The sequence below is a fragment of the Scytonema hankhaensis NUACC26 genome, from assembly GCF_045865695.1.
Classification (GTDB): Bacteria; Cyanobacteriota; Cyanobacteriia; order Cyanobacteriales; family Nostocaceae; genus Scytonema.
The window spans coordinates 1-57,671 of the sequence record NZ_BAACAP010000190.1; the positions used below are offsets into that span (position 1 = coordinate 1).

Annotated in this window: 50 protein-coding genes and 5 pseudogenes (1 of these 55 running past the window's edge); 34 read left to right on the top strand and 21 right to left on the bottom strand. The window is 42.7% G+C overall.

Translation table 11 applies throughout. The features are described 5' to 3' along the window. From ACKTT2_RS19575 to ACKTT2_RS19585, 3 genes are all read right to left on the bottom strand, one after another. Window positions 1–325, bottom strand: a 325-nt coding sequence (locus ACKTT2_RS19575) for a terpene synthase family protein (protein WP_407889959.1), incomplete at its 3' end; no start/stop codon positions are given. A gap of 22 nt (window positions 326–347) precedes the next feature. Beyond that, window positions 348–659, bottom strand: coding sequence for a hypothetical protein (locus ACKTT2_RS19580; protein ID WP_407889961.1), 312 nt, complete (start codon window positions 657–659; stop codon window positions 348–350). Between the two features lie 275 nt (window positions 660–934). Continuing rightward, the gene (locus ACKTT2_RS19585; RefSeq protein ID WP_407889963.1) at window positions 935–1,846 is read right to left on the bottom strand and encodes a terpene synthase family protein; all 912 of its coding nucleotides are present in this window, start codon (window positions 1,844–1,846) and stop codon (window positions 935–937) included. Between the two features lie 574 nt (window positions 1,847–2,420). Between ACKTT2_RS19585 and ACKTT2_RS19590 the strand changes: the two genes are divergently transcribed. The 7 genes and pseudogenes from ACKTT2_RS19590 to ACKTT2_RS19620 form a co-directional block, all read left to right on the top strand. After that, the gene (locus ACKTT2_RS19590) at window positions 2,421–4,601 is read left to right on the top strand and encodes a DNA phosphorothioation-associated putative methyltransferase (protein WP_407889965.1); all 2,181 of its coding nucleotides are present in this window, start codon (window positions 2,421–2,423) and stop codon (window positions 4,599–4,601) included. Window positions 4,602–5,050: 449 nt separating this feature from the next. Next, on the top strand, window positions 5,051–5,449 hold the full coding sequence (locus ACKTT2_RS19595) for a hypothetical protein (protein ID WP_407889967.1): 399 nt from the start codon (window positions 5,051–5,053) through the stop codon (window positions 5,447–5,449). 5 nt (window positions 5,450–5,454) lie between these two features. Then, window positions 5,455–5,820, top strand: a complete 366-nt coding sequence (locus ACKTT2_RS19600) for an aspartyl protease (RefSeq protein WP_407889969.1) — start codon at window positions 5,455–5,457, stop codon at window positions 5,818–5,820. Window positions 5,821–5,836: 16 nt separating this feature from the next. Then, window positions 5,837–6,019, top strand: a complete 183-nt coding sequence (locus ACKTT2_RS19605; RefSeq protein WP_407889971.1) for a hypothetical protein — start codon at window positions 5,837–5,839, stop codon at window positions 6,017–6,019. A 74-nt stretch (window positions 6,020–6,093) separates the two neighbouring features. Next, the gene (locus ACKTT2_RS19610; protein ID WP_407889973.1) at window positions 6,094–6,627 is read left to right on the top strand and encodes an effector-associated domain EAD1-containing protein; all 534 of its coding nucleotides are present in this window, start codon (window positions 6,094–6,096) and stop codon (window positions 6,625–6,627) included. A 315-nt stretch (window positions 6,628–6,942) separates the two neighbouring features. After that, the gene (locus ACKTT2_RS19615; RefSeq protein WP_407889975.1) at window positions 6,943–8,007 is read left to right on the top strand and encodes an alpha/beta hydrolase family protein; all 1,065 of its coding nucleotides are present in this window, start codon (window positions 6,943–6,945) and stop codon (window positions 8,005–8,007) included. A gap of 228 nt (window positions 8,008–8,235) precedes the next feature. Beyond that, window positions 8,236–8,517, top strand: a pseudogene (locus ACKTT2_RS19620) (Uma2 family endonuclease); the annotation flags it as partial. Between the two features lie 59 nt (window positions 8,518–8,576). Here the strand turns inward: ACKTT2_RS19620 and ACKTT2_RS19625 are convergent. Then, window positions 8,577–9,089: pseudogene (locus ACKTT2_RS19625) on the bottom strand (enoyl-CoA hydratase/isomerase family protein); the annotation flags it as partial. Between the two features lie 101 nt (window positions 9,090–9,190). Between ACKTT2_RS19625 and ACKTT2_RS19630 the strand changes: the two are divergent. Next, window positions 9,191–10,099 (top strand): LysR family transcriptional regulator, encoded by a 909-nt coding sequence (locus tag ACKTT2_RS19630; RefSeq protein WP_407889977.1) that lies wholly within the window; start codon window positions 9,191–9,193, stop codon window positions 10,097–10,099. A 105-nt stretch (window positions 10,100–10,204) separates the two neighbouring features. Here ACKTT2_RS19630 and ACKTT2_RS19635 read toward each other — a convergent pair whose 3' ends face one another. After that, window positions 10,205–11,404 (bottom strand): alpha/beta hydrolase fold domain-containing protein, encoded by a 1,200-nt coding sequence (locus ACKTT2_RS19635; RefSeq protein ID WP_407890055.1) that lies wholly within the window; start codon window positions 11,402–11,404, stop codon window positions 10,205–10,207. A 96-nt stretch (window positions 11,405–11,500) separates the two neighbouring features. Here ACKTT2_RS19635 and ACKTT2_RS19640 point away from each other — a divergent pair, with 96 nt between their 5' ends. The 6 genes from ACKTT2_RS19640 to ACKTT2_RS19665 all read left to right on the top strand — a co-directional run bounded on the left by ACKTT2_RS19640 (window position 11,501) and on the right by ACKTT2_RS19665 (window position 19,544). Further along, window positions 11,501–13,075, top strand: coding sequence for a protein kinase domain-containing protein (locus ACKTT2_RS19640; RefSeq protein WP_407889979.1), 1,575 nt, complete (start codon window positions 11,501–11,503; stop codon window positions 13,073–13,075). A gap of 43 nt (window positions 13,076–13,118) precedes the next feature. Next, complete coding sequence (locus ACKTT2_RS19645; protein WP_407889981.1) at window positions 13,119–13,241, top strand: hypothetical protein; 123 nt, start codon at window positions 13,119–13,121, stop codon at window positions 13,239–13,241. 89 nt (window positions 13,242–13,330) lie between these two features. Next, window positions 13,331–15,235, top strand: coding sequence for a protein kinase domain-containing protein (locus ACKTT2_RS19650; RefSeq protein ID WP_407889983.1), 1,905 nt, complete (start codon window positions 13,331–13,333; stop codon window positions 15,233–15,235). A gap of 76 nt (window positions 15,236–15,311) precedes the next feature. After that, the gene (locus ACKTT2_RS19655; RefSeq protein ID WP_407889985.1) at window positions 15,312–16,355 is read left to right on the top strand and encodes an aldo/keto reductase; all 1,044 of its coding nucleotides are present in this window, start codon (window positions 15,312–15,314) and stop codon (window positions 16,353–16,355) included. A 212-nt stretch (window positions 16,356–16,567) separates the two neighbouring features. Next, the gene (locus tag ACKTT2_RS19660; protein ID WP_407889987.1) at window positions 16,568–18,298 is read left to right on the top strand and encodes a serine/threonine protein kinase; all 1,731 of its coding nucleotides are present in this window, start codon (window positions 16,568–16,570) and stop codon (window positions 18,296–18,298) included. Between the two features lie 325 nt (window positions 18,299–18,623). Next, a complete protein-coding gene (locus tag ACKTT2_RS19665) occupies window positions 18,624–19,544 on the top strand; it encodes a DUF4351 domain-containing protein (RefSeq protein ID WP_407889989.1) in 921 nt (306 codons plus the stop codon). A 136-nt stretch (window positions 19,545–19,680) separates the two neighbouring features. Here ACKTT2_RS19665 and ACKTT2_RS19670 read toward each other — a convergent pair. The 3 genes and pseudogenes from ACKTT2_RS19670 to ACKTT2_RS19680 form a co-directional block, all read right to left on the bottom strand. After that, a pseudogene (locus tag ACKTT2_RS19670) lies at window positions 19,681–20,591 on the bottom strand (Rpn family recombination-promoting nuclease/putative transposase). Between the two features lie 48 nt (window positions 20,592–20,639). Continuing rightward, window positions 20,640–20,996: an OsmC family protein gene (locus ACKTT2_RS19675; RefSeq protein WP_407890057.1), complete on the bottom strand. Its 357-nt coding sequence runs from the start codon at window positions 20,994–20,996 to the stop codon at window positions 20,640–20,642. Next, the gene (locus ACKTT2_RS19680) at window positions 20,926–21,087 is read right to left on the bottom strand and encodes a hypothetical protein (RefSeq protein WP_407890063.1); all 162 of its coding nucleotides are present in this window, start codon (window positions 21,085–21,087) and stop codon (window positions 20,926–20,928) included. The genes ACKTT2_RS19675 and ACKTT2_RS19680 overlap by 71 nt, the downstream gene beginning before the upstream one ends. Before the next feature lie 687 nt (window positions 21,088–21,774). Here ACKTT2_RS19680 and ACKTT2_RS19685 point away from each other — a divergent pair. From ACKTT2_RS19685 to ACKTT2_RS19700, 4 genes are all read left to right on the top strand, one after another. Then, window positions 21,775–25,128 (top strand): ferritin-like domain-containing protein, encoded by a 3,354-nt coding sequence (locus ACKTT2_RS19685; protein WP_407889991.1) that lies wholly within the window; start codon window positions 21,775–21,777, stop codon window positions 25,126–25,128. Window positions 25,129–25,238: 110 nt separating this feature from the next. After that, window positions 25,239–26,897: an FAD-dependent monooxygenase gene (locus ACKTT2_RS19690; protein ID WP_407889993.1), complete on the top strand. Its 1,659-nt coding sequence runs from the start codon at window positions 25,239–25,241 to the stop codon at window positions 26,895–26,897. 2 nt (window positions 26,898–26,899) lie between these two features. Further along, window positions 26,900–27,577 (top strand): glutathione S-transferase family protein, encoded by a 678-nt coding sequence (locus ACKTT2_RS19695; RefSeq protein WP_407889995.1) that lies wholly within the window; start codon window positions 26,900–26,902, stop codon window positions 27,575–27,577. Between the two features lie 187 nt (window positions 27,578–27,764). Continuing rightward, window positions 27,765–29,015: a cytochrome P450 gene (locus ACKTT2_RS19700; protein WP_407889997.1), complete on the top strand. Its 1,251-nt coding sequence runs from the start codon at window positions 27,765–27,767 to the stop codon at window positions 29,013–29,015. A 242-nt stretch (window positions 29,016–29,257) separates the two neighbouring features. On the opposite strand, the gene ACKTT2_RS19705 is transcribed toward ACKTT2_RS19700, so the two are convergent. The 4 genes from ACKTT2_RS19705 to ACKTT2_RS19720 all read right to left on the bottom strand — a co-directional run bounded on the left by ACKTT2_RS19705 (window position 29,258) and on the right by ACKTT2_RS19720 (window position 30,736). Further along, on the bottom strand, window positions 29,258–29,680 hold the full coding sequence (locus ACKTT2_RS19705) for a pepsin/retropepsin-like aspartic protease family protein (protein WP_407889999.1): 423 nt from the start codon (window positions 29,678–29,680) through the stop codon (window positions 29,258–29,260). After that, entirely contained in the window at window positions 29,673–29,903 is a 231-nt protein-coding gene (locus ACKTT2_RS19710; protein ID WP_407890001.1) for a hypothetical protein, read from the bottom strand. Before ACKTT2_RS19710 ends, ACKTT2_RS19705 begins: the two co-directional genes overlap by 8 nt. 345 nt (window positions 29,904–30,248) lie before the next feature. After that, complete coding sequence (locus ACKTT2_RS19715; protein WP_407890003.1) at window positions 30,249–30,512, bottom strand: type II toxin-antitoxin system RelE family toxin; 264 nt, start codon at window positions 30,510–30,512, stop codon at window positions 30,249–30,251. Then, a complete protein-coding gene (locus tag ACKTT2_RS19720; protein WP_407890006.1) occupies window positions 30,509–30,736 on the bottom strand; it encodes a hypothetical protein in 228 nt (75 codons plus the stop codon). Before ACKTT2_RS19720 ends, ACKTT2_RS19715 begins: the two co-directional genes overlap by 4 nt. A gap of 205 nt (window positions 30,737–30,941) precedes the next feature. Between ACKTT2_RS19720 and ACKTT2_RS19725 the strand changes: the two genes are divergently transcribed. The 10 genes and pseudogenes from ACKTT2_RS19725 (at window position 30,942) to ACKTT2_RS19765 (ending at window position 40,043) form a co-directional block, all read left to right on the top strand. Continuing rightward, on the top strand, window positions 30,942–31,841 hold the full coding sequence (locus ACKTT2_RS19725) for an effector-associated domain EAD1-containing protein (RefSeq protein WP_407890008.1): 900 nt from the start codon (window positions 30,942–30,944) through the stop codon (window positions 31,839–31,841). Then, window positions 31,828–32,217, top strand: a pseudogene (locus tag ACKTT2_RS19730) (hypothetical protein); the annotation flags it as partial. The gene ACKTT2_RS19725 and the pseudogene ACKTT2_RS19730, both read left to right, overlap by 14 nt. A gap of 12 nt (window positions 32,218–32,229) precedes the next feature. Beyond that, a pseudogene (locus ACKTT2_RS19735) lies at window positions 32,230–32,535 on the top strand (AAA family ATPase); the annotation flags it as partial. A 54-nt stretch (window positions 32,536–32,589) separates the two neighbouring features. After that, window positions 32,590–32,721 (top strand): SUMF1/EgtB/PvdO family nonheme iron enzyme, encoded by a 132-nt coding sequence (locus ACKTT2_RS52345; RefSeq protein ID WP_500691389.1) that lies wholly within the window; start codon window positions 32,590–32,592, stop codon window positions 32,719–32,721. Between the two features lie 166 nt (window positions 32,722–32,887). Beyond that, a complete protein-coding gene (locus tag ACKTT2_RS19740; protein ID WP_407890010.1) occupies window positions 32,888–33,163 on the top strand; it encodes a hypothetical protein in 276 nt (91 codons plus the stop codon). 403 nt (window positions 33,164–33,566) lie between these two features. Then, a complete protein-coding gene (locus ACKTT2_RS19745; protein ID WP_407890012.1) occupies window positions 33,567–33,938 on the top strand; it encodes a VOC family protein in 372 nt (123 codons plus the stop codon). 207 nt (window positions 33,939–34,145) lie between these two features. Beyond that, window positions 34,146–35,540, top strand: coding sequence for a cytochrome P450 (locus ACKTT2_RS19750; protein WP_407890014.1), 1,395 nt, complete (start codon window positions 34,146–34,148; stop codon window positions 35,538–35,540). Between the two features lie 33 nt (window positions 35,541–35,573). Then, window positions 35,574–37,214, top strand: a complete 1,641-nt coding sequence (locus ACKTT2_RS19755; protein WP_407890016.1) for an MFS transporter — start codon at window positions 35,574–35,576, stop codon at window positions 37,212–37,214. Between the two features lie 555 nt (window positions 37,215–37,769). Then, window positions 37,770–39,017, top strand: a complete 1,248-nt coding sequence (locus ACKTT2_RS19760) for an MFS transporter (protein ID WP_407890018.1) — start codon at window positions 37,770–37,772, stop codon at window positions 39,015–39,017. A gap of 72 nt (window positions 39,018–39,089) precedes the next feature. Continuing rightward, on the top strand, window positions 39,090–40,043 hold the full coding sequence (locus ACKTT2_RS19765; RefSeq protein WP_407890020.1) for a c-type heme family protein: 954 nt from the start codon (window positions 39,090–39,092) through the stop codon (window positions 40,041–40,043). 103 nt (window positions 40,044–40,146) lie between these two features. On the opposite strand, the gene ACKTT2_RS19770 is transcribed toward ACKTT2_RS19765, so the two are convergent. Both ACKTT2_RS19770 and ACKTT2_RS19775 read right to left on the bottom strand, forming a co-directional pair. Further along, window positions 40,147–43,008 carry a CHAT domain-containing protein gene (locus ACKTT2_RS19770; RefSeq protein WP_407890022.1) on the bottom strand — a complete coding sequence of 954 codons (2,862 nt, stop codon included), beginning with the start codon at window positions 43,006–43,008 and terminating at the stop codon, window positions 40,147–40,149. Between the two features lie 69 nt (window positions 43,009–43,077). Continuing rightward, window positions 43,078–43,650 carry a hypothetical protein gene (locus ACKTT2_RS19775; protein ID WP_407890024.1) on the bottom strand — a complete coding sequence of 191 codons (573 nt, stop codon included), beginning with the start codon at window positions 43,648–43,650 and terminating at the stop codon, window positions 43,078–43,080. 504 nt (window positions 43,651–44,154) lie between these two features. Between ACKTT2_RS19775 and ACKTT2_RS19780 the strand changes: the two genes are divergently transcribed. Beyond that, a complete protein-coding gene (locus tag ACKTT2_RS19780; protein ID WP_407890026.1) occupies window positions 44,155–45,000 on the top strand; it encodes a hypothetical protein in 846 nt (281 codons plus the stop codon). A 95-nt stretch (window positions 45,001–45,095) separates the two neighbouring features. On the opposite strand, the gene ACKTT2_RS19785 is transcribed toward ACKTT2_RS19780, so the two are convergent. Both ACKTT2_RS19785 and ACKTT2_RS19790 read right to left on the bottom strand, forming a co-directional pair. Next, window positions 45,096–45,914, bottom strand: a complete 819-nt coding sequence (locus ACKTT2_RS19785) for a type 1 glutamine amidotransferase (RefSeq protein ID WP_407890059.1) — start codon at window positions 45,912–45,914, stop codon at window positions 45,096–45,098. Between the two features lie 53 nt (window positions 45,915–45,967). Next, window positions 45,968–47,305, bottom strand: coding sequence for a MurT ligase domain-containing protein (locus ACKTT2_RS19790; RefSeq protein ID WP_407890028.1), 1,338 nt, complete (start codon window positions 47,303–47,305; stop codon window positions 45,968–45,970). A 248-nt stretch (window positions 47,306–47,553) separates the two neighbouring features. Between ACKTT2_RS19790 and ACKTT2_RS19795 the strand changes: the two genes are divergently transcribed. From ACKTT2_RS19795 to ACKTT2_RS19810, 4 genes are all read left to right on the top strand, one after another. Continuing rightward, window positions 47,554–48,141, top strand: a complete 588-nt coding sequence (locus ACKTT2_RS19795) for a thylakoid membrane photosystem I accumulation factor (protein ID WP_407890030.1) — start codon at window positions 47,554–47,556, stop codon at window positions 48,139–48,141. A 161-nt stretch (window positions 48,142–48,302) separates the two neighbouring features. Continuing rightward, a complete protein-coding gene (locus ACKTT2_RS19800) occupies window positions 48,303–48,911 on the top strand; it encodes a hypothetical protein (RefSeq protein WP_407890032.1) in 609 nt (202 codons plus the stop codon). Window positions 48,912–49,041: 130 nt separating this feature from the next. Further along, window positions 49,042–49,233, top strand: coding sequence for a type II toxin-antitoxin system HicA family toxin (locus tag ACKTT2_RS19805; RefSeq protein WP_407890034.1), 192 nt, complete (start codon window positions 49,042–49,044; stop codon window positions 49,231–49,233). Then, on the top strand, window positions 49,233–49,454 hold the full coding sequence (locus tag ACKTT2_RS19810) for a type II toxin-antitoxin system HicB family antitoxin (RefSeq protein WP_407890036.1): 222 nt from the start codon (window positions 49,233–49,235) through the stop codon (window positions 49,452–49,454). The genes ACKTT2_RS19805 and ACKTT2_RS19810 overlap by 1 nt, the downstream gene beginning before the upstream one ends. A gap of 259 nt (window positions 49,455–49,713) precedes the next feature. Here the strand turns inward: ACKTT2_RS19810 and egtD are convergent, their stop codons facing one another. Both egtD and ACKTT2_RS19820 read right to left on the bottom strand, forming a co-directional pair. Then, entirely contained in the window at window positions 49,714–50,751 is a 1,038-nt protein-coding gene (gene egtD, locus ACKTT2_RS19815) for an L-histidine N(alpha)-methyltransferase (protein WP_407890038.1), read from the bottom strand. 185 nt (window positions 50,752–50,936) lie between these two features. Continuing rightward, window positions 50,937–52,496: an MFS transporter gene (locus ACKTT2_RS19820; protein WP_407890040.1), complete on the bottom strand. Its 1,560-nt coding sequence runs from the start codon at window positions 52,494–52,496 to the stop codon at window positions 50,937–50,939. Between ACKTT2_RS19820 and ACKTT2_RS19825 the strand changes: the two genes are divergently transcribed. Then, on the top strand, window positions 52,495–52,617 hold the full coding sequence (locus ACKTT2_RS19825) for a hypothetical protein (protein ID WP_407890043.1): 123 nt from the start codon (window positions 52,495–52,497) through the stop codon (window positions 52,615–52,617). The genes ACKTT2_RS19820 and ACKTT2_RS19825 overlap by 2 nt on opposite strands. A 344-nt stretch (window positions 52,618–52,961) precedes the next feature. Here the strand turns inward: ACKTT2_RS19825 and egtB are convergent, their stop codons facing one another. The 3 genes from egtB to ACKTT2_RS19840 all read right to left on the bottom strand — a co-directional run. Further along, window positions 52,962–54,374, bottom strand: a complete 1,413-nt coding sequence (gene egtB, locus ACKTT2_RS19830; protein ID WP_407890045.1) for an ergothioneine biosynthesis protein EgtB — start codon at window positions 54,372–54,374, stop codon at window positions 52,962–52,964. Beyond that, window positions 54,349–55,137: an ergothioneine biosynthesis protein EgtC gene (gene egtC, locus ACKTT2_RS19835; protein ID WP_407890047.1), complete on the bottom strand. Its 789-nt coding sequence runs from the start codon at window positions 55,135–55,137 to the stop codon at window positions 54,349–54,351. The genes egtB and egtC overlap by 26 nt, the downstream gene beginning before the upstream one ends. A gap of 415 nt (window positions 55,138–55,552) precedes the next feature. After that, a protein-coding gene (locus ACKTT2_RS19840; protein WP_407890049.1) for a glycoside hydrolase family 65 protein crosses the window boundary here: on the bottom strand, window positions 55,553–57,671 show its 3' portion. 146 nt of this gene lie beyond the right edge of the window; the window shows 2,119 of its 2,265 coding nt (coding positions 147–2,265); its start codon lies beyond the right edge, outside the window; the stop codon is at window positions 55,553–55,555.

The window sequence follows — 57,671 nt, forward strand, 5'->3', positions numbered from 1 at the left end:
TCTTGCGGGCACTGGTATCCAGGTCGAAATCGTCACACAAGATAGGGAGTTCAGTCGCAACGATAAGTTCAAACTGAAGGGCACGAGATGTCATCAGGTCGTTAACAATGGCGACGGCTTGACTCATATCGCAGTTAAGGAAATTCTGAACCGCCAGCACACCGTTATTAATCTCGCCCTCAAATTCGATTTCTTTCTGATAAGAGAAAATATCGTTCGTCAAACAGGCAAAGTCGGCGGCTGAATTATCAATTGCCTGCATAGTTCGGGTACGGAAGATCTCTGGTGGAATCTCGTCCCCTTGGGAAAGTCGAGACAGGCTCATGGTTAGATCGGAGCCAAAAGTCTTACGACCGAGCGTTGAAAACTTTTGCCCCTGCCATGTTGCGACTATAACCATACAATGCCGGGAAGTAGTCATCAGCATAGGTTCCCCAAACGAGCCAGCAGGCTGTGATATTCAACTCAGCACTAGACCCATATGGATGAATATAAGCACCGCATAACGCCACGTCAGCCACATCGAATTTGTGGTCATCCCAGATGTAAATACCGGGCATCCCTGGCAGTACATCCAGCATCCCCATTTTACGCGCCCATTCTTTAGAATGCCGCCGAGCCTCTTCTAGATGAGGGTTTAAACTCGTGGAGAAGGGCATATAAAACTGCGGCAAAGTTACTGGCCCTACAGGCTGATAGGGAACATGGGTAAAGCTTTTGAACCGTTTTAGTCCCAAACTATTGTACAAAGCTCCCAGACGAGCCGCCGATGTGCCCAGCCCAGTGGGACCGCCTAAAAACCAGCTGAGGGTCGAAGATTTGTCTGATGTCTGGTTCATGTAGCGGCTCGATCGCATATGCCACTCATGACCCCCCGACTGCCAGTCTTGAAGCCCTTTGGCATATAGGACTACTTTCAGACGCTCGTCGGGACTCAGACTATAACTATATTCCTCGAACAAGGAAGCTCTGTGAAAAAGGTGTTCTCGAACTGTTGCACCCGAGATGTTAGTAAGTCGTTAGTGAGATTAGCCGCCTCCTGAGTACTTACATTAAGGAATCGTTCTAAAACCAAGATACAGTTAGCATTTTCCCCTTCTTCTTCTACTTCTCTTTGGTAAGAGAAGATGTCATTTCGTAGATGCACCCCGTCAGAAAAGGTATCCTTGAGGACACGCATTGGTCGAGTGGGGGCGATCGCATCGGGAATTTCTGCCCCAACAGCGTGTTCCACTATGTTAGCTGACCAGGGCGCTCCTCCCACCTTACGGCGCATCTCAATGTACTCAATAGGGTTAGCAACTCGATTTTGGCTGATATTGGCGAGTTCCCAGAGAGATTCTTTAAGAAGATTGATAGTACTCTCAAAAAATCGGATTATCCAGCCTTGGGAGGCATTGGGGATGGTGCGATTCCAGAGGTCTACCAAACCGCGTTCTACGGCATTAGTGGGTTCTGGTCGCGTTTCTTGAGGCTGCACGGGCATAAACGCCGGTAGTCCATTGAGGTACTTCTTAGCCCCAGCCATATCTTGACTGCGCTTGTAAAGCTCAAGGAAGTGATCGTCAAAGAAAAATACCCAAACATACCAGTCAGTGACCAGATTAAGCATAAGTTCATCGGCATCTGGATGGGTATAGGAACACAATAGTGCATAGTCATGAGCATCAAACTTGCGCTCATCCCAAATCCCATAATCTTCCAATCCCTCTGCCCCGCCCAAAATCCCCATTTCATAAGCCCAAGCTTTAGAATGTACCCGTGCTGCTTCCAGGTTTGGGTTCAACCGTGCTGGCCAAGGTACATAAAAACTCGGCAACTCAAAAGGTTGCTTACTAGAAGTCATTGTCCATTTAAACCTATCAGTTTAAGCTCATTGTCTCGATCGAAGTCGTGTTAATTTGACATTTGCGCTCGCTCTTTGATACAATAAAATTATTTATTGTAATTAAAAAGTTCACAATTGACTCTTGCCAAAATATCGTGATATCGTTTAAGATGAGCAATTTTTTATTGTGCCTACTCAAATAAAGTCAGTGGCTGCAATAACTCGAACCCACTAGGAAAGTTTGTCATACATCTTCAGTCAAGTAATATCTTTACTTTGCCTCCAAAAATAGCAATCAACAGTTAGTAGGCTGGTCTCAGCTTTATCAATAAAATGCAATACGAGTTAAGACATTTAGTAGTTATTAAGTGGACAGTTAAGACATTTAGTAGTCATTAAGTGGACACTTAAGTGAATAATTAAAATATTTAAAAAATAATAAGTAGTATGGCAGTTTCCAACCCAGCATTAAGCGATCGCTATCTTTTCTGTTAAGAAATATTTCTAAGAGTTCAGAGTTGCGAACAACTTGCCATTACCATGAAAAAACACCACCAATTTTGCTAGTAGTAGTTCTCCACAGTTAAGCCCGATGGCTCTTGGTAAAGATAGCTCGAACAAATTTGAGGTAACTAGCTTAACTGAGAAATCTCAGGTTAAAGCCGAACAGGGAGTGGAGTCTCTACAAGCGATCGCATCCTGTTGTCAGCGAAGTCAAGTTGGTAAACTATTGCCAGAAGCGCTTTACGTCCACATCACAGCACTATCCGCCCTTAACCCCTTACTCCAGCAATATGAAAGCCGTGCCAGAAGTGTAGTTCCCCAAGCCCAGGAAGCAACACTTATAAAATTTAGCACTCGCAAACCCAAAATCTCTTACCTCTTCTATCCAGATTTTAACACAGACCCCCATCCAACCTTAAAAACAAGTATCCAAGTTGACACAGAAACTCTAGAAACCACTTATCGAGACTACAGTACCTCAGAAAATCCTCCCATACTCCACCGCAAAGAAACCTTTGTCACGCCAGACTATCCCCAATACCAACAGTTCGCCGAACTGACAAACGCTCAAGAAAAATTAGGTTTGCTAGACGACTCAAGAAACATCGGTACGCGAGAAGGATGGCAAAGACGCTTGCAAGCATTTGGGGTAGAAATTCAGGGACATCATCTCGTACAACACCAAACTCCCAACACAACACAGCCACAAGCAAAACCAGCCAGCGAACCATCAGCACCTCGGATAGATCGTCATAGAGCAGCAATTTACCGCAACGATTTGTCCCGTCCCGTGCGCCTAGCAATAGATGCTAACTTGTTTACATCAGAAACCACCTTTTTTGACTATGGTTGCGGACACGGCGGAGATGTCAAGCGAATTGCCCAAAAAGGTTATAACAGTATGGGCTGGGACCCATACTACTCACCAGACACTCCCCAAACTTCCGCTGATATCGTCAATCTTGGGTACGTAATCAATGTTATAGAAACCCCAAGCGAACGGCGAGAGGCGTTGGTGAAAGCCTGGGAACTCACCCGTAAAGTTCTGCTGGTCTCAGCGCAAGTTTTGATAGCAGACTCAACCAGGGGCGTTGTCGCCTATGAAGATGGAGTCATCACAACCCGCAATACCTTTCAGAAATACTACGAGCAAGAAGAACTCAAACGTTACATTGACCAAGTTCTTGGTGTTGATGCCATTCCCGTTGCTTTAGGCGTTTATTTTGTTTTCCGAGATGAAGCTCAAGCACAATTGTTTCGAGCTTCCCGCTACCGTTCTCGCGCCACAACCCCCAGAGTTTGTTCTCGCATTAAACGATTTGAAGATTATCAGGAACTGCTTGCACCCCTGATGGCTTTTTTTACTGAACGGGGTCGCTTTCCCAGTAAAGGCGAACTACCACAAGAAGAAGACATCAATTCAGAATTTGGTACCTTGCGACGTGCTTTTCAAGTCATTTTGCAAGCAACTAACCTGGAAGAATGGGAAGAAATTTCTGAGAAACGCCGTCAAGACTTGATGGTTTACTTAGCATTGAGCCAGTTTAGCCACCGCCCAAAATTGAGAGATTTAGCCCCCGAAGTTCAAGAAGATATTAAAGGTTTATTTGGTAATTACAAGCAAGCTTGTGTCAATGCAGACATCATGCTTCTCAGCGTAGGTAATCTAGAAATCGTTCGGGAAACTTGTCAGAATAGCCTCGTAGGAAAAAAACTACCCAATTCTTTATGGGTTCATATCTCAGCCCTACAATCACTCGATTCGCTGTTGCGCCTTTATGAAGGTTGTGCGAGTCGCACTATTGGGCGTTTGGAAGAAGCAAATGTTATTAAATTTCATACCAAAAGTGCAAAGATTTCTTATCTTTATTATCCCAACTTTGACTCAGATCCGCATCCGTTACTCAAGACTTGTATGACTATTAACTTACAAGACTTGCACGTCAGCTATCGAGATTACGATACAGATGATAATCCCCCCATGCTTCATTACAAAGAAGCATTGGTGACATCTGACTATCCGCTTTACGAGAAATTTGCCAAACTGACTCGTCAAGAAGAAGACTGGGGACTATTGGATGATTGGCGCAGTATCAGTCATTATTCTGGATGGCTGAAATGTTTGGCAGACCACTGTGCGACTCTCAACGGATATCAATTGCACTGGCGCAAAGATGCCGATCCTTATAAACTCAAGGTGTTGCGTTCAGCCGTTCGCAATCGTCAGGAGAAAAGGCGGAATCAGGGGGTAGTGACCAGTGACCAGTAACCAGTGACCAGCGAGCGATCGGGATACAATTCCGCTCGCTTAAGCGTAAAAATACGAAAATACGTAGGTTGGGTTGAGGAACGAAACCCAACATTTACAGGCATTTGTTGAGTTTCTCAACGGTAAACCCAATCCACAAAAATTCTTATCCGAATAGTATTAGACCGGGGTGTTGTTAATGCGATACAGCTGTCTTCCGTTAAGCTTCCCTTATTATCGCTCCAAATTGAGTGATGACAATTTCTCTATCCCATATCCTCAGCAACTTCACTTTGAGTCTTGCCTACAGAGTCCCTGACTTCAGAAAACGTCAAATATAATATTGCAAGATTTGCCTGCATCTCACTTTCAGCCTGTTGCTGAGGCGTCGTTTTTTTTATTATATAATGAAATTTCTTGCTATGCTCACTTACAATTCGTCTACTCGCCTTCTGTAAAGCAACAGCACTATGAGCAACACTTACCCCGAACGGCAATTCACTGAAGATAAAAATACTGTTTCTTCTGAGAATTCCCACTCCACAATTAATGGCGCTGATTCCCATGACTCAATGAAGTCTCGTTTGCAGAATCAAAACACTTGTCCTTGGGTAGGCATTCGACAGTATACAAACCAATTATCGCCAAAGAAAGCCAACCTAGGATATGTTGCACGCGCACGTGTAATTTATGATAATCACAAAAGTGAATTAAGCAACTATTATCCTGGCTGGTATGTAGCGATTGAACCTGACAGTGGTGATTTTTTTCTTGATGCTAATAAAGAAGTTGCCCAGAATCAGGCTCGTACCAAACATCCATCTAGGTTAATTTGTACTTTTCAGTTAAATATAGTGGGAGATTATTAAAACAGTTGATTGAAGGAAAATTTAGCAGAAAGGGCGAGCTGTTCTTTGAAATAGACTTTGTAGCAGCAGACGGATTAATTATTACTGTTGATGCTCTACTCGATACAGGTTTTACTGACTGGTTAGCAATTAATACCCAAGATGCTGTTTCTTTAGGCTGGCAACTAGTTGATAGCCAGGAAACACGACTGACTGCTCAAGGAGAAGCGCAATTCAACATTTATGCTGGAACTGTTAGTTTAGATGGACAAGAATTTAATATTCCTGTTATCGGGGGAGAAGAAATAGCAGAAGTCTTGTTAGGTTTACCCTGGTTATTTACGCGAAGGCTAGTCGTTGATATTCCAAACAATCTGTTGACATTAGGGTAAACCCAGTTGGGAGAGAATGTATCTCCCTATACGGAGTGCATTGAGCGTTCGCGAAGCGCAAGCCGTACTCGGCTTATCGTCATTTATCGCAGAGTTACCACCAAAATTCGGGCAACTCACCAACTTGCAATCGCTTCACCTCAGATATAATCAACTGAGAGCGCTACCACCAGAATTCGGGCAACTCACCAACTTGTAATCGCTAGACCTCAGTGATAATCAACTGAGAGCGCTGCCACCAGAATTCGGACAAATAGTTATCCACTCAACGAATTGTATGAGTTTCTAGCCGATGCTGCTTACCAGATTCAATGTAGGAAAAGTCGTCAAATGGTAGATGTCCGTCGATTAATCGAAGATATCAACTTACAACTATCAGGAGAAGAAAGCAACCGCGATCGCAAATCCATCACACCACTACAACGAGAACTAGAGCAAAGCAAAGAAAATTTGACGCATCAAAACACACAACTATCAACAACGCATTTTGACAGAGAAAATAACTGTGGTGAAAAAAGAGCGATCGCCCTTGGCGCAAGCCGTACCCGGCTTATCGCTCCTCATCAACGCAAAAAATTACATTCTGCTCTCATCAATGCTTTTCCAGAACCGTCATCTCTCGAACAATTATTATATTACGATCTCGATAAAAAACTAAACGAAATTACTCAAGAGAGTAATCTCAATACAATTATCTTTAAATTAATCCAAACAGCCGAATCTCAGGGATGGCTTTTAGAACTAGTTCGGGTTGCATACCAATCAAATCCTGAAAACCCAGGTTTAAAACTAAACTTGGACAAGTAGTTGAGTTCAAAGCTGCCGGTATTTGCCTAGACTATCAACCTTATTCCTGTATTGGGAAAGAAGTGCAGGTCTTATATGCTTCTGATAATCCTCAATTGGCAATGGTGAAGGGAAGCAAAAGCCCCATAAATGAGGTTAATCAACATATTGGATGGGGTCTATTTATGACACTTGCTGAAATAATAAAGTTAATAATGGAGCGCCGTGGACGGTTGAGTTCAAATCGGCGTACTTGTGTATGTTAAGTTTTGACTTGACACGAACCATGATGGCATAGTATCTCTGATGCCTTTCGCGCTTGTAGGAGTGATTCAAGTGAGTTTATACAAAATCCTGTCAGTCGCAACTCTTGGCACAGCCCTAATAGGTTTAAGTATGGGGAAAGCTGCTGCTGTGACTTTCAGTAATGATTTATTGTTTCAAAATGTTGCCAGTTATACAACAACCATAGCAGATAATAACGATTTAGCAGATATCTACTACCCCAATCCATCAAATTTAAAAACTAGCAATTATTCGTTTCCTGTAGTACTTCTATTGCAAGGTTCAAACATTGATAAATCATTTTACTCTAATTACGCTAGTTTAGTAGCCCGCTACGGATTTGTGGTAGTTGTACCTAATCACATAAGAATTCTGCCACAGGGTAATGTTGAAGGATTTTTACCCGAACCCTGTCAAATCAACGCTGTTTTATCACAAATGCAGGCAGAAAACGCAAATCCTGAAACTCCTGTGAGTGGTGTTGTTAATACACTTGAATTAGGATTGCTCGGTCACTCCGCCGGAGGCTATGCTGGATTAGCAGGAATCGCAAACGCTTGCCTTCCCTTTTTTTGTGAATCCGATTACAGCCGACCGCAAGAACTGAAAGCCGGAGCGTTTTTCGGTTCTTTTCTACGAAATTTATCAACTCAAGAGTTTGTTCCTATCAATAATTCAAGAATTCCCGTTGCCTTATTACATGGGACGCTTGATAGCATAAATACTATCGATAATGCAAAGTTAACTTACGAACAAATTCAAGAACCGCCCAAATTATTTGTCACTATTGATGGTGCCAACCACTATGGGATTACAAATATCAATGACCCTTCAAGGTCTGGGTTTGAGAAAAACGTCCCAACCATAGCTCAAGATGTAGCGATTGAAACTATTGCTCGTTGGAGTGGATTATTTTTACGTGCTAGCATTCTCGGTGACAAAGATGCTTTGAATTATGTCTATTTTACAGGTGATATTCAAGATGAAAATGTCACTGTTACCAAACAATTAAAGTCTGTCTCTGAAGCACCTTTAACATTAGGATTAATGGCAATAAGTACCTGGTCAGTCTTATTACGGTGGAAAAGATGGTTACAATCGTGGCACGATCGCTAGTAATTATATTTCCATCCCTAATCTTAATACTAGCAAAAGGTAATTTCTGAATCGCGGACTTTGCCTCAAGTTTGATTTACCAGCAGAAGTTGTAAAGTAATGAGTGGAGCAAAGCACATAAAGCGAATCCTGACAATTCAGAGTTAAAAGCTATTACTGAAGAATTATTGCCTAACCATACTCGTTTTGAGAGATGGTAAAGTCGAATATATGTGGAGGTAGTTACTTATGTCCCAAGCTCAAGCACAAACAGAAGCAAAATTATATACTTTTGATGAGTTTATCGAATGGTATCCAGAAAACTCAGAAGTTCGGTACGAATTACATGATGGAGTCATTATAGAAATGCCTAAGCCTAGAGGGAAGCATTCAAATTTAACTGGTTCTCTCGCTGGAAGGTTGATAACAACAATTGATAAGATGGGTAAAACTGACATTTGGACAATCCCCAGAGAATCGATTGTCAAACCGTACCGTGACAAATCTGGGTACGAACCGGACATCATTGTGGCGGTTAGCATCTCTTGAGTCAACAGGAAATAACGTCCGCGAGATGGTCCTAGCACCAAAGGCCACAGAATATGCACTCCATCGCCCGGTACAATACCTGCATTCAGGTGGGGCATATCCTGGAATACTGCATTCTCAGAAGCCAGAACGATGTCAGTCGTGAGGATATATTCGGTGTGCAGCAAGGCAGAACCGTTAACGGCACTGATGACAGGCACTTCAATATCCAGCAGGTTTTGCAGAACCTTTTTGCCTTCCCAATACGTCTTGTCCCATTCATGGGGATTGGTGACATCACCCAAACTTTGGAAGTCAATTTGTGCCATCCAGGAGTCGCCCGTGCCTGTCAAAATCACCACCCGATTATCGCGATCGCGGCTAATATCATAGAAGGCATCAGGAAATTCCCGGTGGGTTTTACCTGTGAACACCAAGGGTCCTCCATCAGTGTGCATCCGTACTTCCAAAATCCCGTTTTCGTCTCGGTAGAAGTGCAAGTTTTCATACCGATTGAAGTAAGCGGGTTGTTCGATTGTAGATTGCATAGTTTTACCTCCCGTTTGCGTTTGCATTCAATTAAGCTTCTAAAAACTATGGTGATTTATCTCTAACGCTTTGAGAAGATGGTAAAAAGGAATATAATTTATTCCAAACAAGAATCAATCGGCTCGTGATGGATCGAATTGACTGTATCAAGAGTTTTGTGCGTGTGGTTGAGACAGGAAGTTTTTCGGCAGTCGCACGAGAACTGGATACCACACAGCCCACAGTTAGCAAGCAAATTGCTGCTCTAGAGGAGTACTTGGGTGTACAACTGATAATGCGATCGACTAGAAGCTTGAACTTAACAGATGAAGGGACTCGCTTTTACGAACACTGCCAACAGGTGTTGGCAGCGATGACAGAAGCAGAAGCCAGCGTTGGATCGCGACAAACGCCATCAGGGTTGCTGCGCGTTAGTTGTCCGGTTGCATTCGGACAGTTTCAAATTGTGCCTCGCCTCAAACTGTTTCTCGATCGGTATCCAGATATCAAAATCAATTTAACCATGTCTGACCACTTCAGCGACTTAGTTGAAGAGGGCGTAGATTTAGCCATCCGCATTGGCGATTTACAAGACAATTCGCTGATTGCTCGTCGTATTGGTGTAACGAGACGAATTACAGTTGGTGCGTTGTCTTATTTCCAGCAAGCGCGAGAACCTGAAATACCGGAGGATCTAACCCACCATAACTGCATAGTTTACACGCGACTTTCCACTGTAAATGAGTGGCACTTTCAAGGATCGCACGGAGACATAAAAGTGACTGTAAGCGGGAATTTCCAGGCGAATAACTCAACCGCTGTGCGTGAAGCAGTTTTGTCGGGCTTGGGCATTGCAGTGTCACCAATATGGTTATTTGGAGATATCTTGCATCAAGGAACGCTCAAAGTTGTGCTGAAGGACTATCAACCCACTCCTTTACCGATTTATGCCGTTTTCAGAAGAGGACGGTTTCGACCTGCCAAGGTGTGCTGTTTCATTGATTTCTTAGCGGATAAGTTTAGGAGCGATCCCTGGCTATCAGATTGTGAACATTAAGTAACTGGACTAAAATAAATACACTCATATTTAAGTCATAAACAAGAATTACAGTAAAGCATAAAACTTTTAGAAGAAGAAATACCAATTGCTGGGCTGTAATTATTACCGATACAATGCCCACGCCAAAAATCTCTCAGTATAGTACAGTGCTAATTGATTGCTCACTCCATTGAAAACAGCATCAAAAGCGTGTTCTGCCCAGGGAATTTCTAAGTACACAGTTGTGGTATTGGACTTCAGCAAGCGTTGATACATCCGGCGTCCAAATTTTGACTGCACTATACGATCGCGAGCACCATAAACTAAAAGTGTTGGCGGTAATGGGCGTGTCACGTAATGAGATGGTGACGCTATCTCGTACTTTTGCGGAATTTCCTGGGGCGTACCGCCTAAAAATGCTTCCAAAACCCGACGAATATTAATAGGATCGGGTGAAGGTGGATCGTTGTACCCTTCAGTGAGATTCACTGGCCCATAATAGTTAATAACAGCGCGAAGTGGCAGTGCATCAGGTTGATAAGCAGCAAGCATTGCCAAGTGTGCGCCGGATGAACGTCCCAACAACACCATCTTTTCTACATCAGCTTCATACTCTACCGCATGGATACGGATAAAATCCAAGGCTGCACGTACATCTTCGAGTTGGGCGGGAAAGCGGTGTTGGGGTGCGTGACGGTAATTAATAGCAAATACCGTATATCCACGCAACGCCATGTATTGATTAAATTCAAAATTTACACTAGGATTACCCCTTTGCCATGCACCACCATAGATAACAACAAGTGCTGGATATTTCCCCACTTTTAAAGGTTGGTAAACTTCCATACTGAGAGGGACTCCATTGGGATTGGCAAAGCGGATACCTGTTTGATGACGAGTGCGATTGCGATGAATCCCAACAAAGGAGTCTGTCAAACTAAACGGGTGCGATCGCATTTCGGTCCGAATCTCCACAGGAATCTTGTCCAAATAATTGACACCCAAACCCAAAACCATTGCATCAGACATTTTCATTTGAGTTTGTGGTATTGCTGCTAACTCCAATCCACAAATCAGCAATCCCAGGAAACTCGCAAGACAAGCCAAGTACTTAAGGCGAGGTCGGTAAATCCACAACCAAGATAGCAAAAAAGCGATCGCATTGAATCCCAACAACCAAGGACAGACTTCAGGTGCACCCACAGCCAAAGTCAGTAAAAACATAGTTGGTGCGGGAAGAACAATCCAAGCACTTAAGAAAAGACCGATACCACTTAAAAGCAGTACCAGTGTCAATAAAAATACTTTCCAAATTCCAGTCATTCCAGTTCCATTGGTAGCAACATCAAAAACCGAGTAAAATATCAAACAATATATCTTACCCACTGGTTACTGGTCACTGTTCACTGGTCACTGTATATGTTGCTTAACAATCGCTACCGAGTTCTTCGCACATTGGGGAGTGGAGGATTTGGAGAAACCTTCTTAGCAGAAGATACCCAAATGCCCTCACAGCGACGCTGTGTTATCAAACAATTGAAACCCATTCAGGACAATCCTCAAGTCTACGAACTCGTACAGCAGCGATTTCAACGGGAAGCAGCAATTCTCGAAGACCTTGGAGAGGGTAGCAGCCAAATTCCCCGCCTCTACGCTTACTTCTCGGATAATGGTCAATTCTACTTAGTTCAAGAGTATATTGAAGGACAAACACTCACAGCCAAGGTACAACAACAGGGCGTACTCAGTGAAAGTTCGGTGAAAGAAATTTTAACCAGTATTTTACCAGTTTTAGAATTTGTTCACAGTAAAGGTATTGTTCATCGCGACATCAAACCAGAAAATATTCTGATTCGTCATCGGGATAATCAACCAGTTTTAATTGATTTTGGTGCAGTCAAAGAAACTGTAGGAACCGTCATGACACCTTCAGGCAATACCACCAAATCAATTGTAATTGGTACGCCGGGATATATGCCCAGCGAGCAATCCGTTGGTCGTCCCATGTTTGCTAGCGATCTCTATAGCTTAGGTTTGACGGCAATTTACTTACTCACAGGCAAGTCTCCTCAAGAGTTAGGCACAGACCCCGCCACAGGTGCTGTATTATGGAGGCAATATGCTTTGAGTGTCACGCCAAGTTTTGCAGCCGTTCTGGAAAAGGCAATTCAATTTAGCGCACGCGATCGCTTTACCAGTGCTAGAGAAATGCTACAAGCTTTGCAAACCGGAACAGTCCCAGTTGCGCCCACAGTTCCAGGAGTTGCACCCACCGTTCCCTACATTCACCCACAAGTTTCCACCACACCACCTAACCCTACATCTCAACATACTGTTTCTATAAGTCCAGTCCAATCCTCACAACCTTCCTCTCAAAGGAGCAACTCATCTAGTTGGTTCGATGGCAGTTTTCTTGGTACTTTATTCGCTACTATTTGCGTGACTGTTGCCATTGGAACTGGTGTTTTTGCAATCTTTCATTCGCGACAATCTCAGCCACAGGTACAACAACCATCAACAGAGCAAACTCAATCGCCCCTTCAACCCTCAGCAGAACCTTCTGGGGAACCTCAAGACTCTGTACCGCCACAACAAATACAGGTTCCCCTCGACACAACTCCATCTCCTGAAGTTTCCGAACCCTCATCGCCTTCTGTGGATAAACCATCACCGGAACAGGCAATTCAAAATTATTTCTCAACAATTAATCGGGGAGATTATCAAACGGGATGGAATCTCCTGTCCCCTACTTACCAAAACAATAAACGGCTTCACCCAAATGGCTATCTTTCCTACATTGACTGGTGGGGAGGACAAGTTCAAAGTGTCGAACTCGAACAAGTCAGTTTAGAAGAAGCAGGTACGGAAACAGCTACAGTTAATGCTCGATTAAGATATTTTATGAAAACGGGAAGATCTGTTTCTAGTTCCGTGCGTTTTTTCCTGTTGTGGGATGCTCAAAACGGTAAATGGGTCATTGTCGATACGAGATAAAATTTTTTGCCTAGTTTAACAGTTTACAACAATTTTCAAATTAATGAACTACACCGAGTGGGGCGGGCGTCCTCGCCCGCTTTCTTGTTTAGTACGGGCGGGGACGCCCGTACCACAACAGCAGAGTCTTTATCACAACAGCAGAGTCTTTACCACAACAGCATAGTCTGGTTGTAGACCTTAAAAACTGCTATGAGCTATCTTGGCAGCTTGCGTTATCCTAGTCTAAGTTGGGTGAGGGCTTTAATCTCAATTATGACAACAAAGCTGCTGAACAATCGGTATCAAGTTATCCAAGTGTTGGGATCTGGTGGATTTGGTGACACCTTTTTGGCGGAGGATATCCATATGCCTTCTCGCCGTCGCTGTGTTATTAAGCAACTCAAACCAGTGACTAAAGACCCAAAAACTTACCAAATGATTCAACAGCGGTTTGAACGAGAAGCAGCGACTTTGGAATTTTTGGGTGAAGGAAGCGAGCAAATTCCCAACCTTTACGCTTATTTTTCAGAACAAGGGCAATTTTACTTAGTTCAGGAGTGGATTCAGGGTCAAACTTTGACGGATGTGCTTAACGCTAGGGGGAAGTTGAGTGAAGGAGAAGTGAGAGCAATTTTGTTGAGTCTTCTCTCTGTGTTAGATTACGTCCACAGTAAAGGGATTATCCACCGAGATATTAAACCAGAAAATATTATTCTTCGCTCTTTCAACAGCAAACCAGTACTTATTGATTTTGGTGCTGTTAAAGAAACAATACGTTCGGTTGCTACCACTTCTGGACACTTAACGCAATCGATTATCATTGGCACACCAGGGTATATGTCGAGCGAGCAAGCTATCGGACGCCCTGTTTATGCAACGGATATATATAGTTTGGGCGTTACGGCGGTGTATTTACTTACGGGTAAACGTCCTTACGAATTGGAAACTCATCCTCAAACAGGTGACATTCTTTGGCGTCAACACGCTCCTGGGGTGTCTCCAAGTCTGGCGGAAATTATCGATCGCGCTATCAAACAAAATGCAGGCGCTCGCTACACAACGGCGAGTAAAATGTTACAAGCCCTACAATCCGTCACTGCTCCTCCAACCATTATCCCACAAACAGCGACGGGACAAGTCACAATCCCCCTTTCTGCTGGTGCCACGGCTTCTTCCCAGAATACCCTACTCCATCCAGACCGTACCAAAAATCCAACAATTTCTACTTCTCATTGGCAAAAACCAGCTTGGATTGCAGGAGGTGTGGTTGTCGGGATGATAGGAGCCATTGCGATCGCGAGCATGAGCCGTCAGCCAGAACCGGAAGTTTCTGTTGCGACATCATCCGTCACCAAACAAGCCCCGGAAGCAAACATTACAACCCCAAGCCCTTCACCAACAGTGACTCAGCCAATTGAATCCAAGCGAAATATGCCCAGGGTTGTTGTCCCACCTCCAGTACCAGTTGCACCCGATCCAGTCGTTAGTAATCCACCCGAACAGCCAGTAGAAACTTCTACACCTTCTCAATCCACAGAAAATTCAACACCTCAAGAACAAGAAGAAGCATCCACATCCCAACCAGCCTCAGACCAACCTCCACAAACAGAAGAATCTCAAGCACCTGTTGCAACCGCACCGCAACAAGAAGAGCGACAGGAACCTCCTGCATCCGAGGAAGCCTCCAATGCTAAACCACCAAAAGAAGAAAAAGAAGGAGAACACGAGGAAAAAGCGGAAAAGCAAAAAGTTGCGACTACCAATACGGGAGGTGGTAATGTCCCTGCATTCCCCGTAGGTACGCCAGAAGATACCGTGCGCTCGACTTTAGGTAGACCTAGTAAACGTTCTAGGGGTTTGTGGAATACTCGTGCTTATATTTACACCTTAGAACCAAACCGCATTGACCTCGGTTACTTATTTGACCGTAGAACGGGAGTTTTGCGTCAAACAGAGGTAGCTTTTGCTCAATCTGTTGAACCGGAGGTCATGAAAAATACATTACAAGGAATGTTAGGAGGTAGTGCTTCTGGTGATATTAAGCAAGGGTTACAAAAAGTTTACGACCGTCAAAGCAATCGATATTCTTTTAATCTTGGTGGCTTAAGAGGAACGATCGAACGCAATAATGAAGACCAAATTTACATTGGTATTTGGGATACAGACTTGCGTAAGTAATCAGTGACCAGTGACCAGTGACCAGTGACCAGTGACCAGTGACCAGTGACCAGTGGCTTTATGCTAGGAGGGTTTTATGGTAAACAGTAAGACGACTAGGCGCAATTTTCTAAAAACTAGCGTGGCTGTTGCTGGTGGAATTGTGGGGACTTCAGCTTGTCAGCAACTTACTAGTTCCACAGTTGAACCATCGGAAAATTCTAGTTCTACAGCAGACCTGAACTCGCAAGGTGTATCTACCTCAGTATCTAATGCGCCTTTGGAAAAAATGCCGCAAAGAGTTTTGGGTCGCACGGGTGTGACAGTTCCTATCCTTGGTTTGGGAGGATCGGCGTCTCCTCTGTCTCGTCCTCAAGATGAGGAAGAAGCTAACTCCTTAGCAATTATTGAACGAGCGTATGAACTGGGGATTCGTTACTTTGATACGGCTTCTAACTACGGACCGAGTGAAGAACGTTTGGGTAAAGTATTACCACCTCATCGCAAGGAAATATTTTTGGCAAGTAAAAGCAATGCGAGAGATAGAGATAGGGCTTGGCGAGAATTGGAGCAATCTCTCAGACGTTTAAAAACAGATTATCTTGATTTATGGCAGTTTCATTCTGTTTCCTTTGACTGGAATTTGGATGCTATTTTCAATTCCAAACATGGTGCAATTAGGGTTGCACGGGAAGCAAAAGAACAAAAAATAGTGCGTTTTGTTGGTATTACGGGACATAATAACCCGAAAATTATAGCCCAAGCACTTCGCCGCTATCCATTTGATACTGCTCTTATCCCTGTTAACGCTGCTGACAAACATACTCCTAGCCCTTTTATTACAGGCGTGTTACCAGTGGCTCAAAAAAATAACACTGGTATAATTGCAATGAAAGTTCCTGCTTACGGTCGTCTCTTTAAACCTGGGATTTTGAACGGTATGCATCAAGCGATGGGATATGCTCTGTCTCAACCAGGAGTTCACTGTTGTATTATTGCGGCTGAGGATGTAAAGTTACTAGAGGAAAATGTGAGGGTAGCTAGGGCTTTTCAGCCACTTTCAAAGCAGGAATTGCAGGCGCTCGAACAACGGACTGCTTCTGTTTGGCAGGATAGCAGTTTTTTCCGAGAATGGGCTTGACAGTGACCAGTAACCAGTAACCACCTGACCAGTGACCACCTGACCAGTGACCACCTGACCAGTGACCAGCGATCGATAAATAGGACGCAACGAGTTTCTTTGCGTCTTTGCACGAGACCTTGCAACTTTAATTCAGTATATCTGTCATTAGTATAAGTAACTCCTAGTCGCTACCATAAAGTACTGGTACGCTTACCCATTCATTGTTTGTCATGAGCCTGTGCATAAACCCCACTTGTCCCCAACCGAACCATCCAGATAATGATGAAAACCGCTTTTGTCAAAGTTGTGGTTCCCTCATGGAATTGCAGGGACGCTATCGGGTGATGCGGCTTTTAAGCGATAAAACGGGTTTTGGTAAAATTTATGAGGCTTATGAACGAGACACTCCAAAAATTCTGAAGGTTCTTAAAGAGGAATTATCAGGGGACGCCAAAGCTGTGGAACTTTTCCAGCAAGAGGTGGCTGTATTGGGACAATTGGAACATTCTGGCATTCCTAATGAAGATAGCTACTTTCAGTATCAAACCAGAGACGGTTTGAATTTACACTGTATTGTTATGGAAAAGATTGAGGGTCCTAACTTAGAACAGTGGCTGAGACAACAGCAAAATAGACCCATCTCTCAAGACCAAGCTATAGCTTGGTTGAAACAATTAGCGGAAATTTTGGGGCTTGTGCATGGAAAGCAGTATCTGCACCGAGATATTAAGCCATCTAATATTATGATTCGACCGGATGGGCAGTTGGTACTCATCGACTTTGGCACTGCTAGGGAGGTGACGAGAACTTACTTAGCAAAACTACATGGTAGTGCGGGTGGTGTCACAGCAATTATGTCCTCTGGTTATAGCCCTCCAGAACAATTGAATGGATTAGCTGTACCTCAATCAGATTTTTTTGCTTTAGGACGCACTTTTGTATTTTTGCTCACAGGACAAAACTCCATAACATTGTACGACGCTCATGATAATGTATTGCACTGGCGCGATCGCACTGAAGGCATTTCACCACTCCTGTTAAACTGTATTGATTGGTTAATGGCAAGAGAAGTTAGTCAACGTCCCGCCAATACCCAAGAAATATTAAAACGCCTAGCTGCGATCGAACAGCAGTTGGGTGGAAGCGCTGTAGCTACCATCAATGTTGTGGGAAGTTTAGATACACAACGGTTGTCACCACCAGATACGACAACATTACCGCCACAACCCAAATGTATACCACCACAAAAGCCATCCGAAAAAGTGCCATTACTTTCTCTGTTTGCAGCCCTGCTCGTGGTCTTGGGCTTTCTTGGCATAGTTGCATTAGCAACACGGTTTCCACAATTTGCTTCCATTCCCAATTACGGACAAGCACCAGAAAGAAAAGGAAAAGTTGACTACTTTCCCTATGAAGAAGGTAGAGATAGCCAAGGTAGGATTGCTGAATTTAACGTAGCTGTTCTTTCAGTAGAATATAAATGGCTTTTAGGTAGTGATTTCCAAGTCAAATACAATGACCAAATCATTAATCTAGACGCTTTAAAGTCTAATTTAGAGCAAGAAGGTATACAGAGGATTATGGAAAGTCCTACAGAGATTATTTCTGTAGGTACAGCTTCTTGTGAAGGTGTTGTAGCAGTTGAAGAACGTAGAGCACTTGAGCGTTCAAAGCAGATACAACTTTTAGCTAAAAAAATATTTAGTAATACGAATAGCGTCAAAGGTTACCGCTTACTTAATTTAGGGCAATTTCGTCGAAATGACTGTCAGGCGAGTCAAGATTTAACCGCTTATCAAAGAAGCATTATTATCATTGGAGTGAGGAAACAATCAGAGGGCGTTCTTTTAGATGAAGCCCTTAGAGATAGGTTAGAGAAAAAACCATTTGCTGACTTCAAATTAGAGGATTATTCTCTAGGTTCTCTAGAGAATTTCAAAACAATTCCTAGCAATTTATAATCTAGGTAGAAAATATTGAAGCGACTGGAAGTCGCGACTACACAAACAAAGTCCGCCTACGCGGACTAACATGAAAATCAATACCGATCGGGTTTTGCTTAAACCATGAAATTATGTAGCTTGGGTTGAGGAACGAAACTCAATATTTACAAGTATTTGTTGGGTTTCATTATCGTTTAACCCCTACTACAAAAATTCTCAGCCCTTACAGTATTGACATGAAAATAGGATTTCAAATAAGTAATCTTAGGGCAGACAAGAGGATTTAGATAAAATCTGATACAATAACCGCTTAACAAATCCCAAAATCCATGCTTCAAATTCAATGACCCGCTTTATACACGACAAGTTTGCCAAAGATTACCTCGAAGAATTACTCAAAAACTATGGAGAGGTCAAAACTTCAGAAAAAGTTTCAGGAGAGATCAAAGAAATCGATGTTTTATTCATTCCCGCTCAACCCCAGAGTTCCGATGTACAAACATTAGGTTTGCTAGGCAGATTTGCCGAATTTCCGATGATATTAGAACCATTCCGCAATGCAGCTACGGAAGATGAAATCTGCGACTGCTTGCTAAAATTATTGGAAGTCAGAGCGGATATGCGTCGAGAAGCGAAAGCCCAGAAAACTAAACTTCCAAAACAGAAAATCCCCAAACTGTGGATTCTCACTCCCACAGCATCTACCAATAGATTATCGAGTTTTAACATTAACCAAAGATCGGGATGGTTACCAGGAATTTACTTTTTGGGAGGTGCGTTGAGAGCAGCAATTGTTGTCATACATCAGCTACCACCAACACCAGAGACGTTATGGTTGAGACTGTTGGGTAGGGGAAGAGTGCAACAGCAAGCAATTCTTGAACTCCTTGGGTTACCTGAGAATCATCCCTATCAGAAAGCAACGCTAGAATTAGTGTACAACCTGCAAGAAAATTTGAGAATCAATCAAGATATAGATAAAGACGACCGGGAGTTAATTATGCGATTGGAGCCACTTTATCAGCGTAATAGAGAACAAGCCAAAGAAGAGGGACGACTTGAAGGGCGACAAGAGGGACGGCTCGAAGGAGAGCAACGTCTGGTTATCTGTCAGCTAAATCGCCTCTTTGGTGAAATCGATGCATCATTGACTCAACAAATTAGAGAATTATCCACCGAACAACTTGAAGCATTGGGAGAAGTTTTATTAGACTTTTCTGAAGTAGCTGATTTACAAGCTTGGTTAAATCAAACTGAAGCATAAAAAACCTCAGATACCCGACTTCTTCAAGAAGTCGGGCATCTTTTTGTTCAATTAACTACCGCAGTACTAGCTTTTGCGCCTCTTGCTGCATTCCAGTTTTCATCCAACTCGTGACAATTTCCATAACTTTATTCTCTTAACTGCGAGTTTGCTCCAACCAATTCACCAAATCTGATATTTCAACAAAATCTAGTAGAGCTTCGCTCAAAGCTTCGGTTTGATCCAACGGTAATTCACGCACGCGCTGCTCTAAGGACGGCTCAATTGTTCCTAACCGACCATTTAACTGTCGAAGAACTAGCTTTTGCGCCTCTTGCTGCATTCCAGTTTTCATCCAACTCGTGACAATTTCCATAACTTGTTCCTCCTGCCTTAGACCCATACTATCAAGCTCACGCTGAAAAACCTGCTCTTCTGAAGCATTCAACTCTAAGTAAGTATCCACAAACCCAGAAATTAACTTTGTTCGAGCCGGATCGAGCCGTAAAGTTGCTAGTAATCGCAAACACTCTGCTTTCACTCTCGCCCTATCTTCTGGCGCAATTCGCATTTTTGCCCTTCGGGTTCGCCAGTTCCCTACGGCGGGAAACCCGCCTACAGGACTGGACTCACCATCAAAGCTGCTGCTACCGGATTTTTTTGTTGTAAGAAATCTCGCCAATTAAGCTGATTCAGTTGGATTACCGTAAAGTTAAACTCCAGTACCTTTAAATTTGGGAATTATACTTGATACTGTTTCCGTTCCTGCCGTTTTGGTTCATCAAAAGAAAATACAACAACTGGATAAATAGGAAGCAAGTATTCTTGATGTAGCTTAGCAAAATAGAAAAACATTCGCGGCGCAAAATCAGATTCGGTGTAAGACTGATTTTCTACATGAATAATGAAACAAGTCTCCTGTCCTCGAAACTTTACTAGTGCAAGCAAATCAATAATTTTTCGTTCTCCAGTTATGAGGTCAGTAAAGTACTCTTGTGGTAAAAAGGTAATGGGTATACGCTCAAGATAATTCGCGACTTCTGGTAGAAATAGCTCTATGAACTCCACGAAAAACGTGGACAGAAGTGTTTTGAAAAGTTGGTCGTATTGATAGAATTAGCAATAAAGCACATTTTGTGAGCTTCTTCGTGCAAACGGGTTGCCTTTTCGATATCTGCACTGAAGCGCGATCGCTACACGAGGTTTGAGCATAACTTCAGTAAATCGCCCGCTTCCGTTATTTGTCTTTTCCATCACACCAACTGGATTATCAATGTAATCCGTCACAACAATTTTTGCACTAGCACACAGATGAAGATACCAGAGCATATGACAAGCAGAAATTGATGCCAACAGCAGTTCATCTGGATTATACCGTGTTGGGTCACCACGAAAAGAGGGGTCAGACGAGCAATAAATAATAGGTTTGTCTTGACGAACGAATCTCGTGGTTGCGGCTGTATGCTCGGTAATTTGCTGTTCCTTCCCCAAGATTACCAGTCCAAGCGATCGCAACAGAGGCTTCAAAAAAAACGATCGAACTGGTCAGGTGATTACTGGTCACTGGTCACTGGTCACTGGTCAGGTGATTACTCACTGCCAAAACAGTCATAAAAAGTCAGAAAAAGTATGAAATAGTCTTAAGATGCTTGCAGAGGCTACAACATTTACGGAACATGGGAAATAACTGTTGATGACAAGTATGGAGACACAAAGGTCACCTATTGACTGTAAGCAGACAGTAAATAATATCTTATCTAGCAGAAGGAAATATTAATTTATGTTAATCAGTCAACACCACCTATTTTTCAAATCTAATTTTAAAATGACTAAAACGATTAAAAACAAAATTTCTATAAAGAATACAACAAATAGTAACAATCTTGATGATTATATTAGTAATTTGCCAAAATTTATCAAAATTCAAAATCTTTTAAATTTCCAGATCTCTCGGGATTGGTAAGACAAGTAATGACTATGATTTACGCAACTTCAACGCTATTTTGGGAGTTTCACACGTTGTCGATCCCCCCAACCCCCCTAAAAAAGGGGGGCTATGCGTAAGTCCTTAAAAAGGGGGGCTATGCGTAAGTCCTTAAAAAGGGGGGCTATGCGTAAGTCCTTAAAAAGGGGGGCTATGCGTAAGTCCTTAAAAAGGGGGGCTATGCATAAGTCCTAATTACCTCAAATTTTGTTCTTCCTCCCCCTATTCCCCACTCCCTACTCCCTACTCCCTACTTCCTATTTTATTATGAGCATCTTAGACTTTCCACGCCTGCACTTTCAAGGTTTTGCCCGCACTCACGCCCCCACGGGACATAAAAACGGTTTGGTAGATCTGAGTAACAACACAGTTTATATGAAGGGCGAACGTTTCGACCACAGCCGTCCTTTATCTGAATACCACGAATACCTCCAAAACTTGGAACCTCGGTTTAATGCTGAAGGACAATGGGATGAAAACGGTGCTTTCAGTATGGCAAGAGGTTGGGATTTTGGAGGAAACGGTCACTTTGCGATCGAAGCAAAAATTGTCAGTACCCAACGCGAACCAGGAAAAGTTGACCAACAAGACCCCGTAGTCGGACGCAACATTGATATGTGGGGTCATTTCAATGATTACCTAGCTACAACTTTTAATCGCGCTCGTATCTTTGATTGCGATCCCGCTTCTAATTGGACAACCACAATCATGGTCGGTCAACTAACTTTTGGAAGACAGGGTGTATCTCATGAAGTCCCATATATGCTCTCAGCTCCTGTTGAAGGGATGCAACCAGCTCGTTGGCAAAATTTTAACTACATCCGAGAATTGCCAGAACATGCCCTCAATAGTGAGTTTAAACGTGCAGAAGTTTATCAATTTGTCATACCTAAAGACGCTAAAGATTTGCTCTGGGGTGAAGAGACAGCACTTTCACCGACAGTTTCCTTACTACGTTGTGCAATGGATCGGGAAGATGTGTTGGGAGTGGTTGTACAGTTCAGTATCAGCAATATGTCTGCTCCATTACAACCCGACTCACCAGTCTTTTGGCATTTACATGGAACCATCGGGTTGTGGTGTGAAGGCGAACTGACGACTTACCCACACGGTCGATTGTTAACTCCCCGTCATATCTTCCAAAATCCCGAAGACAGAACACTGTCTAACCTGACAGTTGACATAACTCCTCAAGGTGCTTGCTTGAATATGGTAACAGCAGTTCCTTGCAACGGACGTGCAACTCAAGCAGGACCGGGACCTACTCATGCGATCGCCTCCAAGCTTGACCTGGGCGAATTGGAACTGCGTACAGCTAAAAGTCAGCGATTGGTAGCGCGAATTCCCAAGGAAGAATACCAACAACAAGCACATCAACTTACAAGTGGAATTGTAGACGTACCTTTGGCAGAACCCTTTGAGCATCTGTGTCAGGAGATCGAACAGCAGGGTTTGTGCATTGTTGGAACTCATCCTAACGGTGAGCGACAGATTTTAGTTCGGGAAGAGGAAATTAACATCCAAGTTAATGATGCTTGCTTATTTTTAGAATTTCCAGATGAAAAACGGGGTGAGGATTACGCCGTAGAATTAGAGGTAAGGTCTTTTGTTCGGGGTCGTCCCGCACCTGTTGAAACGATCTACTTACGCCAATTCTATAATCCAAAAGGTTTCCCTCAGTTACGTTATGACTTCGATCGCAATCCAGAGAATGCCAACAAAATTTTCCACTTTCCCCACAGTATAGATATAGTACATTTCAAACCGGGTCAGCAAGATGAAATCAGTGATTTTACGGCTTCAACTGTAATTGCAACCGATCCCCAAGGACGCGGTTGGGTAACTGTGCGTGGAGTGCGATCGGGAACTGCACGAGTCCTGCTATCAACGCAGGCTGACGAAATACTGGGAGATCCTTCTCATCCCGACGGAGCGATCGCAAGCTATGATAATGAAGATAAACTTGGCTTCTGGTCGGGGGCTGGTTCCTTTGCGCTGCGAGTTCTCCCTAACAATTGGCATTTAGAAGATATTCCAGATGAGTCAGTAAACTTTAACTTGATTTACGAGCATATCCTCGCTTTCTACGAACTTTCCTTTTCCTTTATGAAAGCCGAGGTCTTCAGTTTAGCGGACAAATGCAAGGTAGAAACTTATGCTCGCCTAATGTGGCAGATGTGCGACCCTTGCAACAAAAACAAAACCTACTATATGCCACCCACAAGAGATATGTCCCAACCTCATGCAATGCTTTTGCGTAAATATTTGCAAAACCAACAGCGAGTGGGCTACGTTCCCGAAACTCAACCAACACCAAAGAGTACTCAGCGCACCATTCAAACTCGTGATGAACTAGTAACCGCTTTGCGACATGCTGCTGAACTTGAAGCCGCAGTTATGTTGCAGTATGTTTACGCTGCATACTCCATTCCCAACTATATCACTGGTGAAGAGTACGTGCGTCGGGGTTTGTGGACTCCCGAACAACTGCGTCTCGCTTGCGGTGACGGTCAAGAAGGACACAACTATGGAATGCGGGGCGTACTGTTGGATATCTCTCGCGAAGAGATGGTTCATTTCTTGATGGTCAATAATATCTTAATGGCGATCGGCGAACCTTTCTACCCAGCTATACCCAATTGGCATGAAGCGAATCGACGCTTCCCTATAGAAGTCGATTTTGCTCTTGAACCCTTTGGTCAATCTAGCTTGCAGCGATTCTTACAATTTGAATTGCCCGACTTTTTGGTGGAAGATTTAGCGCATGAAACCGAACCCAACGATCCAAGCGTTGATAAACTCTATGGTTATGGTTCCTTAAGCGAACTGTACCGCCAAATTCGCTTTGCAATTGAAAATATTCCAGATTTAATTGTTGTTAAAAAAGGTTGCGTGGGTGGCGAACACCACTTATTCTTACGAAAAGATACCAATAAATCTCACCCCGATTATCAGTTTCATGTAGATGATGTCAACAGCGCTCTCTTTGCCATTGACTTAATTGTCGAACAAGGAGAGGGTTGTGAGGCAGATTCGCCTAAGTTTGAAGAATCTCATTATCAAAAATTCCGGCGCGTTGCAGATGCACTGGCTCGCGAACAAACCATTGATGCTACGACTGGGCATAAATTACCTTGGAATCCAGCATATCCCGCTTTGCGTAACCCCACGCTCCATCACAAAGATTACAACTCTACTGTTGTGACTGTTCCCCAAACGAGGGCTGTCATGCAGATTTTTAACGAGTCTTACTATTTAATGATGCAACTAATGGTGCAGCACTTCGGGTTAATGCCTCATGGTAGTATGCGGCGATCGAAACTCATGAATGCAGCGATTGATGTGATGACGGGTATGATGCGTCCTTTGGGTGAATTGCTGATGACTATGCCTTCTGGTAAACGCGGGAAAACAGCCGGTCCTTCTTTTGAGATTGCTAACCCACCTACATATATTCCTACACCTGAAATTGCGTATCAAGCGATCGCAAGTCGATTTGAACGGCTGAGTCATGAGGCTAGAGAATGCGAGGTCATCCCTAGCATGGTTTACGAAATGTTTGATTTCTACGCCGGATATTTTGAGGATTTTGCTAAGAATCCTCAGCATATGTTTGGTTAGTAGATTTCTTGGATAAATATTTTTTGTCTCACGCAAAGCCGCAAAGGCGCAAAGGAAAAGTACGCAAAAATTGACTTTTGCAAGAACTTTAATAAACTTGAGAAAAAGTTATGAATAATCATGTTAAATCAGAGGCAAACACATCACCGGTCACTGGTCACTGGTCACTGGTCACTGATAAACTGGTCACTGATGTTCTGATTGTTGGCGGTGGACCGGTTGGTTTATCAACAGCACTTGAATTGCGTTATCAAGGTATTAATTGTATTTTGATAGAGCAATCGGATGGAGTAGTGATTGACCCTAAGGTCAGCACGGTTGGACCTCGCTCGATGGAACTTTACCGCCGTTGGGGTATCTCTAAGCAAATACGCGATGCTGGATGGCCTGTTGACCATACTTTGGATGTTGCTTGGGTAACGGCAGTAGGAGGTTATGAAATATACCGAGTTCATTTTCCATCATATGCCGAAAGAACCTTACCCGAATATACGCCAGAACCAGAGCAAGTTTGTCCTCAAAATTTGGTTGCACCCGTTTTAATGGATGCATTGGGACAATATCCATCAGGAGTCATTAAGCTTCTTTGTCGTTTGGATAGCTTTGAACAAACGGAGGAAGAAGTGGTTGCTCATGTAACAAATGTAGACTCGGGAAACACGGAAACTATCCACGCCAAGTATATGGTGGCTTGCGATGGTGCTCGCAGTACAGTCCGTAAAGCTTGCAACGTTGAAGCTCCATCATTCCATTCCACTCAACTGTTTCAAAGCGTTGTGTTTAATGCACCAAAGTTAGGAGAGCAGTTGGGTTCGAGCAATGCTATGGTTTTCTTCCTAGTTAACCCTACCTTACAAGAGCCACTCCGGTCTGTGGATGGACGGGGATCGTACCGTCTCATTCTGAAACCAAAAGAAGATGGTCAGTTGCGCGATCCAGAAGAAGCCGTTCGAGAAGCGATCGCAATAGATACCCCTATTGAAATCGTTTCCAATCTGAAATGGTATCTTACCCATCGCGTTGCAGACCAATTCCGTCAAGGGCGAGTGTTCTTTGCAGGCGATTCTGCTCATACGCTCTCGCCTTCCGGTGGTTTTGGGATGAATACAGGGATCTGCGATGCACTCGACCTAGGTTGGAAACTAGCGGCTACACTCAAAGGCTGGGGCGGAGAAAAGTTGCTCGATACTTATGAAATGGAAAGGCGTCCCATCGCAGTCAGAAACTTAGAAGAAGCTAATGCCAACCTCCAACGCGGACAAAAACGTACCGTTCCTCCAGGAATTATGAGCGATTCTCCCGAAGGCGAAGCAATGCGTCGTTCTATGGCTGAGGGTTTAGAGCGTAGTGGCGTTAAGCGCGAGTTCGACGCACCAGGAGTTCATTTTGGATTCCGTTACGAGTCGGCGATCGTGATTCCTGATGGTACGCCTCCCAACAGCGATCCTTTCCAATGGACTCAAAGTAGTTATCCCGGAGCGCGAGCACCTCATGCATGGTTAGAACCTAACAAATCTATATTGGATCTTTTTGGTCAAGGGTACGTGCTGCTATGCTTTCAAGGACAACAAGGAACTGACACTTTTGCCAAAGCTTGCTACGAAAGACGAGTTCCACTGACAATCAGCTTTATCGAAAAACCAGAGATTGCCCAACTTTACGAAAAAGCTTATGTCCTCGTGCGCCCAGACGGACACGTTGCTTGGCGAGGCGATACTTTACCTAGTGACCCAGGGACTCTTATCGATCGCGTCCGAGGCTGTTTTTGATTATGAAACTTTATTACGCTCCAGCCTCATCCTATTCCCAGCGAGTCCTGATTGCTCTTTATGAAAAAGATGTAGCTTTTACACCTATAGAAGTTAATCTTTTTGATAAAGAAGAGCGATCGCGCTATACAAAAATTAACCCTTTTGCCAAAATTCCCACACTAGAAACCTCATCCGGTCAAATACTATTTGAGGCTTGCATAATTATCGAGTATCTCGACCAATACTTTCAGAATAGACCCCATCTCATCCCACAAGATCCAAAGCTAGCTTTAGAAGTCCGAATGCTCGAACGAATCATTGACACTTACATCAACCGAGGACGCGAAGCGTTATTTTCCGACTCTCAGCGTCTGGTAGAAGAACAAGGGAGTAGTGAGGTAAAGAAAGCACATCGGTTATTAGAGACAGCGTGTTTGCAACTCGAACAACGATTATCAGATAGAACTTGGCTAGGCGGAGAAGAATTTTCCCTTGCAGACTGTGCTGCTGCACCCACCCTAAGTTACCTACGTATGGTTTACAGCTACAAGCATTTCCCTAAATTAACAGATTATGTGCGACGTTTAGAATCCAGACCATCTGTAGCAAAAGTTCAAAACTCTGGACGCGAGCAAATGATACAAATGCTGTCAGCGTTAAAAAACCCACTTGAATTAGTGCCATTGGATAATGGCTAATGGCTAATGGCTAATTGTATTAGGGACTTCCAAATAAAAAAATTTACTAAAATTTCTTGTGGTGCGGGCTTCTAGCCCGCCACTGACACAGGACGGGCGAGGACGCCCATCCCACAAGATAGATAATTTATTTCTTGGAAATCCCTTAACCACTAACAACTAACCACCAACAACTAACGGAGAAAAAATGACTGTTTCTACAATTGAAAGACTCAACCCATTTATACCAGAAGTCATCGCCGATCCTTACGCAGTCTATCGTCGATATAGAGAAGAAGACCCCGTACATTGGGGAATTTCAGCAAATCCCCAATTACCTGGTGCTTGGTATATCTTCCGTTACGACCATGTCATGCAAGTGATGGAAGACCGAAGATTTGGTCGCGAAACTTTGAACGAACGTGAGGATGTTGAAACCACACCAGTACCAACAGCATATAATGCATTCTTATCTCTGGTTAGTAACTGGATAGTTTTTCGAGAACCACCCAATCATACACGACTAAAATCTCTGGCTAGCAAGGCATTCACCCCAAAAATTGTCGAAAATATTCGTCCTGCTATTTACCAAATTGCAGATAATTTGTTGGATAAAGTTCAAAATCGTGGAGAATTGGACTTGGTTGAGGATTTTGCTTTCCCTCTGCCAACAAAGGTTGTTGCTATCATGCTAGGTGCTGACCCAGAAGATTTGCCTCTGTTTCGTCAATGGGCGTTAGCTATGCAGCATGCGAGTGCTTCCCGTTTGAAACCACCACCAGAAGTTTACGAAAAGGCAAACCAGGGTGCTCAGTCATTTATCGACTATTTTACTCCTCTGATTAAAGAGCGACGCGCTAATCCACGGGAAGACTTAATCTCAGCTTTAGTTAAGGCTGCTGACGAGGGCGACAAATTGAGCGATTTTGAAATTGTCGCTACTTGTACTCACTTGTTGACGGCGGGACACGAAACTACAATCAATCTGATTGCTAAGGGAACTTTGGCATTACTCCGCCATCCAGAAGCACTCAAGAAGTTACGTTCTCACCCCGAATTTATTCCTGCTGCAGTGGAAGAGTTCGTCCGCTACGACACGCCAATCCAAATGGTGACACGGTGGGCTTATGCAGATGTAGAGGTTGGTGATAAGTTAATTCGGCGCGGGGACAGCATAGGTCTCATGCTTGGCTCAGCGAACCGAGACCCCGCCCAATTCAAAAATCCCGATGTCTTGGATATACAACGTCAAGACAACAAACACAGTGCCTATGGTGGTGGTATCCATTATTGCCTCGGTTCGTCTCTAGCCCGTGCTGAGGGTCAGATTGCTATAAACGTGTTGCTAAACCGTTTACCCGAACTTCGTTTGCTAGATGAGAAAATTGACTGGGCTAACAACATCGTGTTTCACGGTCCCAATCATCTACGAGTTGGTTTTAATAAACCTGTAGTTTAGGGAGTAGAGAGTAGTGAATTCCCGGCTTCTTCTTAAGCAAGTCGGGAATTTTGTAGAAGGTAAGGGACTTCCAAATAAAAAATAATCAACTTTCTCTTGTGGAACGGGCGAGGACGCCCGTTCTTTGTTAGTGACGGGCTAAAAGTTCCGCAGTCGCACGCCACTTGCTTCAACTCTTGGAACCCGATAGCGTCAGGTTTTGGAGCGATAAGCTGAGTACAGCTTGTGCTTCGCAGCGCACTCTAGTTTGTTTGCTTTAAGCTGATTTCAAAAGACAACTCAGAGGTGTAGAAGCAGACATTAAACTCTGCAAAGAAGTTGACATGACCAAGCAATAAGGGAACATTGTTGGACTGACTCCAAGCGAATACTAAAGGAACTGGTGGGAACTCACCTAGTGTTGCTATCAAAATTAACCCTCGTGCTGGAAATTGTCCCAAACTTCCTCCCAATTGCAATAGTGTTGTTTGCTCTGACCAAACTGCTCCTAACTGCTCTCCGATATCATACGGCAAAACATTGACATCAGCCCCTGTATCAAGCAAAGCAGTCACTTCTAAGAAGCGATGGCCACGAGCCCACACTAAGTCCAAAAATGGTACATAGAGAGTCAAACCTAAATTATTTTTCTTTTGAGTGTAGGCAAATCTCTGTCTTTTAGACATTTTTACTATGCTTGTATTCTTCTAGCATTTTATTCATCTTATGAGCCGCTTCATAACAATCATAAGGCGAATCTATAGAGTCATTTACATGAGCTTGAAACTTATACAAAGAGCTTTCAGTTTCTTCTTCTCTAGAAAGTTCCAGTATCAAAAATTGCATGACTTTTAACTTATCAGCACGAGATAGTTTTTGCAGATTTGGTAGCAGTTCGTTAACAGGCATAAATACAATTATATGTGACGCTAAATTGATAGTATCATGAAGTAAAAACCTAGTACATAAAGGCAGAAGTACAAAGGTAGAGGGCTGAAGGCGTAAAAGCTTGTATTGTATGCTTTTTGTCTGTTGGTAATAGTTGCCTTATTTACAGATGATTTAAGTACGGTTGGGTTGAGGAACGAAACCCAACATTTCATCGAATTATTGGGTATTATCTGACGGGTTCCCAGCCTCTAGGCTGGGAACCCATTCCCCGGAGGCTCCGCCTCCAGTAGACTGATTTTGACTGTAGATAACGCCGGGATAAATTCAATTTGTCGATCGTATAGGACAGGCGATCGCTATTTGTCAACTATCATTTTTATATACCTTGCTACGATGCCCTACTCTAATCACAGTGACTAATAAAAAATTATCTTCTATTTCATAAATAACTCGGTAATCTCCTACTCGAATTCGATATGAATTCTCATCTTGTAATTTTTTTACACCGTTTGGACGAGGTTCTATTGCTAAATCTAAAATTTTTGAATCGATTCTTTCCTTAATATCTATTGGTAATTTATTAAGTTGTTTAATTGCACTTTTAGAAAATTTGATTTGATAACTCACGCAATTTCTCTCTTATATCCATCCATATATTCATCCCAAGACACTGTACCGTTAATACGTATATCTTCCCTAGCTTCTTGAATAGCTTTTAAATCCTCTTCATCCTCTTCATCATCAATTTTTTTCAATAAAGCATAAATTTCATCTATGGTACTATCATATGCTTGATTTAATAGTACATTGATAGCTTTAATTAATTCTTCTCTCTCTTGTTCAGTTTTCATGATTAACCTCTTTGTATCTAGTGAAGAAAGTCCCTATCTTTAGGGGAACAGGGTGGGAAGTATCGAACACCACCCTGACTATAAATCTTGAAGAAAAAGCTCCGATATAGTTTTTAGGTAGTCAACTAAGATTGTAGCATCCATAAAGCGTCGCTTTGGTTATTGCTGATTTACAAGCATTATAGTTTAATAATATTGGTTATCAATGTTTAATGGGGTTGCACAAAATCTGATTGGTCAAGGTATTCCGGCTGTGGTGGCAATGCAGTATCTTGTTGGTGTGGATGCTGCAAGTGCTTTTGCAGAAGATTTTTACCTCTCGCTAGGACAAAAAGAGTCATTAGCGATCGCATTAGGTAACGGACAAACTGCTATGGGGATTGAAGGAGATCAATGGTATCGTCCCGTGCTCTATTTGCGTTGGGAGGATAATGATGGAGGACAGTTATTTAAGGATTCTCCTCTTCCATCTGATAGTACAATTCAGCGATCGCCTACACCTCCAGTGATATCACCTAAAAATCAACGAGCGCAGACTATGACTTTGACGTTAGATAATGAGCAACGAAAAAAACTGAGAGATGCTTTAATGAGTGCGTTTTTAAATAAAGCTGAATTAAAGAGGATGCTAGATGATAATTTAGGAATTCCTTTAAATACTATTGCAGATAGTGGAAATTATACAGATATTGTATATAATCTTTTAAAATGGGCTAATAGTCAGGGGTGGTTGCAAGACCTTGTACAGGCTGCATATACTACTAATTCAGGTAATCTAGAATTGAAAGAATTTATCAAAGAAATCAATTACCAGATACCTAATGAAAACAAAGACCCTTTAGGACAGCAGCTCGATATACTTCAAGGTCGATTAAGTGTTTTGTCTTCCCATCAATCTTGGAGTCGAGTGCAAGCAATTAAACTTAAAGAATTGAACAAACGGTTGGAAATTCGAGAAAGTGACTTTGAAGCAGTATCTAACCAGTTGAATTACACTGAAAACGCCCAAACTCGCAATAACTTACAACGACAACTTGAAGCGATCGAGCAGGATATGAAAAAAGTCGAAGAACAGATTAACGAATTAGAACATGATAGAAAGTAGAGTTTTGCAAATCAAAAAGAAGGTTCTTCAAGAACGCTTATACGCTTTGGAGAAGGAATATACGGCGCTGAATCAGCAATTAAACCATGAGGGAAATGCAGCAACTCTAGAAAAATTGAAGCGACAAATTCTGGAAAAAGAGAAAGAGATGCAAGAGGTTGAAGATGAGCTTAATAGCCTTATAAAACCAGAATCTACTCTAGATTCTCTGCTTCAAATTCTTCAAGCTTATCAAAATTCAGATATCATCGCTATTAAAAGAGCGTATCAAGTTTGCTGTCCTCAGGGTTTTCTGCAACAGAGTGATACTGTAGAAGACATTTTAGCAACTTTACAGGATCTCCCTAGTAATCATCAAAAATTTACTCCTCTTGATTTTTTTGTAGCGCAAAGACGAGGTGAAACATACCAAGCCCGTCCTGAAGAAATAGAGTTAGTTAACGCAGCTTTATATTTACGGCGACCTTTATTAGTGACTGGTAAGCCAGGAACAGGTAAAACTTCTCTAGCTTACGCTGTTGCTTATGAATTGAATTTGGGAGAAGTATTACACTGGTCAATTACAACTCGCACTACACTCAAGGATGGGCTTGATCGCTACGATGCGATTGGGCGGTTGCAGGATGCAAAAGGTGCAAGTGAGGATAATTTGAAAGAAATTGGGAACTATATTGACTTAGGACCGTTAGGAACGTACCAATGGAGAAGCATGGGTAAAGCGAGAGATAATGATAATCAAAAAAGATGACTGCACGGTGGTTCGTGGCTCAACAGCCCTGCTTTCTGTCGTTCCGCGTGTCGCAGCTACGGCGACCCGGTCAACGTCAACAACTATATCGGTTTTCGGTTGGTGTGCGTTGTGTTGTCGAGAACTCAGTAATCCTTAACACTTGAGCGCTTTTGCCCTTGACTCCTCTTTTCTTGGCACTTGGCGATCGCAACGGAGTGGACTGATATTAATTTTTTTCAAAAACCCAACTACACGAATATAGTATCTCATGTAAATTCCACTTTGTAAATTTTGCCTAAACTTTTCTCACATCCATATGGAAGAACTACCTATTATTCAAAAAACCTACGATTTGATTAAATGGTACGTGCCGATTCTGAATCGTTTACCCAAAACTCATAAATTTATCCTAGGGGATAGCGCCAATCGGCTCGAAAACTTCACTCGTGTCGAAACATTTGGCAACAATGCGGCGAACGATAACAACGATGTGAATTGGGTTAAGGTGACCGTAAAGCCCCTTAGCCGAGAGGTATTTTCGTATCAGCCACAGATTGTTCCCAACAATCGAGTAGCGCTTCCGTCTCCTTAAGGGATCTCGTTGGAATATATACAAAGTAAGACACAAAGCAACTTTTTTTAACAAAAAGTTGCTTTGTGAAGTGCAATTTGCCCAGTTGCACTAGACCAAATTAAATACACTCGCACTCGGCTGGGCATTGGGCATTGGGCAAAGCAAAAATATTATTGAAATTAATTGTGTCCAACTACTTAGAGTCATAAAAAGACAGAAAAGGTCAGAAAAAGTCTGCACTGAACGTACAGAGCTACTTGATTTCCGAAAAAACCTCAACCTTTGATGGTAACTAGATATAGCTAACATTCACTAAAGATGTTACATTCCTACCATCGGTTACTGGTCACTGGTCACTGGTCACTGGTCACTGGTCACTGGTCACTGGTTAAAGCAGTCTATTTAATGAGGTAAAAATAACGTGAGTCTTATACAAGGTTTAACAAAAGTAATTCTTTACGTACAAGATATAAATACACAAATACAGTTTTACCGCGACCTATTAGGGCTTGAGGTAAAGTCTTTTAAGAGTATAGATGGTCGTAGCGATAAACAGTGGGCAGAGTTTGCAACTGGTGAATGCACTTTGGTTCTCCACGGTAACATGGATGTAGACTTTGGGAAGGATAGACCTAAACTTGCATTTCACGTTGATGATTTTGAAACAGCTTACAATACTTTAATAGAGCGTGGTGTTAAACTCGGTCCTGTTCGTTCTCCTTCACCTGGCTTAAAAGTGGCTGAAGGTTTAGACCCAGAAAACAACCCATTTACAATTGATTGTCAACAATAAGTCAGTCGTCTCAACTAAAGCTAACTTGTTAGGAGCGTTATTTGTCATTGGTCATTTGTCCTTTGTAAGGGTTTGAGTGTGTTACACACCTTTACATAGTTCGAGTTGTTATCACCTATCTACTTAGTCAACTCGATAATGAAGTTTTAAGTACGAACTCTCCTCATCTCTTCATCTTTGATTCTTTATCATTTCAGAGGAAAAGTCATGTTAACCTCAGAACCAACCAAATCGAACAATTCAACTTCTAAGCTACCAGATGTCTTCTCGTTACCGGGTCCTAAAGGAAAGTTTTTACTAGGAAATCTGATGGAATTTGAACAAAGCCCCCTTGGATTTCTGACCCAATGCGCTCAACAATATGGTGGAATTGTCCCTTTTCATTTGGGATCGAGTCCATCTATTTTGATAACTGAGCCTGAGTATATCGAGCAAGTCTTTAAAAATCGGGAGTTGTTTGGTACGCCAAAAATATTGAAAGTCCTTTTTCGCACTTTGTTAGGTCAAGGGCTTTTGACGAGTGATGGAGATACTTGGTTTCGTCAGCGCCGTTTATCTCAACCTGTCTTCCACCAAAAACGGATTGCTGGTTATGGTGAGGTGATGGTTGCATATACAGAAAAAATGCTTGCTTCCTGGCAAAACGGAGAAACAAAGGATATTCAAGCTGAGATGATGCATCTCACTTTTAACATTGTGATGAAAACTCTTTTTAGTCGCGATGCAACTGACAAAGAGGCTCAGGATGTAGCTTTAGCAATGGGTTTGGCGGCTCCTTGGTTTGTGGAAAATCGTAAATCTCCGTTCCCTGCTTTGTCTAAGAGACTTCCAACTCCGTCTAATCGTCGTTACCAATCTGCTGTCCGCCAATTGGATAAGTATATTTATAGGATTATTGAAGAACGACGCTCGAGTGGAGAAGATCCTGGGGATTTGCTGTCACTAATGATGCAAGCACGGGATGAGGACGATGGCTCTCAAATGAGCGATAAGCAATTGCGCGATGCGATCGCAACTCTTATTTTCGCCGGACATGAAACCACTGCAAATAGTTTGGCTTGGACGTGGATGCTTTTAGCTCAGTATCCTGAAGTGCAAACCAAGTTACAACAAGAACTTCAAACAGTATTGGGCGATCGCACTCCGACTGTTGCAGATCTTGCTGCTTTGCAATACACCACGATGATTGTCAAAGAATCCATGCGGCTCTATCCAGTGGTATGGAATAGAGTGAGTGAAGCAAGTCAAGATTGCGAACTTGGCGGTTACAAAGTTCCTGTAGGTTGTACGGTAATTATTAGCCAATGGGTTATGCATCGTAGCGAGCGATACTTTGAGAATCCTGAAGTCTTTTATCCAGAGCGTTGGGCTAACGACTTAGAAAAAGAACTTCCCAAAGGTGTATATGCACCCTTTGGAGGTGGTCCGCGTACCTGCATTGGTAAAAGCTTTGCATCAATGGAAGCCGTTTTATTATTAGCAACTATTGCCCAAAAATTTGAACTCAATCTTATTCCCAATCAGTCAATTATTCCCGAACCAACTATGACTTTACAACCTAAAAACGGTATTAAAGTTGTAATTAATCAACGGGTCAAGTAAATGGTTTAAATTAAATCTTAAAGGAAAAATAAAATGGCTCCCTCTACTATGCAAGCTAAACCAACGAGTCCCGGAAATCTATCCCAAGATAAAAATTTTTACATCATTAATGCTTTAACACTCATAGCAATTTTAGGGGGGACAGTTTTTAACCCTGCTTTACCAACTATCTCGCAAGTTTTTAACGTTTCCAGCGAACAAGTCGCACTAGTCGCAACACTCTTTCAGTTACCTGGTGCTATTGTGACTCCCATATTCGGAATTTTAGCTGACACTTTTGGGAGAAAGCAAATCCTAGTTCCTTCACTGCTGCTGTTTGCTCTAGGGGGAGTGTTAAGTGGCTTTGCTCAAACCTTCCGAAGTCTTTTAGAGTGGAGAGTTGTACAAGGTATTGGAACTGCAAGCCTAGAATCATTGCAGCTAACTCTCATTGGTGACCTTTACAGGGGAAGACAACTCGGTGCTGTCATGGCATTTAATGCTGGCTTGATTGGTATGAGTTCAGCACTCTTTCCTCTCATCGGCGGGTTATTAACTGGATTCAGTTGGCGCTTCCCGTTTATGATATCCTTGATTGCTGTTCCGGTTGCACTGTTAGTTGTATTTACCCTCAAGCTACCAAAGCACCACACTAACCCTCAAAACTTTCAGCTAAAACCGTATCTGCAAAGTACTTGGAGTAGCATTAACAACCGTCAGGTTATAGGGTTGATGTTTGCGGTAATGATTCAATTCATGCTGCAAGTTGGAACCTGTTTAGTTTACATTCCAATTCTAGCTGGAGATTTGGGTGCATCTGCTGCTTTTAATGGTTTTCTACTCGCTAGCATATCAATATCTGTTGCGATCGTCGCTTCTCAATTAGGACGAATTACACAGAAATTTTCTGAAATCAAACTCATCAAATTTTCTTTCATTTTAGCTGCTCTGGCATTTATCATTACCCCTGCGATTCATAATGTTTGGCTACTTTTTATCCCTATCCTATTAATTGGTGCATCTCAAGGTTTGGCATTTCCATCCACCCAAGCACTGCTAGCGGGACTCGCCGCACAAGAATCTCGCGCTGGCTTTATGTCAGTCAATTCAACAGTTCAATCGTGGGGACAAACACTCGGTCCATTCTTAGGAAGTATCATTGATATGATCTGGGGAACCCGAATTGTTTTCGTAGGTAGTGCCATTATTTCCATCCTCTCATTGGTCATTTTCAATGCTCTACTAGCAACTAAAAAACCCAGCCCCAGCCCCTCTCCAGATAGCCCTACAGTTGCTCTCAGCTTTATTAATGCAGAACAAGTCAATCTTAGTGAAAGCTTTGTTGAAGTTCCTACAATTGCCGAAAAACCCGTTGCTAGATTGTTTCACGTTCAGAGTGACAAAGTTATTGAGTTACCAGATAACTTCTCTCTCATTCGGATAGGAAAACCTAACAAACGTAGTTTTCCTGATATTGATTTGTCCACATTACCCAATTCTGATATCGTTTCTCGAATTCATGCTGAAATTAAGTTTGAGGGAGGAGAGTACTATATTCAGGATATGGGTAGTTCTAATGGAACTTACATTAACAAATATCCTCTATTACCAGGAATTTGGTATAAGTTAAAGCCCGGTTTGACTTTCAGCATCGGTAGACGAGATGCAGTTTCTTTCAAATTTCAAATTGCCTAAAGGGATTTAGAGGATGTTTGAAAAGTGGTTTGCTGTCATTTTCATCACATTACCCCCCTTAGTCCCCCCGATGTATTGGGGGGAAATAAGAGAAATTTAGTTCCCTCTTGTATTGGGGGGAAATAAGAGAAATTTAGTTCCCTCGATGTATTGGGGGGAAATAAGAGAAATTTAGTTCCCTCGATGTATTGGGGGGGAAATAAGAGAAATTTAGTTCCCTCCCCAATACATCGGGAAGGGTTAGGGGGGGTAAGAAATATTTAATACATCAATCATGACTTTTAAAACATCCTCTAATGAACTCAGACTAACAATGAATAATTAGCATTCCTTGCACTGTGTAGATTCCTGCTAGATTCCCGACTTCTTGAAGAAGTCGGGAATCTTTTTGGTATAGGAGTCATAAAAAGACAGAAAAGGTCAGAAATAGTCTGCACTCAAGCTACAGAGCTATTTTTTTCCGAAACCCCCTCAGTTCTGCATGGTAGTTAAATACAGATGACATTCACTTAAAAGCATCAACAAATAACTACCAACCACTAACAACTAACCATTATGAAACTTCAAAAAGATAAATCAAATCTTACATACAAAGATAACAATCTCTACATCATTATCAGCGTGACACTGATATCTGTTATGGGTGTTATGGCTATTAACCCAGCGCTACCAGCTATTGGAAAAGCTTTTCAGGTTCCAGATGAACAAATTGGATTGGTGATGGCAAGCTTTTTGATACCAATTGCAATTGGAACTCCAATCTTTGGGGTTTTGGCTGATCGTGTTGGTAGAAAGAAAATTCTTATTCCTTCTTTACTTCTGTTTGCTCTAGGTGGAATTTTAAGTGCTTTTGCACGGGATTTTCGTAGCTTATTAGAGTGGAGATTTTTGCAAGGTGTTGGCGCTGCTAGTTTAGAGTCTTTGTCTCTGACTGTAATTGCTGATGTTTACTCTGGGAGGATGTTGACTGCAGCTATGGCATTTAACGCCAGTATGATTGGTCTTAGTGCAACAGTTTATCCTCTCATTGGCGGTGGATTAGCACAACTCAGTTGGAAATACCCATTTCTACTTTCACTTCTTGCTCTTCCAATTGCATTATTAGTGTTTGCAAGTTTAAAACTACCAAAAACTCAAAGTCAAAGGTCTGTTGAAGATAAAGATTTCAAGCTTGCAACCTACTTGAGAAGTACTTGGAAAAGCATTAACAATCGTTCCGTACTAGCATTGTTATTTGCTGTATTGTCTTTATTCATCTTGGAATTTGGTTCTTGTTTTATCTGTATTCCACTTCTAGCAGCAAATACTCTTGGTGCTTCTGGTGTAATTATCGGTACGCTTCTAGCTAGTATGGAAATAACTCTTGCTTTGTTTGCTTCTCAATTAGGATGGTTTGCTCAAAAGTTCTCTGAAATCACACTGATCAAAATTTCTTTCATCGTTTGTGCTGTATCACTATTGATTGCACCTTTAATGACTAATGTGTGGCTGCTTTTTATCCCTGTTCTCATATTTGGTGCAGGTCTTGGTATTGCACTACCATCTATCCAAACAGTATTTGCACGTCTTGCGCCAGAGGATAATCGTGCTGGATTTATGGCAATGAATGTAACTCTCCAATCTTTAGGAAGGGCGCTTGGTCCTGCTTTAGTAGGGATTGGCTTTGGATTTGTAGGAATTCAAGGAGCTTTATATGCTAGCGCAATCTTTGCTCTTGTCACATTTATAGTACTCAATTGTTTCCTTGTAAAAACAACACAAAAACCTCAGTTGCTCGGCAACGGCGAGCATTATATAGCGTAATTAATTGTGTATGGTGGGCAATGCTCACCATACTTGTATTCCCAAGCCCCAATCCCCAATCCCCAATCCCCTATGTATCTCTTAAGAAAAAGTTTATTAGTTTTTAACAATTTAAATTTAGCTAAGAAACTAACTGTACTCCTGTTACTTATATTTATTGAAGGCATTGCCCTAAGCGGAATAGCTTTAGCTAGTGTTCTAAATTATAAAACTCAAGATGAAATTAGCTCAAGTGCATGGTTGTTGCTTCAAACTATAAATTCTGTCCGTTCTTACACGACTACTGAAATCATTCCTCAATTACAATCTCGTTTAGATAATAATGAGTTTATACAGCAGGCTATTCCAGCTTATTCTTCACGAAAAGTTTTAGAAGATTTACAAAATAAAAATGATAAATTTCAAGACTTCCTTTATAAGGAAGCAATGCTGAATCCTACAAATATCCGAGATAAAGCAGATACTTTTGAAGCAACAATTGTTAAAGAATTTCAAAAAAATAAAAATTTGAAAAATTTATCAGGATTTCGCTCTCTTTTGGGAAAAAACTTTTTTTACATTGCTCTCCCTATATCTATAACTGAATCTAGTTGCTTGCAATGTCACAGTACACCTGATGCCGCTCCTAAAACTATGATTGATATGTATGGCGATCGCAATGGATTTGGCTGGAAATTAAATATGGTTAATGGTGCTCAAATTGTTTCTATTCCAGCCAATGAAGTTTTGCAAAAAGCTCGGCAATCTCTAGTTTTAGTTATGGGTGTTGTCACTCTCATTTTTGCCAGTGCCATATATACAGCTAACTTTTGGCTCAAACGTTACGTTGTCAAACCTATTAAACAAGTTGTCCGGGTAACAGAAGCAGTCAGTACAGGCGATCTAAATGCAGAGTTTGAGAAAGTATCAAATGATGAAATAGGTAGCTTGGTAGAAGCTTTTACACGTATGAAGCTGAGTTTGGTTATGGCAATTAGAAGGTACGAACGTTACCGAATGGTAAATCGAGAACCTCGCGATAAGTAGAAACCCTACCTACAATTATTTTTCTTTTCGCAGAGTGACAAAAAAGTGCTGACCGCTCTTGTTTCTTTAGCTTCTAGCTTGCATCGCATCTGCCCAACACCAGCTACTGGGCATCACCGATGAGGACAAAAGAAGACCAGAAGAAAGGATGACTATTAATCTGGCTTAGCTTAGCTTGCCGCAATGCTTCACCCTTGCTCATCCCCTGTTTCAGGTTCTGGTAAAACTGTACCATAATTTCCTGAGTCGTTTTATCCTCAATGCTCCAAAGATTGGCAATGACGGCTTTAGCCCCTGCACGCTCAAATAAGTAAGCAAGCCCGGTAATTGGTTCTGCACCGTCACCAATCAATAGTTTCCCTTTGGAATCAGTATTTAGAGCAGTTTGGCAGGCACTGAGGGCGATCGAATCAGTGTTGCTCAATCCCAGCAGGGCTGCATCAGCAATGTTGAGTTTTTTGTCAGCAAACAGGAGGATATTCTCTTCCAACCCTAATTTAGGGCAGCCCCCTCGCTGGAAACAGCCATGTGTTGCTAGGTGCAGCAGAGGAAAGCGAGGAGCCTGAGTTTTGAATGTGGCGAGTGTAGCTTTGTTGCCAATTATAGCTTCACTTCCCGGCATAATTTGAGTAATGCTCTTAACCTCAATTTCAGATCCTGGCAGTACCAGTGGATCTTTAGGAATCGGGTTGCCAAGAGCTAGAACCTTCTTGGCAGATGTTAGGTTTTTTGTCCGAGTTGCTTGGAGAGAATGGGTAGAGAGGCGAGTGAGATAGCTAACGGGGTATTCCTGAATCAGGTATTTGTCGGTTTTGCTGTTGTAGAGGGCTTCAAAGGGGATGTAGCGGAAAGTTCCAGTGGCGATGATGCTAAGTTGTTTGGGGTTGGTTGCCTGAATTTCACCTTCAACTGGACGAATCAGCAGATCGTAGAGCTTTTCCAAGTTGTCAAGGTATTTATCATTAAAGCGATTGGTTAGTTGAGCATGGGTTTGGGTGAGTAAGTTATCAAGTTCGGCGGGATTAACAGGTACAAGCTTTACTGTCAGCTTGTCTTTGGTCAAAATAAAGAGAGCGATTGTATTTGGGACATTTTTAATGTTGGTCAGTAGGACAGGATGAATGACTGTTGTACCTGCTGGGATACTAGCTCTGAGTTGAGCAATGTCAGTGGGAGTAGTTTCAAACAGTTCTGCCACTTCCGGAAAGCGGCGAGAGATGGCTTCTGCTTGCTGGTTAACTTTGGCTTCTCGCTCCCGCATTTGTTGAGAGAGTGTATCAGAAAATTTCTCCTGTAAGCGCTGACGCAGAAATTGCAGTTGCTGATAAAGCTGGTTCCACTCATCAATAGCTCGTTGAGCATCGGGGTTAGCGACTTTGGCATTAAGCAGGCGGGCATAATCAATCAAGTCAGCAGTTGTAGCGAGGTTAGCCCATTCATAGGCTGAATCTGCTTTATTTTGCCTAATGAGGAGATCCACGAGGGAGATGGAAGTTCCGAGTTTTTGCTGCAAAAATTCTGAGCGATCGTTTTTGGCTACTCCTTTACGAATTTCCAGAGTTATCCTGACAGCTTGTTCGTAATTTGTAGCTGCTTTAGTCAATTGCCCAATCTTGCTGTAAATTGAACCGATATTACTTAGAATTGTAGCTTCGTCGGCTCGCTTGCCCATCGCTCGTGTAATGAGTAAGGCTTGGTTGAAAATCTCTAAAGCTTTCTGGGACTGCCCAATTTCGCTGTAGACCGCACCGATATTACTCAGAGTAACAGCTTCCCCAGCACTGTCCCCCACCGCTCGTCTAATGGGCAAGGCTTGGTTGTGAAACTCTAAAGCTTTTTGGGGCTGCCCAATGTTACTGTAGACCAGACCGATATTACTTAAAGTTGTAGCTTCAACATCACGGTCGCTCACTGCTCGTGTAATGAGCAAGGCTTGGTTGTAAAACTCCAATGCTTTTTGGGGCTGCCCAATGTCCTTGTAGACCCCACCGATATTATTCAGAAATCCAGCTTCAAAGGCGCGGTAGCCCGCAGATTGTATAAACGGCAGGGCTTGGTTGTAAAACTCCAATGCTTTTTGGGGCTGCCCAATGTCCTTGTAGACCCCACCGATATTATTTAGAGTAGTTGCTTCCCCAGCACGGTTGCCCACTGCTCGAAATATAGACAGGGCTTGGTTGTAAAACTCCAATGCTTTTTGCGACTGCTCAATGTCCTTGTAGACCCCACCGATAGCAATCAGAGTTATAGCTTCCTCGGCAGGATCGCCTACCGCTCGTGTAATTGGCAGGGATTGGTTGTAAAACTCCAATGCTTTCTGGCGCTGCCCAATTTTGCTGTAGACCTCAGCGATATTATTTAAAGTATTGGCTTCAAGAGCGCGATCGCCCACAGATCGGTTGATGAGCAGAGCTTGGTTGTAAAACTCCAATGCTTTCTGAGACTGCCCAATTTTGCTGTAGACCTCAGCGATATTATTTAAAGTAGTGGCTTCAAGAGCGCGATCGCCCACAGATCGATTAATAACTAGAGCTTGATTGAAAAACGCCAATGCTTTCGGAGGCTGCCCAATTTTGCTGTAGACCTCAGCGATATTATTTAAAGTATTGGCTTCAAGAGTGCGATCGCCCACAGATCGGCTGATGAGCAGGGCTTGGTTGTAAAACTCCAATGCTTTCTGGGGCTGCTCAATGATGCCAAAGATTAAACCTATTCTAAGTAGAGCATTTGCCTCCAGCCTTCGGTCTTTAAGTTGTTGTGCAATTGCTAAAACTTGCTTTAACGTTTCTATTGCCTGCTGTGGTTGTCCTTCCCGCCCTTGTTTCAGCGCTTGGTTGAGAAGTTTTAGCGCCTCTTCACTTTGGGGATTCTGAGTTTGTCCCCACACTGGTTGATTAGTTGACTGCATAACAACTGGAGCCAAACCAATTCCCACTGCCAACAAAACTTTAAGAATGCGTTGCATGGATATTTAATGTTTGATACTATTAGAATCACAGTAATATGTGGGTAGATAGCACCAGCAGCTTCCAATCTAAGGGTCAGTTGGCGTTACTTTGATAGTCATCTTTCCGGCAGTTTGAAATTGAATTTCATCCGCTACATATAAACTCTTAACAGCCACTCCCTGAATACCACGGAGATCCCTCGGATTCATGAGTGTTGCCAGGTCTACGCTTGCTTGTCCCCGACTAGGGTTGAGAAACCGAAACGCATTGAGTGGAATATTCTTCCAAGTGCTTTGCTGAGCCTGTGAGTTATCCTCTCCTCGGATGACCCGCCTACCATCGCTGGTATAAACTAGACCATCTCGCTTGAAGGTTACTTGCTTAATCTGGGCAATCTGAAGTGAGCGAGAAACACTACTGCGGGATATCTGAATTATTTGCTTGTTCGGGTCAAACGCTGTCACCTGTCCCGTCATAGAACTCCCATTCTTAAGTACCACATCTGCAGTAGTGGGTAGCGCCAAGGGTATCGGCGCGTTAACTGCTGCCTTTTGGGTTTGGGCTATTTGAGTAGTCCCGATCGCTACCCGTACATTTTCTACCGTCCCAGCGACAGCAAGTACTATGGGAAAAATCAGTGTTTTGAAAAATACTTTCATACATTTAAATAATACTAGCAAGATAGGAGTAACGCAATCAAGTAGCTTATCCTTGGATATACTTAAAGCTATCAGAATAGAATCACAAAAAGTTCCTCATGTTCCGGTAGCTCTAGAAAGAAGTTTGCTTAAAAGTGCGCTTGCAACTCCTTAAGCTACGCTCCACTTCGAGCAATTATAGGGACACTACCACATAACTGAGGATGAAAACTTACACCTAGCCGATGCTTATTATGTCCATTGCTGGTGGGTAATTGCCATCCTGAGGGTAAGCCTTATCGGTGTGGCGTAGGCAGCATGGGGACTTCTAGACTGTGTGCAACAAGCGATTGAGCATTGCCCTCTTGGGTAAACCAGATACTATAGCGCTTTTCAATTGGGTGCAATACATAAAAAAGTTTGGAACCGCAGATGCACGCGGACGAACGCAGATAAATTTGTACTTCATTCAAGTGAGAATCGCTATAGTTTGAACCACACATTTAGTAACTTTTGTCACTAGTCATGTCCCCAGCATCTCAAAATTCCTCCAATGTCAATCTTCTTAGCAGTTTCGCTAGTCTGCTCGGCGTGTTAGGTATTTTTCTTTACTTTATAGGTTGGATATATCGCTGGGCTTACTTTGGCTTCTTTGAAGTAGAAATTACTACTCTAAACTTACCAGTAGAATCATTTCTACTAGTACCAATTCAAGTTATTTTGGGTAACTTGTGGATATTTATTCGGACAATTATAGTTATAATTATAACAGTATTTTTGATTCAATTCACTCTTTGGTTGATTCGCTCACCGAATGCAAGCATTCTACCTAGCACGTCAAAATCATCCATCAGCAAATTTACGCAAAAACTGCACGGTTTTTGGCTCCTCAAGTCGCTACGTTCCTTTGCCCAGCTTTTTCCCCTGCCCTTCCGTCATGAAATCGTTATTATATCCTGGATTTTGGTTGCTCTGTTTTGGTTAGCGCGTTGGCAGGGTACTGCTGATGCTTACCGGGATGCAGTCAATAACACCTCTACAAGACCTATTGTTACCCTAGTTAGCCCTAGCGATAAAATGGCTTTGGGACGCAATCCTGATGACTTGTTGACCAATCCCCCCCTGAAGAATTCCCGCATTATCGGGGATGTGGATCGGTTCAAGCAGATTTTCGGACGGGAAACAAACGATATAACCAATCCAGAGCAACCTATTGTTTGGCGGTTGCTGATTGAGAACAACAACTGGGTATATCTCTTCCCAGCAATGCCACCAGGAGCAAAGGATAATCAGCGTCCTCCAGTATTGGTAATTAATACAGGTGATGGTAAGGTGCAGTTACTGATTCTCAGCCGTCCCAAAATACGTTAGAGCTAGCTTAAACAAAGTCGCAACCGCAGGAATTGCATGGCATCACCCAATACTAAGCAAGGTCTATCTGTACCAATGCTCTAGAAGAATAAAATTTAAACTTGAGCCGCAGCAACAGTTGGCGGATTTACCTTCAATCGCTTAAGCATAGCCTCCCTTGCCTGCGAAGCCAAGGTATCATCTAGGGGTGACAGTGTAATGGGCTGTTGATACTTCAACCGTAAGGCAGTTTGAATCAGCCAATCAGCAACAAAGGGATTTTTTGGTAACAAAGGTCCGTGGGAATAAGTTGCGATCGCATTTTGATAAAAAGCCCCTTCTGTTCCATCTTCACCATTATTACCCAATCCATACACCACCCGTCCGAGTGCTTCTACCTTACCAAGTTTGGTGCGTCCGCCGTGATTTTCAAAACCAATCAAATACGGCTTGAAACCTGTCATCTCTTCCAAATCCCGTGCTAAACGAGTAGCACTGACTTCTATAACCAAGTTACCAATACAGCGCCGGACATTTTCCCCTGGATGCACGGACACCATATCTAATATGCCCAAACCTTCAATCCGTTGTCCAAACCCAGGTTCATAGTAATGTCCCAACAATTGGGGAGAACCACAAGTAAACACTCCTGGAGTCCCATTTTCTATCTTCTCCCGCATAGCTTCTGCTTTTGCGCCTTGTAAATCGCGCATAACAATTTCCTGTTGACGATCTTGTGCGCCACCACCCACAATGACATCAACCGAACGGATATCATCTGCTGTGGAATTTTGATCTAGAGGTAATACGCGAACGCTATATCCTCGCCACTGACTCCGCCGTTCTATACAAATAACATTACCGCGATCGCCGTAAGTACTCATCAGTTTTGGATACAGCCAACCAATTATTAATTCATATTGTTGATAATTCATAAAATCCCTTAAATAAGTCACTGGTCACTGGTTACTGCTCACTGGTCACTGGTTCATAGTATTTTCCTACCAGTAAGAACTTCTCGCACTTCTAGCATGGCAGAATAAGTAGGGAGGATGTGTAATGTTTCATTATTTGGAGTGTGTTCCAATGCAGTTGCGATCGCTTGCCGTAAATCTTCTTCTACAATCAGTTTAAAGCGACTTTCAGGTATTTTTTCGCTGTAGCGCAAGCGTAATGCCATGTCATAAACGCGATCGCCACTAACAACTAAAGTCCCTCCTCTCTCTACTAATTTCTCTGTATCGACATCCCAAATCCACGAGACATCGGTACCATCTGGTATTCGGTCATTTAATACAAACAAAGTTGTTTTGTCAGTGCTTTGAGTCACGACCCGAATTGTTTCGTTTGTTCCTACAGGATTTTTTGATAGTAGAATTCGGACTCGCTTGCCATTAATTTCCAACTCTTCAGCCCGACCAAAAGCAGCTTGAAAGTTATCAATTGTATTGCAAATAGTTACTTCATCTACACCCAATTCAAGAGCAGCAGTAGCAGCAGCTAATGTATTGTATTTGTTGTACAAACCCACAAGGATTTGCGACCATTCACTGCTATTAAGTTTCGGTTGACTTCTTTGAAAGCCACATTTGGGACAAAGAAAATCTCCTAAATGAGACAAATAAACTCCTTGGTAGTTGAGAGAATGCCCGCAACTAGGACAAAATATCGAATCGACGGCGTGCGGGATTTCCTCTAGATAATTCTCCGGTTCATTCAAACCAAAGAATAACACTTTTTGGGGTAATTGCTGACCGAGGAGCGATAGTGTGGGATCGTCAGCATTGGGAATAACGACTGTTTCTAGTGGTAAGGTAGAAATCACTTTTGTCCAGCGTTTGCTAATGACATCGACTTCTCCATATCTATCCAATTGATCGCGAAATAGGTTTAAGCAAAGAACGATCCGAGGCTGAATCGGAGCTAACACCTTCGGGATGATATTCTCATCTACTTCCAATATTGCGTAATCAACATCTAATATACCTACTAGGTTGGTAGTTGCCAACATGGCAGTCATCAAACCATTTTCTAAGTTAGCACCTGTGGAGTTGTGAGCAACCCGATATCCCTTGCGTTCTAATATTGTGCGTAGAAGCAGCGATGTCGTTGTTTTGCCATTTGTTCCAGCTATGAGGATTACCCCATTTTTGACTTGCTTGCTCAGTAATTGCAACAGACGCGGTTCGATGCGACGAGCGATGGAACCAGGTAAGACACTTGCTGCACCTAGTCGCAGCGATCGCACTAGAAAAGTTACACTTTTTGCGACTGAGACAGCCAAACCCAGTCGCAATCTATCTATCAGTTGAATTTTGTTTCCCACATCAGTACCCTAATTTGTTGGCAGTTAATAACTTATAACCCATGAAGGGAGTACGGGGTAGGGGGTAGGGACAAGAAAGAATAACCTTTCCCAATACCCAATCCCCAATACCCAATCCCTAATCCCCAATCCCCAATCCCCAAAAGGCGCTATCCTAAAACTTGGTGGCAGGTGTCATTATAATTCCACCCTGGTTTGCGATATTCAGCACAAACTCAGGAAAAACAAACATTACAAGGTTCTTTTAGATGAATGGCATCAAGTGGCAATTTTTATACAATCTTATTCCAGACTGGCGGCGGGTTTTGTCAGTATTACTACTCCTTTCCTGCTTGTTCTTTCTTCATCCACAATCGGCAGTTGCAGGTCTAAAAGATGACAGATACGATGGCAATATTTTTGTGGTTTATGCTGGTAACGGCTCATTAGTTCCCCCCAAAGCCACACTCTCCCAAGCTTTATCTGAGCATAAACCCGCCCTGCTATTCTTCTACGTAGAAGACAGCAGTGATTGCAAGCAATATGCCTTGATTGTTTCAAGAGTACAGGAATTTTACGGTCGGGTAACAGAGATTATCCCTGTTAATGTGGACGCCTTACCACTTAAAGAAACCTACAGCCCTACGGAAGCTGGTTATTACTATTCTGGGTCTGTTCCCCAAGTCGCGGTCTTCAATCGCTCCGGTCAAGTCGTTCTTAACAAAAAAGGTCAAGTCCCCTATGAGGAAATAGACGATAAGTTTAGAGGTGTGTTTGATTTGTTACCACGTTCTGAATCAGTGGAATTAAAGAGACGCTCCTTCAACGAGTTGAACAGCGAGCTAACAACTCAGTAACATTTGGGGCAGGCAAAATTGTCTGCCCTATGGTTTAGTAATATTAAATACATCTAAAAGATATAAATTCAGCGATAATATATAAAATGATTGCAAAATGATGAATGCTGAATGATGGAACCTTCAATTCATAATTCATAATTCATAATTCATAATTTATTATGTCAAAGGTTTACACCACAGAAGATCTCATCCAAATTTTGCGTTCCGAACGCCAAGCTTGTCTAGAAGGAAAACGTCTCAAGTTAGCAGTCACCGTCTCCGGTAATCCTGTTATAGACCAATTTATTAAAACCGACGGATTGCAAAAGTTTACTGCTTATCAAGATTTCAAAGCTGCTATTCACGAATATCAAACAGAACATCAAGTTTCGGGGATTGTGTGGCGTGAGATAACTATTCGAGAAAAGACCTTACGCTATCCAGAAGTCGATGCACAGCTTATAGCTTTACCCAATGACATAGAAATTCTAAAAGCTGCGAAGAATTCCGTATTAGAGTTCTGGAGAAACGTCTCTTCAGGCTTAGATTTCTACTTAAGCATTAATAATAGTAAAGAGTACAGACAAATAACAATCTCTGATGTTGATAGAATGACTCAAAGAACAGAATGGGCAAGTCTGTGGAAGTGGGAAAATCCTAACTTTTTAGAAATAGTTTTACAACTGGGATGGGGTAAGCCAGAAGAAGCTTCTTATAAGCGAGGATTCCCTACTTCAGGAAGCGAGTACGTTCATGCAGTCAATCCGGGAAACCTTCCCATTGGTTAATATATTACAGATGCAGAGTGTGTGTTTTACTAATAGAATCCCTCATTGAAGAGCAAAAACTTCACTTAATAATTGCTTTTAACAATGTACTCTATTTGTAACAGAGATTTCAACTGTATAGAATAGAGGCTTGAAGGTACGTGAAGTTATCAAGCGGCTTGAAGCTGATGGATGGTATCATAACAGAACTAAGGGGAGTCATCGGCAATTTAAACATCCCGACAAGCTTGGTACTGTTACAGTATCGGGTAAGTTGAATGTTGACGTACCAATTGGTACGCTAAAAAATATATGGAGACAAGCTCAATTAGACGAACGCTGATGCATTACCTAGTAGTGATTGAAAAAGGAGAAACAAGCTACGGTGCTTATATACCAGACTTACCAGGCTGTGTAGCTGTAGGTGAAACCGTAGAGGAAGTTAAAGCGCTGATTGCTGAGGCTATTGAATTTCACATAGAAGGTATGCTTGAAGATGGGGAAACTATTCCTAAACCTACAAGCATCGCTCATGAAGTTGAGGTTTTGGTCAAGACGGCGTAACTACTTGCAATTCATTAACGATCATGATTTACAAATTCAGCGTCTTTAACTTTATTCAGCTTCTACTTTGAAGGGATCGCACCCCCATACTACGCGATGCAACTTATGCCCTTGCTGTACAACGAAAGATTCAACGGCTATACGTTTACCAAATTTGACGGAACAAAAATTACAGTTTAAAACATTTTGGGCGGCTAGATCCCCGACTTCTTAGAGAAGTCGGGGATCTAAGCGAGCGGACTAATCTAACTCCTCTAAATTAATGAGATTGCAATTGACACAATATTAATCCAAACCACTGATTTTTGTCAGTCCACACTTTTTGCGGTACTAAACCTTTTGCTTTCAATTCGTGTTGAATGGTATTGAGGTCGAATTTGCGAGAAATTTCCGTGAGAATGGTTTCGTCTTTGTCAAAAGAAACTGTGAGGTTTAAAGCTTGTAATTCGACGGTTTGCGATCGCAAACTGCGTAAATGCATTTCAATCTGATTTTCCTTTTCATTGTAAAAAGCGTAATGTTCAAATTGGGTTGTGTCAAAACTTCCTTGATATAGCCGATTGAGATGTTCCAGCATATTGAGGTTAAATGCTGCGGTGACTCCTTGGCTGTCGTTATAAGCAGCTTCTAACAAATGTTTTGGCTTTTGCAAATCTATACCAAGTAGGAAATATTCTCCTGGTTGTAATGCATTAATGATTTGACAAAAGAACTCATCGCATTCTTGAGAATTTAAATTACCCAACGTGCTACCAATAAAACAAATCGTTCTAGTAGGTAGTTTGGTGGGTTCAAGCTGTACCAGAGCCACTTCATAGGTTCCGGCGAGTGCTTGAATCGTTAGCGTGGGGTACTCTGTGAGAAGTTGGAGGGCAGTGCTTTCCAACATTCCAGCGCTGACATCAATTGGAACGTAGTGCAAAGGATAACCAGCTTGATGGTAGGCATTCAGTAGAATACGGGTTTTGGTGGAACTGCCACTGCCAAGTTCTACCAATTCACACGAACCAGTTGTTTGAGCAATTTCACGGGAGTACTCTTGTAAAATTGCTGTTTCTGTTCGCGTTACGTAATATTCTGGTAATTCACAAATTTGCTCAAATAGCTCAGAGCCACGGTCATCATAGAAGTAACGAGGGGGTAAGGATTTAGTTGTTTGAGTTAATCCCTTAACGACATCACTTCCTGCACTAGAAGTTATAACCAAAGTTGGTTCCTGCAAGCGCTTTATTTGCAAGCGTTCTTCATAACTGTTTTGGGAAGTCTCTTTGCTGCCGATAGCCTGAGATATAGACATTTATCCTCCGTTGACTTGGCGGTTAGGACTCTTAACTTGAATTCTCGTCAAGAGTAGGTCTTAACAAAAATTTAAGCAGAAATCCTGCCTTTTCTGTTTGATGGTAGGATGAAGAAATTACCAATTGCTTGAACACAAGGATGGATTTTTGGAAAAAAATCCTTAATTTATTTGCGTGCTTTCCCCTACTTCCTATTCTCCACTAAGAGTGCTGCCATTATTGCACTTACCCAAGCTAATCCGGCACATATTATCATAACCAATCGGAAAGTATCAACGAAAGCAAGTTTGACGGCTGTTTCCACAGCATTTACAGTTTCCGGCGCAACCCCAACAATCGGTGCTATTTGACCGAGTTGTCTGGCTTGGGACTGTAGTAGAAGTCGTGCAGCATTAGATAAATGAAGACAGGTTGTATGCTCTTGTAACGACAGCGAATAGGTAGAGAGTGCCAACGAACCAACAATTGCGATCGCTAGCACCCCAGCCGTCCGCGAGACTGCATTATTAATTCCCGATGCAGTTCCAGCATACTCTGTTCCCACTGAATCCATCACAGCAGCAGTCAACGGTGCGACTGTAATTGCCATACCTAACCCAAAGACGACAATGCCTGGAAAAAATGTCGTCCAATATTCGGAAGCACCGCTTGTCAAACCGACAAAAGCCATCAACAGAAACCCCAGCCCAGTAAGAAAGGGACCTATAATTAGTGGTATGCGAGGACCGTAACGATCTGCCAACTGACCAGCCAATGGAGACAACCCACTTAATAGGAGTGCAAAGGGCATATCAGCCAATCCAGCTATTGACTGGCTGTAACCTTGTGCTTGTACTAAGTTGAGACACAAGAAGAAAGTACCGACACTCAATGCTCCGTAGAGAAATAAAGTTAACAGGTTAGTGCCGCTAAAGGTGCGTGACTTAAAAAGGTACAGAGGCATCATTGGATGGGCAGAACGAGCTTCGACTAAGACATAAGCTAGTAGTGCGATCGCACCTCCACTTAATGTTCCATAAATCCGGGGGTCATGAATGCCAAAATCGTGTAAAGAGATAAAACCGTATGTCAAACCTGCCAATCCCAGAGTTGCAAGAATTGCACCCAGGTAGTCTATTTTTACAGAAGCTTGTTCGTTCCGACTTTCTGGAACTTTCCAGTAGAGGATGAATAACGTCGCGATTCCTATAGGTATATTTATAAGGAAAACTCCACGCCAAAATCCGGCATCTGATAGCAAGCCCCCCAGTACCGGACCGACAACTGTCACAATTGTAGTTGCTGCCGACCAAGTTCCGATCGCTCCACCACGATGTTCTGGCTCGAAATAAGCAGTAATGATAGCTAGACTCCCCGGAATCATCATTGCACCCCCAATACCTTGGAAGATGCGTGCTACAATTAAAGATTTAGTAGTTGGGGCGAAACCACAAGCCAGTGAAGCCAGTATAAACAGGCAAATGCCAATTGCAAACACCTTTTTTCGCCCTAGTTTATCGCCAAGGGAACCGCCAACTAAAATGAGGGCGGCGAGCATAAGTAGGTAGGCGTTAACAATCCACAGCAGTTCCACACCAGTGGCTCCAAGATTGCTCTGTAAAGCAGGGAGAGCGACGTTCAACGCGGAGGCGTCGATAAAAGCCATGCTTGAGGCAAGAATTGTTGATAGTAGCACCCAATGCCCAACTTTATTTTGCTCGGAACTTGGTGCATTTTCCTGCTGAATTAGCTTTACTTCGACCATGATTGCTTGTCTTTTTGTAGCGCAGATTGCAGAAATTTTAACCTGTGGGATGTCTGAAGAGCAAAATCCCATAGCGATCGCATTTCCTATTATATTCTTCTTCTGCTCTCTATCTTCCTAGGGATATCCAAGAAATAAATTATCCATCTTGTGGTACGGGCGAGGACGCCCGTACCACAAGAGAAAGTTGGTTATTTTTTTCTTTGGAAATCCCCTACATCCCAAAGCCTAAGCTGGGCAATGCCACACCTTTGATGTTGGTGGGCATTGCCCACCCTACTGCATCTTTTTCACCAGGACTTACGCAAAGCCCCCCTTAAAAAGGGGGGCTAGGGGTCTCCTCTGGGGTTGGGGGGAAATGAGGGGATCTGCAAAGCGTGAAATCCTTAAAATACCGTTGAGGTTGCGTAAGTCCTGTTCACCCTCAGTGAAGAAATTTTTTCGTCGTGACTGTCTCCTTTCTCCTTACACCTCAACACAACGAAATCCTGCAAGAATTTGACGCACGTGAGGATAATACCAGTTACGAAAACTACAGCGTAATGCCCAAGGACGTGTTGCCCAACTACCACCTTTTAAAACGCGATGCTTTTGGTCAAAATAAACTTGGGAATATCCTATGTATGGATAGCTTTGAAAACCAGGGTAACTATCGAACCAAGTCGATGTCCATTCCCAAACATTACCTAGAGTATCGTACAAACCATATGCACTTTGTCCATCAGGAAAAGCATCTACGGGAGTTGTTCCTTTGTTGAAACTGTTATGATTGCAAAGTTGTCTCATGGGTTCTCGATTTCCCCAAGAGTATAAAAAACTACAATTCAATTGAGGATTCCAACTAGCTGCCTTTTCCCACTCCGCCTCTGTAGGTAATCGTTTCCCTACAAACCGCGAGTAAGCTTCTGCTTCGTACCAACTAACACCACAAACTGGGTGATTTTCTTGAGTGCGATAAGCCGGGTACGGCTTGCGCCAAGGGCGATGCTGCAAAGCAGCCGCTTCGCGAACGCTACACCAGTAAAGGGGTTGCGTAACTTGCTCTGTCTGTAGCCATTTCCAACCCGCTTTCGACCACCATTGCGGATTGTGATAACCTCCTGCCTCCATAAATACTCTATACTGCCCGCAAGTGACAGGATAGCGATCGATCCAATATGTATCCAAATAAACTCGATGTGCCGAACGTTCATTATCTAGCGCATCCACTGAGTTGTTTCCCATCTCAAACTCGCCTGCAGGAATCTTGATTGGGGAACTCGGGGTCCCCTCTGGGGATAAGGGGTAATGGCGATTGGGGAACTCGGGGTTCCCTCTGGGGATAAGGGGTAATGGCGATTGGGGAACTCGGGGTTCCCTCTGGGGATAAGGGGTAATGGCGATTAGTTTTCCTCTCTCCCCCTTGTCCCCAGTCCCTTGTCCCCAGTCCCTTTTCAAGATTTCCAACAAGAAGGTAGCAATTTCACAATGTTGACTTTCGTGCTGAAGAATGAAGCGCCAAAGACGATCTTGCTTCTCTAAATTGGCTAGTTCCAAATAATGTAGAACTTTGCTTCTAATAGTATCTAAATAATCAAGAGTTTCTTCTAAACCAGGTAATTTCACTCGCTCTGTTTTTGGTAAGCCATCAGCTGCAAATAACTTCCGGTACTGTGGAAATAAACACGGATAACCTGCCGTGCGTTCTAATATCCACAAGGACTCAGTATACGCAATATGCCCTAAATGCCACCCAACAGGGCTAAACTCTGCATGGGCTTGCTGACAAAAGCTAACTTCATCAATATCTTCAAATAGGGTGAGGGTTTTAGAGCGACATTGATGATACGCGATACAAATTGTTTCTTTTAAATTAAATTGGCTCAATTCTGATATCACAATTTTCTCCGACACTGAGGATGCTATTTTCTTCAAAAGGAATCCAGTTACCAGTAAATAGCGGTTCAGATGCAACAATTGTAGAATTGGGAAAAGTTGGATCGTTACACAACCAGTAAAGAGATGGTGCGGGTGGTTTTGTCGCAAAGCGAGAAGCAATTATACGTTTTCCATTACTGATAACGATATTGGCAAAGACATAGGTTGGATGACTTTGTGCTAACTCTGTGAGTTCTAGCAATGTTCCGTGTAAAGCTTGTTCTAAACTTTTACCTGGATTAGCTAACCATTGGTTGAGCACTAACGCAAAAATATGTTCTGAATCTGTAGTTCCATTAATCCATTTGTAAACTTCATCACTTAAGCGATCGCGTATGGGTTTGTAGAGAGTTTGCCGGAAGTTATCAATTCGACCGTTATGAATGAATAATAGATTCTGATACTGAAATGGCTGAGAGTTACTAAAATCTAATGCTTGACCGGGAGTCGCACTACGAATGTAAGCGATCGCGCATCCCGATTCTACATAGCGGCTAAGGCTTGGTAGATTAATATCATTCCAGATGGGTATTGTATTTTTGTAGAAGAATGGTTCTGTCTCTTGACGAGAATGATACCATCCAACACCAAAACCGTCAGCATTAACTACGCCAGAGAGCATTTCGCGTGGTTTATAGCTTTGAACAATAAGTGAATGGTCGGGTTGATATAATAGAGGCTCAAGAGAAGTGGGGGAACCAAGATAAGCAAGTAATCGGCACATAAACGGGGAATTCGTTCTTCACAATTTAAAAACTAAGTTGATTTGCTGAGAATTTCCTGAATTTGCAATAAATTTACAGTGCTGTTTGCTCTTTAGGCTGGCTCTCCTTGCATAACAAAGTACACTTCTGAAAAACCTTAATATAAATTCAAATTATATCAAATTTGTACTCATGAAACGGAAATTGCTCAAAATGCTTATTAAATTTAAGAATTAATCTAATTCTTGTGGAACGGGCGTCTCGCCCGTCCTTCATATGCAAAATTTAATCAGAACAGCTAGTAATCGCGCCAACTATGTTGATTGGCGGGCGAGGACGCCCGCACCACAACAAAATGGGTTAGTACCAATACGGGTTAGCACCACAAGATGGATTAACACCACAGTATGGGTTAATTTGTTGCTTGGAAATCCCTTAAGCAGCCTCAAGTAAAACTACTTCTTGTTCTTCTCGTACCGTTGTTTCCGCAACAGTGTTACCACTAGTTAAATCAAACTCATACCATTCGCCGCGCCAGTTCAAGCGGAACTTAAGGCGAGTCCAACCTTGGGGAAGATTGGGACAAGCAACAGGACCAAATTGAGTCATGCGGACTCCTCCAAACCCAAAGACAACTGCTTGCCAAACTCCACCTGCACTTGCAGCATGAATTCCTTCAGCAGCGTTACGCCGCACATCTTCTAAATCGACTAATGCGGCTCTCATAAAATGGGTATAAGCTTCTGTTGTTTGATTCAAGTCGCAAGCCAGAATGGAGTGAATTGCAGGACCAAGGGAAGAACCGTAGGCATGATCGGTACGGGGGCTATAGTAGTTCCAGTTGGTTTGTAAGGTTTTTTGGTCGTAGCAATCGCGCAACAAATACATGAGCATCAAGACATCTGGCTGCTTGAGAATTTGCTTTTGACTTGTGGCTTCAATTCCCAAAAGACCCTGCATTGATTTTGTTCGAGGTTCGTAGTCAGCTAAGTTGACATCTTCCAATTGGAAGAATCTCTCAAATTGTTCTATTAAACCAGTATGCGGCTCTTGGTTAACATAGAGTCTGTTGGCAATCCACGCCCATTTGTCAAACCTTTCTGCTTCCAAATTCAGTTTTGTTTTCAATTGTGCTGATTTGTCAGGGTAAGCTTGGCACATCCAATCCCACAAAGCCAAAGCCGATTGAAAATGCCACTGTACCATTAAGTTGGTAAAGGCGTTATTATCTACGCGATCGTGATTTTCATCAGGTCCAATGACATCGCGGATATCATAACAATTGCGCTCTGGATTCCACTCAACTCGACTTTCCCAAAACTTCGCTGTATCTAAAATAATTTCAGCACCGCGATCGCTCATCCATTCATCATCGCCTGTATGCACCCAGTAGTGCCAAACAGCATAAGCTACGTCAGTACTGATATGCACTTCAATATCGCCGCACCAAATACGGATGGACTCTCCGTTTAAGCCAGGTACCCAACGAGGAGTGACTTCATCACCAGTTGCAGCACTTTCCCAAGCATACATTGCACCGTCATATCCAGCTTCTTTTGCCTTGCGTCTTGCTCCTTCAAGAGTGTGGTGGCGATATGTTAGCAAGTTCTTTGCCAGTGCGGGTTGAGTTAAAGTCATGAAGGGAAGTATGAAAATATCTGTGTCCCAAAAAATATGCCCGCTATAAGGAAAACCAGACAGTGTTTTTGGAGGAATGCTAACGCGATCGTCATGACGAGGTGCGACAGCAAGTAATTGGAAGAGGTTATGGCGAACGGCAATTTGAGCTTTGATATCGCCTTCAATAATAACATCGCTGTCTTGCCACACTTTTTCCCAAGCTGCAATGTGAGCGGCTAACAAAGTGCTGTAACTAGGTACTTGTGCCAATCTATTTAAGGCAGTAACAATAGGAGTTTCTGTTTCCCGTGATGTGAAGACGGTGATAATTTTTTCTACTGTTACCGTTTGTTTTGGCGAACAGTGGAAGGATACGGAAGTGTGGGGGAGTGAGGGAGTGAGAGAACTTACCCCCTTGTCTTCAAAATCTCTTTCTACTAAAAGCTTAGCGGCAATACCAAGCTGCATTTCAGATTGTAGGGTTCGACTGTGCAGCCAAATCGTATTGTCTTGACTTCCTCTATCGAGGGTTTTCCAGTGTTTGACACCTTGGTTGTGGGGATTAGGGTCAAATTCAATTTCTACAGAAACTTCTCCCTCGAAGTCTTGCAATGTAATCTGACATCTGATGGCTAAAATGTGTCGATCTGCAAGACTGGCAAATCTTTCAAAGTACAAATCTATAGTGTGTCCTTTGGGGGAACGCCACCGCACTTCACGACTAACCAATCCCAAACGCATATCTAGCCGCCGCTCGTAATATATAATTTCACCAGTATCGAGTCGGAAGCGTTCTCCTTCCACATTCACAACTAGGGTTAACCAGTTCGGACAGTTCACAAGTTCTGTAGTGGCGATCGCAACCTCATCATAAATACCATGAATGAGTGTTGCGCTTAGTTCGTTGGGATATCCTTCTTCAAAAGTACCCCGC

What these genes read in the sequence shown, in the direction of transcription:
- ACKTT2_RS19580 (WP_407889961.1), bottom strand. Translation starts at nt 659, where the DNA reads ATGCCCTTCTCCACGAGTTTAAACCCTCATCTAGAAGAGGCTCGGCGG.
- ACKTT2_RS19650 (WP_407889983.1), top strand. Translation starts at nt 13,331, where the DNA reads ATGACAACAAAGCTGCTGAACAATCGGTATCAAGTTATCCAAGTGTTG.
- ACKTT2_RS19770 (WP_407890022.1), bottom strand. Translation starts at nt 43,008, where the DNA reads ATGCAACGCATTCTTAAAGTTTTGTTGGCAGTGGGAATTGGTTTGGCT.
- ACKTT2_RS19705 (WP_407889999.1), bottom strand. Translation starts at nt 29,680, where the DNA reads ATGTCTAAAAGACAGAGATTTGCCTACACTCAAAAGAAAAATAATTTA.
- ACKTT2_RS19775 (WP_407890024.1), bottom strand. Translation starts at nt 43,650, where the DNA reads ATGAAAGTATTTTTCAAAACACTGATTTTTCCCATAGTACTTGCTGTC.
- ACKTT2_RS19590 (WP_407889965.1), top strand. Translation starts at nt 2,421, where the DNA reads ATGGCTCTTGGTAAAGATAGCTCGAACAAATTTGAGGTAACTAGCTTA.
- ACKTT2_RS19635 (WP_407890055.1), bottom strand. Translation starts at nt 11,404, where the DNA reads ATGACTGGAATTTGGAAAGTATTTTTATTGACACTGGTACTGCTTTTA.
- ACKTT2_RS19665 (WP_407889989.1), top strand. Translation starts at nt 18,624, where the DNA reads ATGACCCGCTTTATACACGACAAGTTTGCCAAAGATTACCTCGAAGAA.
- ACKTT2_RS19765 (WP_407890020.1), top strand. Translation starts at nt 39,090, where the DNA reads ATGTATCTCTTAAGAAAAAGTTTATTAGTTTTTAACAATTTAAATTTA.
- ACKTT2_RS19630 (WP_407889977.1), top strand. Translation starts at nt 9,191, where the DNA reads ATGGATCGAATTGACTGTATCAAGAGTTTTGTGCGTGTGGTTGAGACA.
- ACKTT2_RS19660 (WP_407889987.1), top strand. Translation starts at nt 16,568, where the DNA reads ATGAGCCTGTGCATAAACCCCACTTGTCCCCAACCGAACCATCCAGAT.
- ACKTT2_RS19740 (WP_407890010.1), top strand. Translation starts at nt 32,888, where the DNA reads ATGGAAGAACTACCTATTATTCAAAAAACCTACGATTTGATTAAATGG.
- ACKTT2_RS19605 (WP_407889971.1), top strand. Translation starts at nt 5,837, where the DNA reads ATGTATCTCCCTATACGGAGTGCATTGAGCGTTCGCGAAGCGCAAGCC.
- ACKTT2_RS19585 (WP_407889963.1), bottom strand. Translation starts at nt 1,846, where the DNA reads ATGACTTCTAGTAAGCAACCTTTTGAGTTGCCGAGTTTTTATGTACCT.
- ACKTT2_RS19655 (WP_407889985.1), top strand. Translation starts at nt 15,312, where the DNA reads ATGGTAAACAGTAAGACGACTAGGCGCAATTTTCTAAAAACTAGCGTG.
- ACKTT2_RS19595 (WP_407889967.1), top strand. Translation starts at nt 5,051, where the DNA reads ATGAGCAACACTTACCCCGAACGGCAATTCACTGAAGATAAAAATACT.
- ACKTT2_RS19750 (WP_407890014.1), top strand. Translation starts at nt 34,146, where the DNA reads ATGTTAACCTCAGAACCAACCAAATCGAACAATTCAACTTCTAAGCTA.
- ACKTT2_RS19820 (WP_407890040.1), bottom strand. Translation starts at nt 52,496, where the DNA reads ATGGTCGAAGTAAAGCTAATTCAGCAGGAAAATGCACCAAGTTCCGAG.
- ACKTT2_RS19825 (WP_407890043.1), top strand. Translation starts at nt 52,495, where the DNA reads ATGATTGCTTGTCTTTTTGTAGCGCAGATTGCAGAAATTTTAACCTGT.
- ACKTT2_RS19760 (WP_407890018.1), top strand. Translation starts at nt 37,770, where the DNA reads ATGAAACTTCAAAAAGATAAATCAAATCTTACATACAAAGATAACAAT.
- egtD (WP_407890038.1), bottom strand. Translation starts at nt 50,751, where the DNA reads ATGTCTATATCTCAGGCTATCGGCAGCAAAGAGACTTCCCAAAACAGT.
- ACKTT2_RS19695 (WP_407889995.1), top strand. Translation starts at nt 26,900, where the DNA reads ATGAAACTTTATTACGCTCCAGCCTCATCCTATTCCCAGCGAGTCCTG.
- ACKTT2_RS19700 (WP_407889997.1), top strand. Translation starts at nt 27,765, where the DNA reads ATGACTGTTTCTACAATTGAAAGACTCAACCCATTTATACCAGAAGTC.
- ACKTT2_RS19795 (WP_407890030.1), top strand. Translation starts at nt 47,554, where the DNA reads ATGAATGGCATCAAGTGGCAATTTTTATACAATCTTATTCCAGACTGG.
- ACKTT2_RS19785 (WP_407890059.1), bottom strand. Translation starts at nt 45,914, where the DNA reads ATGAATTATCAACAATATGAATTAATAATTGGTTGGCTGTATCCAAAA.
- egtC (WP_407890047.1), bottom strand. Translation starts at nt 55,137, where the DNA reads ATGTGCCGATTACTTGCTTATCTTGGTTCCCCCACTTCTCTTGAGCCT.
- ACKTT2_RS19780 (WP_407890026.1), top strand. Translation starts at nt 44,155, where the DNA reads ATGTCCCCAGCATCTCAAAATTCCTCCAATGTCAATCTTCTTAGCAGT.
- ACKTT2_RS19800 (WP_407890032.1), top strand. Translation starts at nt 48,303, where the DNA reads ATGTCAAAGGTTTACACCACAGAAGATCTCATCCAAATTTTGCGTTCC.
- ACKTT2_RS19725 (WP_407890008.1), top strand. Translation starts at nt 30,942, where the DNA reads ATGTTTAATGGGGTTGCACAAAATCTGATTGGTCAAGGTATTCCGGCT.
- ACKTT2_RS19720 (WP_407890006.1), bottom strand. Translation starts at nt 30,736, where the DNA reads ATGAAAACTGAACAAGAGAGAGAAGAATTAATTAAAGCTATCAATGTA.
- ACKTT2_RS19645 (WP_407889981.1), top strand. Translation starts at nt 13,119, where the DNA reads ATGAACTACACCGAGTGGGGCGGGCGTCCTCGCCCGCTTTCTTGTTTA.
- ACKTT2_RS19810 (WP_407890036.1), top strand. Translation starts at nt 49,233, where the DNA reads ATGCATTACCTAGTAGTGATTGAAAAAGGAGAAACAAGCTACGGTGCT.
- ACKTT2_RS19710 (WP_407890001.1), bottom strand. Translation starts at nt 29,903, where the DNA reads ATGCCTGTTAACGAACTGCTACCAAATCTGCAAAAACTATCTCGTGCT.
- ACKTT2_RS19640 (WP_407889979.1), top strand. Translation starts at nt 11,501, where the DNA reads ATGTTGCTTAACAATCGCTACCGAGTTCTTCGCACATTGGGGAGTGGA.
- ACKTT2_RS19685 (WP_407889991.1), top strand. Translation starts at nt 21,775, where the DNA reads ATGAGCATCTTAGACTTTCCACGCCTGCACTTTCAAGGTTTTGCCCGC.
- ACKTT2_RS19755 (WP_407890016.1), top strand. Translation starts at nt 35,574, where the DNA reads ATGGCTCCCTCTACTATGCAAGCTAAACCAACGAGTCCCGGAAATCTA.
- ACKTT2_RS19690 (WP_407889993.1), top strand. Translation starts at nt 25,239, where the DNA reads ATGAATAATCATGTTAAATCAGAGGCAAACACATCACCGGTCACTGGT.